Consider the following 57199-nt stretch of genomic DNA (forward strand, 5'->3'; position numbering starts at 1 on the left):
CCAAGCTCAAGGCGCTGGAGTCGCGTTATCCGTTCGGCCGCTATGCCGACCAGGCGCAGCTCGAGCTGATCTACGCCAACTACAAGAACTCCGAGCCGGAAGCGGCGAAGTCGGCTGCCGAGCGTTTCATTCGCCTGCACCCGCAGCATCCGAACGTCGATTACGCCTATTATCTCAAGGGCCTGACCTCGTTCGACCAGGACCGTGGCTTGGTGGCGCGCTTCCTGCCGCTGGACATGACCAAGCGTGACCCGGGTGCTGCCCGCGACTCCTACAACGAGTTCGCCCAGCTCACCAGCCGCTTCCCCAACAGCCGCTACGCGCCCGATGCCAAGCAGCGCATGATCTACCTGCGCAACCTGCTGGCGTCCTACGAGATCCACGTGGCCGACTACTACCTGACCCGTCAGGCCTACGTCGCTGCTGCCAACCGTGGCCGTTACGTGGTGGAGAACTTCCAGGAAACGCCGTCCGTCGGCGACGGCCTGGCGGTGATGACCGAAGCGTACATGCGTCTGCACCTGGACGACCTGGCCGCGACCAGCCTGGACACCCTGAAAACCAACTACCCGGATCACCCGAGCCTGGAAGACGGCAAGTTCGTGCCCCAGCAGGATGAAGCGGACAACCGCTCGTGGATTTCAAAGGCCACCCTGGGCTGGATCGGCAACAACACCGACCCGCTGCCGCCGGGCGAAACCCGCGCCAACCAGGATGTGCAGCGTCAGTATCAGGAAGCGCGCGACGCCATTCCGAAAGAACTGCTGCCGCCTGAAGACGGCGGCACCGCCGACCAGCAGCAGCCAAACGCCGAAGAAGGCAAGAGCCGTTCGTGGTTCAGCTACGCCACCTTCGGTCTGTTCGACTGAAGCTGGTTGCATTGGAAAAAAGGGGCCTGATGGCCCCTTTTTTTTTGCTGCACGCAAACCTTGTAGGAGCGGTCCGTGGCCGCGAACGGCGCGCCGCGGTATACCTGACACACCCCAGCGCCCTTTTCGCGGCCGATGACCGCTCCCACAGGAGATCGGCGGCGTCCGCGAACCCTGTAGGAGCGGTCCGTGGCCGCGAACGGCGCACCGCGGTATACCTGACACACCCCAGCGCCCTTTTCGCGGCCGATGACCGCTCCCACGGGCGTAACAGCGATCACCGCTGCTTGCTCCGCATCGGGCGCGCTCCTACACTGCGCCATCTCCCCTGGCAAAGCTGACCATCCCATGATTCGCCTGATTTTCTGGATCGCCGTCGTGTTCGCCGCCATTTGGCTGTGGCGCAAATTCAAGAACCCGGCGCGCGCGCCTCGCCAGGATGACAAGCCTGCATCGCTGAGCATGGTTCGATGCGCCCAGTGCGGTGTGCATCTGCCAGAAGACAGCGCGCTGCGCCGCGACAGCCACTGGTATTGCAGCAAGCCGCACCTGGAGCAAGGGCCCGGCAACGGTGCCCGCTGAAGCGCAGTTTCTCGGCGGCGCCCAGGCGCAGCGGATGCTGCGCCTGTACCACCTCTACCGCTTGACCATCGGCCTGTCGCTGGTCCTGCTGATTTCCAGCAACATGGACAACCGCCTGCTGGAAGTGGCCGATGGCGAACTGTTTCGCGCCGGCAGCTGGCTGTATCTGATCCTGAACATCCTGGTCGTAGTGCTGATGGGCAACCCGCGCCGGGTCTTGCCGGTGTTCAGCCTGGCCACCGCCGACGTCATCATGCTCGCGGGCCTGTTCTACGCCGGCGGCGGCACACCCAGCGGTATCGGCAACCTCATGATCGCCTCGGTGGCCATGGGCAATCTGCTCCTGCGCAACCGCCTGGGCCTGTTGATCGCCGCGCTGGCCACCATCGGCATCATCTACCTGACCTTCTACCTGAGCATCTCGCGGCCCACCGCCGCCAACGACTACCTGCAGGCCAGCACCCTGGGTGTCCTCTGCTTCGCCGTGTGGTTCGTGGTTCAAGGGCTCAGTCGACTGCTGCGCACCAGCGAGAACCTGGCCGAGCAGCGCGCCAGTGACGTCACCAGCCTGGAAGCCCTGAACGCGCTGATTCTGCAGCGCATGCGCACCGGCATTCTGGTGCTGGACACCGAACTGCGGGTGCAATTGGCCAACCAGGGCGCTTTGGGCCTTTTCGGCCGCATGACACTCAATGGCGAGCTGATTGCCGTCCACTCACCCGACCTGATCGAACGGTTGCTGCAGTGGCAGACCAACCCAGCCCTGCGCGTGAAAAGCCTCAAGTTCTCCCCTACCGGGCCGTCCATCCAGGCCAGCTTCATCGCCCTGCGTCGCGGTGGTGAACAGCAGCAGACCCTGGTGTTTCTCGAAGACCTGTCGCAGATCGCACAGCAGGCCCAGCAACTCAAGCTGGCGGCGCTCGGGCGCCTTACGGCCAGCATCGCCCACGAAATCCGCAACCCGTTGGGCGCCATCAGTCATGCCGGACAACTGCTGCAGGAGTCCGAAGACCTGCCGGTGGCCGACCGGCGTCTGACGCAGATCATTCAGGATCAATGCAAGCGCATGAACCTGATCATCGAGAACGTGCTGCAGCTGTCGCGCCGGCGCCCCAGCGCACCGCACCCGCTGGACCTCAAGGCGTGGCTGGAAAACTTCGTCAGTGACTTTCGCACCACCGCGCGCCCGGGCCAGCAACTGCACATGTACGTCAGCGACGGCACCCTGGAAACCCGCATGGATGCCAACCAACTGACTCAGGTGCTGAACAATCTGGTGGAAAACGGTATGCGCTACAGCGCCCAGCAACAGGGCCGCGCGCAGGTCTGGTTGAATCTTTTCGTGGAGCCGACCGACGGCCTGCCGATCCTCGAGGTGCTGGACGATGGTCCGGGCTTTGCCGCCGATCAGTTGCAGCACATGTTCGAGCCTTTCTTCACCACCGAAAGCAACGGCACCGGGCTGGGCCTGTATATTTCCCGCGAGCTGTGCGAAAGCAATCAGGCCCACCTAGACTACAGAGCACGTGAAAAAGGGGGCAGCTGCATGCGCATCACCTTCGCCCACCCGCGCAAACAGGGATGACTATGAGCGCCAGGCAAAAAATTCTGATCGTGGACGACGAGCCGGACATCCGCGAACTGTTGGAGATCACCCTCGGCCGCATGAAACTGGAAACCCGCAGCGCACGCGACGTCAACGAGGCCCGCGAATGGCTGGGCCGCGAATCGTTCGACCTGTGCCTGACCGACATGCGCCTGCCCGACGGCACCGGTCTTGAGCTGGTGCAGTTCATCCAGCAACGCTATCCGCAGGTGCCGGTGGCGATGATCACTGCGTTCGGCAGCCTGGACACCGCCATCAATGCGCTCAAGGCCGGCGCCTTCGATTTTCTTACCAAACCGGTCGATCTGCCGCGCCTGCGCGAGCTGGTCGGCACCGCGCTGCGCATGCCGGCGCCCGCCCCTGTTGGCAAGGAACCGAGCATCGACCAGCGCCTGCTTGGCGAATCGCCACCCATGCTGGCGCTGCGCAAGCAGATCGGCCGGCTGGCACGCAGCCAGGCGCCGGTCTACATCAGCGGCGAGTCGGGCAGCGGCAAGGAACTGGTCGCCCGGCTGATTCACGAGCAGGGCCCGCGCGCGGATCGGCCATTCATTCCGGTCAACTGTGGGGCCATCCCCGCCGAGCTGATGGAGAGCGAATTCTTCGGCCATCGCAAGGGCAGCTTCACCGGCGCCACCGAAGACAAGCCAGGGCTGTTTCAGGCGGCCAATGGCGGCACGCTGTTTCTCGACGAAGTGGCCGACCTGCCGTTGACCATGCAGGTGAAGCTGCTGCGCGCCATCCAGGAAAAGGCCGTGCGCGCCGTGGGCGGACAGACCGAAAACGTGGTCGATGTGCGTATTCTCAGCGCGACCCACAAGGACCTCGCAGCCGAGGTAGCGGCCCAGCGCTTTCGCCAGGACCTCTACTACCGACTCAACGTGATCGAGCTTCGCGTGCCTTGCCTGCGCGAGCGCCGTGAAGATATTCCGCTGCTGGCTGCAAGCGTGCTGGCGCGCCTGGCACAAGGGAGTGGCCTGCCACCGGCGCAGTTGACCCCGGCGGCCCTGGAAACCCTCAAGGGCTACCGCTTTCCCGGCAACGTGCGCGAACTGGAGAACATGCTCGAGCGGGCCTACACCTTGTGCGAAGACGATCGCATCGAGGCAAGCGACCTGCGCCTGAGCGAAACGGCAGTCAATGCCGAGGCCGGCGAACCTAGCCTGGCCCAGGTCGACAATCTGGAAGACTACCTGGAAAGCGTGGAGCGCAAGCTCATCCTGCAAGCACTGGAAGAAACCCGCTGGAACCGCACGGCAGCGGCGCAGCGGCTGAACATGTCGTTCCGCTCGATGCGCTATCGCCTGAAGAAGCTTGGACTGGATTGATCCTCTGCCACCGCGTCAAACCCGGACGCGGCTTGCGCCGCTGCTACAGGGTTTGTGTGGTGCGCGTGATTGAACGCATCGGTGATGCACGCGGTGTGCCCGAACAGAAGCGTCGGCGGTGCTCGCGGTATGCCCGAATGACCGCGGCCGGGCCGGACGCGGCTTGCGCCGCTGCTACAGGACAACGCGATCCCCGTAGCAGCGGCGCAAGCCGCGTCGGCGGTGTACGCGGTGAGCCTGAATGAACACGGCGAGGCCGGACGCGGCTCGCGCCGCTGCTACAGGACAACGCGATCCCCGTAGCAGCGGCGCAAGCCGCGTCGGTGGTGTGCGCGGTGTGCCTGAATGAACGCGGCGAGGCCGGACGCGGCAACGCGATCCCCGTAGCAGCGGCGCAAGCCGCGTCGGCGGTGTATGCGGTGTGCCTGAATGACCGCGGCCGGGCCGGACGCGGCTCGCGCCGCTGCTACAGGGGGATTCGGTTTTGCGGGGCGTAGGGGGCTGGATCGATCACGGGTTCGCGACCCAGCAGCAGGTCGGCCAGCAGGCGACACGACGCTGGCGCCAGCACCAACCCATTGCGGTAGTGCCCGCAGTTCAACCACAAACCCGGATGCCGCGGCAGCGCACCAATGAACGGTACCCCCTCCGGCGACCCCGGACGCAACCCTGCCCACTGTTGCACCGGTGTGGCCTCGGCCAGCGCCGGCAGCAGATCGACCGCCGAGGCCTTCAAGCTGTTCAGCGCCTCTACCGTTGGCGTCTTGTCGAAGCCCGCATGCTCCAACGTGCTGCCGATCAATACATGCCCATCGCGACGGGGAATCGCATAGCGCCCCTTGGCCAGCACCATGCTCGGCAGAAAGTCGGCGGCGCATTTGTACAGGATCATCTGCCCCTTCACCGGCTCAACCGGCAAACCGATGCCCAGGGTCTGCAACAACTCACCGCTCCAGGCACCCGCAGTCAGCACCACCTCGTCGGCCAGCACCTCCCCCTGCGCCGAACGCACGCCGACCACCCGCTGACCATCGAGCAAAAAGCCCTGCACTTCACACTGCTCGCGCACCGTCACGTTGGGCATGGCGTTCAGCGCCGCTTTCAACGCCTTGACCAAGCGCGGATTGCGCACATTGGCGACATCGGCCATATGGATCGCGCGCCCGAACCCGGGCCCCAGCACCGGCACCGCCTCGTAGGTGGCTGAAATATCCACTGCCGCCAGCGGCCGACGATTGGCCCGTGCCCATACAAGCGCCTCGGCTTCATCGTCCAGGTCCAGCCAGTACAAACCGGTGGTGTACACCTGCGGGTCGATGCCCGTATCGACGGCCAGGTGCTGCCCCAGGCGCGGATAGAAATCCTGCGACCAATGCGCCAACGCCGTAACCGCCGGGCTGTAGCGCCAGGGATACAGCGGTGAAACGATGCCACCGCCGGCCCAGGAAGACTCCTGGCCGACCGCGCTGCGGTCGATCAGGGTAATGCGACCCACATGGGCAGCAAGGTTGTAGGCCGTCAGCAGGCCCATCACGCCGCCGCCGACAACCAACACATGGTCAGACATGAAACGATTCCAAAGAAGGCTCAACGGCCCCAGCAGGTGGCAGAGGTGTTGCCGGCAGCCATACCGGTGTTGGTGCGTTCGCCAGTCTGGGTGACGACAAAACTGCCGCACTTGTCACCCACCATCATCGTCCCCGCCGCAGGCGTGGCCGTGAATATGAAGGTGGTAGCGGTTACCGCACTACTGGCGACGCTATACCAGTTGTTGCCCGCGGGTACCGGACCATTTACATAGGTGCCATTTCGAGAATAGAAACGCTCCATCGCCTGGGTTCCTTCGGCCAATAAACTGGCTATTTCTACCCTGTGTGTACGCTTCACGTATTCCGTGTAGCTGGGATAGGCAATGGCCGCCAGAATACCGATGATAGCAACTACGATCATCAGCTCGATCAGGGTGAAGCCTTTCTGAACACTGAGCATTTGGATTCCCTTACTGTATTTGCCGCCACATGATGCGGCCTTTGCCACCCCCCGACGCACCTTTCTCGACAAGCACCCTGATATTGCCTCCCGAATCATTGAGCACCTTGCGCTGGCTGGCTGCAGCATTGGCAGTAGCATCCACGTCGACCAGTGCATTGAGAGTAGGGATGCCAGTGCCGATGAGCATGCCGCTTGAACGCAAATCACTGCCGTCCACTTTGCCGTCTCCGTTGGTGTCCAGAACAGGATAATTCAACATTGCGCCTGAGGTTGCATCCAGCTCGATGAACTTGCCAAAGCCTTGGGTCGAGCAAGGATCCTTGGAGTCCACACCTGCGGTAGTAAACAATATCCTTCCCAAGGTGTAGACCGCCGGATTGATCACTCGCTCACCCACCATGGTGGTGCCATATACCAATGGCAGATACCAGCCCTTCTGCGAGGTGTAGTTCACCGTGTTTTCGCTGGTAGTCATATAGGTATCGCCATTTGCCGTGAAGGTTCCGGTGATGGATTGCTGCTGCAGGTTAGCGATGGTGTAGTTGCCCGCCCCGCCATCAGAGTCCCATACGGCGTAGAAGCGCTGCGTTGCAGATGATGTCTTATCAGCCGTCTCGTTGAATTTGCCGCTACCGAAGAACACCATCTTGCCACTGGTACTTTGGTCCAGCAGCAAGGGTTGGGCGGTAATAGACTCGGTTGCAGCCGCAGCAGGCACGGTAGTGGCCGCGCCGGGCGCAGTGAACAGCGGCCGGCCGGAAAACGCCAGTCCCCAATTAGCAATCGCAGGGCTACTGAGGTCGAACTTCCACATGCGCCCTTTCAAGTCTCCGGCATAGGCAGACTGCACGAAATTCGATGCATTAACCCTTAGCTTTACGGACGACAGACCATTATCGGTATCCGTAGTGTTCACCAGCAATTTGGTGATAAACGCGCCCGTCGCAAGATTGAAGACATAGAGCGCTGCCACACCTGAGTTACTGCCGTAGCCGTTGCTGATGAATGCCGCCCATGTCCCGTCTGGCAAGCGCGCCACCTCTGGCTTGGCATACGCATATCCCAGATCGTTAAGGGCGTTGCCCGCATTCGGCGTATCAGGGGCTCGGATCTCCCACAACGGCCGAATCGTATTGCCGGCGTTCTTATCGAACAATTGCAATGCGTAGAAAGCTCGTCCTGCGCCTCCGGTCCCGCCGAGTATCAGTGTTTTCCACGTACCAGAGAGTTGCGCGTCGGCAATCGTGATCTGTCCATCGTTGAGGAAACGGTGCGAGGTACCGTTGACATAGCCTGTGTCAGCCACTGTCGAAAGACCCGCCAACGCAGTCGATGGCAGGTAGGCGTAACGGCGGCTTCCCGAACTGGCTGTAATGATATTGGTGAAACCGTCGTTGGCATTGACTACCAACGACGGCGTCATACCATTGGTGCCACCCTTGATAGCCAGGTATTCGGTGTAGCTGTTGTCTCCCACCAGGTCGGAAGCTGTCTGATCCGTGGCCGAGGCATAGGTCAAAGGGGAGTTGATCACATCCCCCAGCAGCACGCTACGCACCCGGAGTCCGGTCCTATTTGTGCCTTTGCTCCACTCGACCAGATCTGTTCCCCTGATATTCGCCGGCAGTCCGGTGTTGAGCACCGCTTGTTGCGCTGGCGAAAAATTATCGTAAAGCAAGGCGATAGCAGCATTGGATGCTGTATTCCACGATTGATACGTTGTCGTACCCGAACCTATCCTCATGGTGGTGTTTGTGGTCCAGACCGACGTAGTGCCCACGGCTCCCGTACTGGTGAATGGAAATGCCTGAATGATGCCTCGCCAGTCGATCGGGTCATATAAGGTCTGGTAATAGTAGGTGCCCGTGACCAATGTGGAAGAGCTAGAGGCCCCCGCGCCGCCGGAACCGGACTTGGAGCTGATGTCGCTTAGCGCAGCGGTCAATGCCGTGGACAGCGTCACAGAGTCGGTGGCGAGGTAGTACTTGCCCAGGCCATTAACGGCAGCTTTGGAAAGCATCGCGTTGTCGGCGGTAAAACCCACCGTATAAGTGCGCAGGTTCTGTTTCACGAATCCGTCGGTGTCCCAGCTTTTACCCGCCAGATCCTTTGGTGGATTGCTGTTGGAAGTCTGCATGTCGATATCGTAGGCAAACTGCGCGATGTCATCCAGATACAGCGTACCGCCCTCACCGTCGCTTGGTGGATTGGTGCCATCATCGCCAGTGCTCTGGTCCCAGTTGGGCAACAGACCATTGGGGTCGTCTGGGTCAGCCGGGAATGTTCGATCGTAGGTTGGCAAGCCATCAGTAATAACCACGCCAGCGTTTCGCTGGCATCGATATTGAATAGGGCTGGTGAAGATAGCCGGCGCACCTGTATAGCGCGGATCCGGCGTCAGGCCGCGGAAATAGCGAGTGACTTGGTAATAGGTTTCGGCCAGCGGGGTGTTGGCTTCGGCCGAGAGCCCAGAAATGGCGGCTTTGAGCGCGTTATAGTTGGTGACACCGGCGGTGGTGGTGCTGGAGATATCATCGACTTTCTGCTGAATTTTACCGCTGGGGCCAGGGTCAGTGGGACGCGTAGTGGTTTGCGGCGGATTGAATGTCGCCAGTCCGATACGTAGCGTGCGATTGGCGTCCACCAGATTGTTGGCAACGGCGATGGCTGTTCTCATACGCGTGGAGTTGGTGACGGTGACTGGAGCACCAGCGTTGGCCTGTCTGACCAGATAGGCGAGGTAATTTGTTGGATACCGCGTCTCGCCATTAAGTGCCGGATCGGGCAGCGATAGACATGTCACAGCGCCGCTGTTGCGGTAAAAACTCACTTGGGTTCCAGAGCAGAAGTTCTGGTTCAAGCTGCCGTAGAACGCGTAATCGCCTCCGCCACCCACTACGTTGCCTGCACTATAGGAACAGAAGATGCCTAGCGCGCAACGCTGTACGGGAAAATACACATCTCCGTACTCTGCCGAAGGGTTGTATCCGGCATCGTAGATGACCGTATCCATACTGCCAGAGTTGTCCACTTGCAGCATCACGTTAGGTGGCACCGCTGCAGCACTGAGCAAGGGTAGCTGGGACGGGGTAAATGCATAAACCGGGGTCGTGGCATAGAGAATGACCGCCATCCCCAGCAACACTTGCCTCCAGCGGTTAACACTTGCCATAGATGCTCTCCACAACGGACCGGCTCGGGCCGGAAAAACCGATGGCGGTTATTCGATAAAGAGTGGTCGACGCCGACTGACAGCCTGATGGCGGATTGATCGGCGCGGCCGTACTGCCAATGTTTTGAATCGCGTAGAGGCCGGTGGTCCCCGCTACTGCGATCCACACAACATTGCCGTTACCGCCAGCGGTAGTGACAACCGCTGCGTTTGGAGGAGCACAGGCGGCAATGCTTGAACAAACAGCGAGTACGTAATTGTTCGCAGACACCGCATTCTCGCCGGCTCGCAATGCCGCTTCCGCGACTTGGAAAGATTCATTGCGAAACTTGACACTCCCCGCCATTTTTTCCTGCAGTGAGGCGTTCTGCATTGACGAGATGCCAATCATGGTCAGCAACAGCAGAAAAATCAGGCTAACGATGAGGGCCATTCCCCTTTGCCGCTGAGGCCGTATCTGTAACGTCGATAACGATCTATACATGGGTGCGCCCGACTCAATGAATACGATTGCGCAATGTCGCGACTACGTTGAAAGTCTGGTTCCTGACTCGATTGCTAGGATCGGTCAGCACCAGCGATATGCGTACACTGCGAATCAATGCGGCGCTCGTCGGTGCTGCGGTATACCGCAAGATACCTGCATCAGCGGCGCTGGCTGCCACGCCGAACGTCAGGCTGAAGCCAGCGACGTTGTTTACCAGAACCTGCTGACTGGCGGCAGGGCCGGTGAATATCTGGCTATTGCGAAAGGTGTAGATCGCTTGACGCACCGGCATCGAAAGAAGTCCCAGATTAGTTGACGCCTGATTGGTCGGAGCCTGAGCTCCCGCGTAAACGGTCGCTAAAGTCTTGCAGTCGGTGACAATCATGTACGTTGGAGTGCCGCCACTGTTACCCACGTCCCCAGTAAGCAGCGTAAGAACGGTACCGTTGCTCGTGTTGTTCGAATACTGGATAGGTTGTACGGCTGCCAGGCTGAAAGCCTGGCCTACGGTAGTATCCACGAACGAAGCATTGCTAGGGTCGATACAGCCAAACATGCCGACCATACGAATGTCTTGGATCATACGGCTGAACAAGTAGCGAGCATCTTCCTGCATTACGGCCGCCGCATTCTGCAACTGATAGGTGTTTTTAGCTGAAATGAAAATCTGCGTCACACCTAACACCACGACCAGACCAAGCACCATTGCCACCATCAGCTCGATAAGGCCCAGACCCTTACTGTATTTTTTCATGGCGTCACCGCATCACCCGCTACGCGGCTCGTCAATGTGAAGGTCTGGAGTGCTGCTTGGCCCGAAGTGGTTTGGTTGGCGGTACGTGCTACGCCTGCCCGGGAGTCGTCCCAGGTGACGGTAACCGTTACCACCCTGCCATTGATCAGAATAGAGCCATCGGTTCCGCCCATAGCCCTGATATTGAATGCGAAGTCGAACAGGTCTTGGGTACGCGGTGTGTTCAAGTCGCCCGTGGTGGGTGCGCTGGCAATGCTACCCAGTGCGTAGCTGACATCTGGATTGGCTCTCATGCGATCCATCATGTCATAGGCAATGAAACTGGCCTGGCTGTTCATCGTCGAGCTGTCGGTATATTTCAACGCGTTCAACTGCAAGGCCGCAGCCCCGAGAATGCCGATACCCAGGATCAACAGTGAAATCAGTACCTCGATCAGACTGACACCAATTTGCGCACGCCGGCAGCTCATCAGCATGTGCCGCTCGCAACAACGCGTCCGTTGACGCAAACCGCAAAATTGCGGGTCACCGCACCTTGGGTATAGGTGATGTTCAGCGCCGATATAGGGTAGGTCAATGCACCCATGTTGTTGAACTCGATGTAGGCGATGTTAGGGGTATTCAATGCAGCCGCGCTGCTCATGGCCGGGATCACCCGCAGCGCGCTGCCAGCTGCCGTGGGGGCAGTCGCGCCGGTATTGATGACGACAGTCAGCCTTCCAGTCCAACTATTGCCTGCTTCGGTGCGCACTTGAGTCGGCACTCCCCGGTTTATCGCTTCGAGTCGCGCATAATTGAAGGCCCGCACCACGTCACCCACTTCAGTGTCAGCCTTGCTGTTGTTGAGCAGGTTAACGAATGAGGGAATACCGACCGTCACTAGGATTGCCAGCACCGCCACCGTGACCATCAGCTCGACCAGCGTAAACCCCTTGTAACCATGCCGCATTGGACGTCTCCCCCAAGAGCACTGACTATAAACCAGCGCTCGCGCGGTTCGGTGCGCGCACAGGATATACGGTTGTTCTAGAGGGATCAGCGCCTATTGCAGGGAAACCCAGGGAGGGTTGGCATGTACAGCAAGGGAGTTACATTGGTGGAGCTGGTAATGGTACTGGCGGTGGTCGGCATTCTGGCCGCAGTAGGGATCCCGGGGTTTCGCGCGATGCTACAGGAGCAGCGGCGTCAGGTGATCGTGGGCGAGCTGGTCGCGACCCTGAAAATGGCTCGCACCGAAGCGGTCGTGCGGCATACCCCGATAGTGGTCCGGGCGGCAGAAAAGGGCTGGGGCTGGGGCTGGCAGGTGATGCCGGACATGCGCGGGTTGCGCCGCGGACCGGAGGTTGTCTTGCGCAGGCGCGTACTGGATGGCTCGATCAGGATTGAGGGTAATCACTGGATGCGCAAGGAAGTGCGTTTCAACACCTTCGGCGCCGTTGCGGGAGTAAATGGCAGCGGCAACCCTGGAGAGCTATCCGTGTGCGACACCAACGACAAGGCGCGCGTGCGCCTCGTCATCAGTTGGGTCGGAAGGCTTCGGATAGACAAGAGCTACGTGCGCAATCGCGACGATCAGTGCCGCAAGTCACTCAAGTAATCGTCTTCACCCGCAACTCCTTGGGCATCGAGAACGTGATGTTCTCCGGCCGACCGATCAACTCGTCGGCACCGGTCGCACCCCAGGCGTGCAGTTGCTCGATGACACCGCGCACCAGCACCTCGGGCGCCGAGGCACCAGCGGTAATACCGATACGCTGCACGCCGTCGAACCAGCCCTGCTGCATGTCCTGCGCGCCGTCGATCAGGTACGCCGGGGTGGCCATGCGCTCGGCCAGCTCGCGCAGCCGGTTGGAGTTGGAACTGTTCGGGCTGCCCACTACCAGTACTACATCGCACTCGTCGGCCAGGATCTTGACCGCGTCCTGGCGGTTTTGCGTGGCGTAGCAGATGTCGTCCTTGCGCGGCCCGCCAATGGCCGGGAAGCGCGCGCGCAACGCGTCGATGACCCGGCTGGTGTCGTCCATCGACAAGGTCGTCTGGGTCACGAAGGCAAGGTTTTCAGGGTTGACCACATTCAGGTTGGCAACGTCTTTCTCGTCTTCGACGAGGTAGATGGCGCCACCGTTGCTGGCATCGTACTGACCCATGGTGCCTTCTACTTCCGGATGCCCGGCGTGGCCGATGAGAATGCACTCACGGCCATCGCGGCTGTAGCGGGCCACCTCGATGTGCACCTTGGTGACCAGCGGACAGGTCGCGTCGAACACCTTCAGGCCGCGCCCGGCCGCTTCCTGGCGCACGGCCTGGGAAACGCCGTGGGCACTGAAGATGACGATGACGTCGTCAGGCACCTGGTCGAGTTCGTCGACGAAGATGGCGCCGCGATTGCGCAGGTCTTCGACCACGAACTTGTTGTGCACCACTTCGTGGCGGACATAGATCGGTGCGCCGAAGACTTCCAGGGCGCGGTTGACGATCTCGATCGCTCGGTCCACACCCGCGCAGAAGCCCCGGGGATTGGCGAGTTTGATTTGCATGCTTGCCTCGGTGCCCTTAAAGGGCTGTGACCGAAAGAATTTCCACCTCGAAGGTCAGGGTCTTGCCTGCCAACGGGTGGTTGAAGTCTACCGTCACTTCATTGTCGTCGAATGCTTTCACCACGCCCGGAAGCTCGGTGTTGGCCGCGTCGTTGAAGATCACCAGCAACCCTTCGGACAGCTCCATGTTCTCGAACTGCGAGGCCGGCATGATTTGCACGTTCTGCGGATTGGGCTGGCCGAAAGCGTTTTCCGGCAGCACCTTGACGGTACGTCGGTCGCCGGCCTTGAAGCCGAACAAGGCGGCTTCGAAACCCGGCAACAGGTTGCCATCGCCGACCTTGAAGGTCGCCGGCGACTTGTCGAACGTGCTGTCGACGGTGTCGCCGTTTTCCAGGTGCAGGGCGAAGTGCAAGGTCACTTCAGTGTTTTCCCTGATGCGCTGCTCAGTCATTCACCGCTTCTCCGGTTTTCTTGCTCTTGAACATATCCAACGCCAGCATGATCGCACCGACGGTGATGGCGCTGTCGGCCAGGTTGAACGCCGGGAACCGCCAGCGATCCTGCCAATGCACCAGAATGAAGTCGACCACATGGCCGAGCACGACACGGTCGAACAGGTTGCCGACCGCGCCGCCCAGCACCAGGGCCAGCGCTATCGCCAGCCAGGTGTCGCTGCGCCCCAGGCGCTTGAGCCAGACCACCAGCACCACGCTGACCACCACGGCGATCAGGGTGAACAGCCAGCGCTGCCAGCCGCCACTGTCGGCCAGGAAGCTGAAGGCGGCGCCGGTGTTGTAGGCCAGGGTCCAGCTGAGCAGGTCTGGGATGACCACGATCTGCTCGTACATCTGCAACGTGCCGTCGAAATAGAACTTGGTGGCCTGGTCCAGCACCATCACCAGCACGCTGAGCCACAGCCACTTCAAGTGACCGTAGCGACCGAAGGACGCCGACGAATCAGGCATAGTGGCGCACCTCGCCTTCACCGCTGATGTTGTCGACACAGCGCCCACAGATTGCCGGATGCTCGGGGTCCACGCCCACGTCGTCACGGAAGTGCCAGCAACGCGCGCACTTCACGCCACTCGACTTGACCACCTTGAGCTTCAGGCCGACGACCTCGGTGACCACCGCATCGGCCGGAGCCTGGGTGAACGGTGCCAAGGTGGCACCCGAGGTGATCAGCACGAAGCGCAGCTCGTTGCCCAGCTTGGACAGGTCGGTGTTCAGCGCGTCTTCGCTGTACAGGGTCACTTCGGCCTGCAGGTTGCCGCCGATGGCCTTGGCCGCGCGCAGGTTTTCCATTTCCTTGTTGACTGCGGTCTTCACCGCCATCACGCGTTCCCAGTAGGCGCGATCCAGCTCGAAGCCCTCGGGCAACTCGCTCAGGCCCTGGTACCAGGTGTTGAGCATCACCGATTCGTTGCGCTCGCCCGGCAGGTACTGCCACAGCTCGTCAGCGGTGAACGCCAGGATCGGCGCGATCCAACGCACCAGCGCCTCGCTGATGTGGTACAGCGCGGTCTGGCAGGAACGCCGTGCAACGCTGTTGGCGCCGGTGGTGTACTGGCGATCCTTGATGATGTCCAGATAGAAGCCGCCCAGCTCCTGCACGCAGAAGTTGTGCACCTTGGAGTAGACGTTCCAGAAGCGGTATTCGCCGTAGTGCTCTTCCAGCTCGCGTTGCAGCAGCAGCGCACGGTCGACCGCCCAGCGGTCCAGGGCGATCATCTGATCGGCCGGCAGCAGGTCGGTGGCCGGGTTGAAGCCGCTGAGGTTGGAGAGCAGGAAGCGCGCCGTGTTGCGGATACGACGGTAGGCATCGGCACTGCGCTGCAGGATGGTGTCCGACACGGCCATTTCGCCCGAATAGTCGGTGGCCGAGACCCACAGCCGCATGATGTCGGCACCCAGGGTGTCGTTGACCTTCTGCGGGGCGATGACGTTGCCCAGCGACTTGGACATCTTGCGGCCGTTCTCGTCCACGGTGAAACCGTGGGTCAGCAACTCGCGATACGGCGCGTGGTTGTCGATGGCGCAGCCGGTCAGCAGCGAAGAGTGGAACCAGCCGCGGTGCTGGTCGGAACCTTCCAGGTACAGGTCGGCGCGCGGGCCGCTTTCGTGGCCCATCGGGTGCGAGCCACGCAGCACGTGCCAGTGGGTGGTGCCCGAGTCGAACCAGACGTCCAGCGTGTCGCTGATCTTGTCGTAGTTGGCGGCGTCATCGCCCAGCAGCTCGGCGGCGTCCATCTTGAACCAGGCTTCGATGCCTTCGACTTCGACGCGCTTGGCTACTTCTTCCATCAGCTCGACGGTGCGTGGGTGCAGCTCACCGGTGGCCTTGTCGAGGAAGAACGGAATGGGCACGCCCCAGTTGCGCTGGCGCGAGATGCACCAGTCGGGACGGTTGGCGATCATCGAGTGCAGGCGCGCCTGGCCCCAGGCTGGGACGAACTTGGTTTCTTCGATGGCTTTCACCGCGCGCTCGCGCAGGGTGTCGCCTTCGACAGGTGGCTTGTCCATGCCGACGAACCACTGCGCGGTAGCGCGGTAGATCAGCGGGGTCTTGTGCCGCCAGCAGTGCATGTAGCTGTGACTGACCACTTCGGTGTGCATCAACGCACCGACTTCGGTCAGCTTGTCGACGATGTTCGAGTTGGCCTTGAAGATGAACTGGCCGCCGAAGAACGGCAGCGATTCGACATACACGCCATTGCTCTGCACCGGACCGATGATGTCATCGTTGGTCAGGCCGTACTGCTTGCAGATGTTGAAGTCGTCCACGCCATAGGCAGGCGAGCAGTGAACCACACCGGTGCCCGCGCCCAATTCGACGTAGTCGGCCAGGTACACCGGCGACAGGCGGTCATAGAACGGATGTCGGAAATTGATCAGCTCGAGCTTGGCGCCCACGGTAGTGGCGAGCACCGTGCCTTGCAGGCTGTAGCGCGCCAGGCAGCTCTCGACCAGTTCTTCGGCGAGCACCAGCAGGCGATCGCCGACATCGACCAGGGCGTAGGTGAACTCGGGATGGACGTTGAGCGCCTGGTTGGCCGGGATGGTCCACGGGGTGGTGGTCCAGATCACGATGCTGGCAGGCTTCTCCAGGCCTGGCAGGCCGAAGGCGTCGGCCAGCGCTTGCTGGTCGGCGATCGGGAAAGCGACGTCGATGGTCGGCGACTTCTTGTCGGCGTACTCGACTTCGGCCTCGGCCAGGGCCGAGCCGCAATCGAAGCACCAGTTCACCGGCTTGAGGCCCTTGAACACGAAGCCGTTGCGGACCATTTCGGCCAGGGCACGGATCTCGCCGGCCTCGTTGGGAAAGCTCATGGTCTTGTACGGGTTGGCCCAATCGCCCAGCACACCCAGGCGGATGAACTCGGCCTTCTGCCCTTCGATCTGCTCGCTGGCATAGGCGCGGCACAGTTCGCGGGTCTTGTCGCCGCCCAGGTTCTTGCCGTGGGTGACTTCGACCTTGTGCTCGATCGGCAGGCCATGGCAGTCCCAGCCCGGCACGTACGGCGCATCGAAGCCGGCCAGGGTCTTGGAACGGGTGATCATGTCCTTGAGGATCTTGTTGACCGCATGACCGATGTGGATATTGCCGTTGGCATAGGGCGGGCCGTCGTGCAGGACGAACTTGGGACGGTCCTTGCCAATCTCGCGAAGCTTCTGGTACAGGCCAATGCTGTCCCAGCGCTGCAGAGTTTGCGGCTCGCGCTGGGGCAGGCCGGCCTTCATTGGGAAGGCGGTGTCCGGAAGGTTTAGCGTGGCTTTGTAGTCGGTCATTTCAGGCTCTTCAATTTAAGCGGTTGGCTTGGCCCAGTGGGCACGCGCGGCGGCGACATCCGCATCGATCGCCGACTTCAGCGCCTCAAGCGAGGCGAAACGCTGCTCATCACGCAGCTTGTGGTGGAACGCCACCGTTAAATGCCGGCCATAGAGGTCACCGGCAAAGTCCAGCAAATGCACTTCCAGGTGGGCACTGCCATCACCTGCAACGGTTGGCCGCACGCCTATGTTGGCGACTCCTGGCCAGGTCTTGCCGTCGATGTCGACACTGACCAGGTATACCCCGGTGAGCGGCGCGCGACGGCGCTTGAGTTGCACATTGGCAGTGGGCCAGCCCAGTTGGCGGGCCAGTTTCTGCCCATGCAGGACCCTTCCTTCGATGCAGAAGGGCCGGCCGAGCAACTGTCCGGCACGTTCGAAATCGGCCGCAGCCAGAGCCTTGCGGACCTGGGTGCTGCTGACGCGGACACCATCCATTTCGACGGTCTGCGCCGACTCGACGGTAAAGCCCTGAAGGCTCCCGGCCTGGGTCAAGAAGTCGAAGTCCCCTGCCCGGTCGCAGCCGAAGCGGAAGTCGTCACCGACCTCCAGATGTTTCACGCCCAGGCCGTCGATCAGGATGGTGTCGACGAATTCCGATGCACTGAGCCGGCTCAGGCGCTTGTTGAAGGCCAGGCACAGCACCAGATCGACCTGCTCGTCGGCCAGCAGCTGCACTTTGTCGCGCAGCCGGGCCAGACGTGCCGGCGCGGTCTGCGGGCTGAAGTATTCACGCGGCTGGGGCTCGAAGATGACCACACAACTGGGCACGCCCAACTCGCGGGCACGCTCGCGCAGCCGGGCCAGAATAGCCTGGTGGCCACGATGGACACCGTCGAAATTGCCAATGGTGGCAGCGCAGCCCCGATGCTGGGGCCGCAGATTGTGAAGGCCTCGAACCAGCTGCATAACGCGCTTCTTGCTCATAAAGTGGTCGATTATAACCATACCGACGCGCCGACGACAGGCAACAGCGTGCATGGATGTTCGCTAAAGCATAAAACCGCTGGCGGCCAAGGGCAGCCCGCGCGCTCGAGGATCACGCCAGCCCGCGGCGAGCGAAGTCCTTGAGGCGGAAGCCCATGGCCAACAACATTCCGAAATACACTAGCACGCCTGTCAACACCAACAGCCCCAGGCGCAGGAAACGCTCGAGCATCTGCCCGTCGGCCCATGCCGGCATGTACTGCAGCAGCACCAGCAAGGCAGCGGCCATGGCCAGCACAGCCACCCCAAGCTTGCACAAAAAAGCGGTCCAGCCCGGCTGCGGCTGGAACAGGTCCTGCTGACGCAGCTTCCAATACAGCAACCCGGCGTTCAGGCAGGCACCCAGGCTGATGGCCAGCGCCAGGCCCGCGTGCTGCAGATGGCTGATGAACATCAGGTTGAAGACCTGTGTCGCCACCAGAGTGAAGATGGCGATCTTCACCGGCGTACGAATGTTCTGCTGGGCGTAGAACCCAGGCGCCAGCACCTTGATCAGGATGATGCCCAGCAGGCCGATGGAATAGGCGATCAGCGCGCGCTGGGTCATGGCCGCATCCAGCGCGGTGAACTTGCCATACTGGAACAACGCCACCGTCAAAGGCTCGGCGAGCAGCGCCAGGGCCACCGCGCACGGCAGGACCAGCACGAAACACAGGCGCAGCCCCCAGTCGAGGATGCGCGAGTATTCATGGCGGTCCCTGTTGGCGTAGGTCTTGGCCAGGGTCGGCAGGAGGATCGTGCCCAAGGCTACGCCCAATACCCCCGACGGCAGCTCCATCAGGCGGTCGGCGTAGTACATCCAGGACACCGAGCCGGCCACCAGAAACGAGGCGAACACGGTATTTATGATCAGCGAAATCTGGCTCACCGATACGCCGAGAATTGCCGGCAGCATCTGCTTCATCACACGCAGCGCGCCGGTATCACGCAGGCTCAGCCGTGGCAAAACCAGCAGGCCGAGCTTTTTCAGATGCGGCAATTGATAGAGCAATTGCGCCAACCCACCCGCCAGCACGGCCCAGCCGAGCGCCATCACCGGCGGATCGAAATAGGGCGTGAGGAACAGGGCAAACAGGATCATCGACACGTTCAGCAGCGTGGGCGTGAAGGCCGGCACCGAGAAGCGATTGTAGGTGTTGAGGATGGCACCGACGAAGGACGACAGCGATATCAGCAATATATAAGGAAAGGTCACCCGCAACAGATCGCTGGTGAGCGCAAATTTTTCCGGGGTATCGGCAAAGCCTGGGGCGGTTGCCCAGATCACCCAGGGCGCAGCGAGGATCCCGGCCACTGTGACCAGCGCCAGTGCCAGGGTCAGCAGGCCGGCGACGTAGGCAATGAAGGTGCGCGTGGCCTCCTCGCCCTGCTGGCTCTTGTACTCGGCGAGAATGGGCACGAACGCCTGGGAGAAGGCACCCTCGGCGAAGATCCGGCGCAGCAGGTTGGGCAGCTTGAACGCGATGAAAAAGGCATCGGTGGCCATGCCCGCGCCGAAGATGCGCGCAATGATGGTGTCGCGGACGAAGCCCAGCACCCGCGAAATCATGGTGATGGAGCTGACCGCGGCCAGGGATTTAAGTAGGTTCATCGAAAGTTTTTCATGCCCATGGACGAAGAGCAGGCCCATATCCGGCCCAGGTGTGCGATACTCCGCGCCGCATCAGCAGGCAGAGCCAGAACTTCGCGAGTGTACAGGTCGCGGGCCAGAAGTGAATCACTTCGACACCCGTCCAACCACTTAGCGGATCGTCTCACGTACCCTTGACAACCAACTCGTTGATGGGCATGATTCGCGGCCTTATTTGTTTGCTATTTCAAAAAGTCTTTCGAGGAGCTCGACGGTGGCCAACTCACCTTCCGCCAAAAAACGTGCAAAACAGGCTGAGAAGCGTCGCAGCCACAACGCCAGCCTGCGTTCCATGGTTCGCACCTACATCAAGAATGTAGTCAAAGCCATCGACGCAAAAGACGCAGAAAAAGCACAAGCTGCTTACGTTCTGGCCGTGCCAGTTATCGACCGTATGGCCGATAAAGGCATCATCCACAAGAACAAAGCTGCTCGTCACAAGGGCCGTCTGAATGGCCACATCAAAGCACTGAACCAGGCTGCTGCTGCCTGATCAGCTGTACGATGTAGAAAAAGCCGACCTCAGGGTCGGCTTTTTTGTGCCTGTGTGAATGTGCCGGTATCGCCGTGCGTTTTCTTCGCGGCCGATGACCGCTCCTACGGCGGGCTATGCATGTCTTCCGTAGGAGCGGTCCGTGGCCGCGAAGGGTGCGACGTGACTTACCTGACACACCGCGGCGCCCTTTCGCGGCCGATGACCGCTCCTACGGTGGGCTATGCATGTCTTCCGTAGGAGCGGTCCGTGGCCGCGAAGGGTGTGACGCGGCTTACCTGACACACCGCGGTGCCCTTTTCGCGGCCGATGACCGCTCCTACTGTGGGCTATGCATGTCTTCCGTAGGAGCGGTCCGTGGCCGCGAAGGGCGCGACGCGGCTTGCCTGACACACCGCGGTGCCCCCTTCGCGGCCAATGACCGTTCCCACACAGGCTGTGCATGCCTTCCGTAGGAGCGGTCCGTGGCCGCGAAGGGTGCGACGTGGCTTACCTGACACACCGCGGCGCCCTTTTCGCGGCCGATGACCGTTCCCACAGAGGCTGTGCATTCTTCCGTGGGAGTGGTCTGTGGCCGTGCGGTTATTCGGTCCAGGGGCGGATGGGGATGGCGGTCACGGCGTTTTGCGGGCTGCCTTCGATCATCCGGTCGCTGTAGACCAGATACACCAGGGCGTTGCGCTTCTTGTCGTGGAAACGGACCACTTGCATGGTCTTGAACACCAGCGAGGTGCGCTCCTTGAACACCTCCTCGCCCTCCTTCAAATTGCCCGGCAGCTGGATCGGCCCGACCTGGCGGCAGGCGATGGACGCCTCCGCGCGGTCTTCGGCCAGGCCCAGACCACCCTTCACTCCGCCCGTCTTGGCGCGCGACAGATAACAGGTCACCCCTGGCACCTTGGGATCATCGAACGCCTCAACGACGATGCGATCGTTGGGACCGACAACCTTGAACACCGTGGACACCTGGCCGATTTCCTCGGCACTGGCCAGCATCGGCAGGCACAACATGGCAGCCGCGAGGGCCTTGAGCACTTTCATCGAAACGTTCCTGTAGGGATCAAACGAGGATCAGATTGTCGCGGTGCACCAGCTCGGGCTCGGCCATATAGCCCAGCAGGCGCTCGATAACGTCTGACGACTGACCAATGATTTTCTGGGCTTCCAGCGCACTGTAGTTGGCCAGGCCGCGCGCTATCTCGCGGCCATCGGGCGCCACGCACACCACCATTTCGCCCCGCCGAAAACTGCCTTGAACCACTTTCACGCCCACCGGCAGCAGACTCTTGTGGCCACCGGTCAGGGCCTGCACGGCCCCTTCGTCGAGTACCAGGGTGCCGCGAGTCTGCAGATGCCCGGCCAGCCACTGCTTGCGCGCAGCGAGCATTTCACGCTCGGGCGACAGCAGTGTCCCCAGGCGCTCGCCGGCCTTGAGCCGATCGAGCACGCGCTCGATACGGCCACCGACAATCACTGTATGCGCCCCGGAGCGAGCCGCCAGGCGCGCAGCGCGCAGCTTGGTCTGCATGCCGCCGCGCCCCAGCGCGCCACCGGTGCCGCCAGCAACGGCATCGAGTGACGGGTCGTCGGCACGCGCTTCGAAGATCAACTTCGCATCGGGGTTGGTGCGCGGATCGGCATCGAACATGCCGTCGCGATCGGTGAGGATGACCAGCAGGTCCGCCTCGACCAGATTGGCCACCAGCGCCGCCAGGGTGTCGTTGTCGCCGAAGCGGATTTCGTCGGTGACCACGGTATCGTTTTCGTTGATGACCGGCACCACGCCCAGCTCGACCAGGGTCCGCAGCGTGCTGCGCGCATTGAGGTAGCGCTTGCGATCGGAGAGGTCGTCGTGGGTCAGCAGGATCTGCGCGGTATGCCGGCCATGCTCGGCGAAGCTCGACTCCCAGGCCTGCACCAGACCCATCTGGCCGATGGCAGCGGCGGCCTGCAGCTCGTGCATGCCACTGGGGCGCTTGACCCAGCCAAGACGACTCATGCCGGCCGCTACAGCCCCCGAAGAGACCAGCACCAACTCGACCCCGGCATTGTGCAAAGCAACCATCTGCTCGACCCAGACACCCATCGCCGCGCGATCCAGACCCTTGCCGTCCGCGGTCAGCAGCGCACTGCCGATCTTCACGACCCAGCGTTGCGCACCCGTCACCTTGCTCCGCATCATCTGCCAACCTTTGCCCGGTAGAAAAACAAAAACGCCGCTCATAGTGAGCGGCGCTTAGTTTAACACTGGAGATCACTGTGGGAGCGGTCATCGGCCGCGAAGAAAACACCATGGAGTGCCAGGCACACCGCGGTGCGCCCTTCGCGGCCGCAGACCGCTCCTACAGGAGCGGGACCTGCACCCATACGCACTAGTCGCGGACGTAGATGATTTCCGGACCGTCTTCGGCGTCTTCTTCTTCCCAGTCGTCGTCATCGCCGATGTCGTGGACGCTCTTCACGCCGCTGCGGCGCAGCGCACGCTGGTCGTCCAGCGCCTGCAGCTGGGCGCGAGCCTCGTCTTCGATGCGCTGGTCGAGCTCGGCCAGTTCATCGGCGTAGGCCGGGTCACGGGCCAGGCGATCGGCGCGGTCTTCGAGGTAGCGCATGATGTCGCGGCTCAGGCGCTCGGTCCCTTCCTTGGCGATGGCCGAGATCACGTAGACCGGACCTTCCCACTCCAGGCGGTCGACGATTTCCTTGACCCGCTCTTCGTGCTCTTCTTCCAGAATCTGGTCGCACTTGTTGAGCACCAGCCAGCGCTCGCGCTCGGCCAGCGACGGGCTGAACTTGACCAGCTCGTTGACGATCACTTCGGCAGCATCGGCAGCACTGGTTTCATCCAGCGGCGCCATGTCGACCAGGTGCAGCAGCACGCGCGTACGCGCCAGGTGCTTGAGGAAGCGAATGCCCAGGCCGGCTCCATGGGACGCACCTTCGATCAGACCGGGAATGTCGGCCACCACGAAGCTCTTCCAGCGATCGACACTGACCACACCCAGGTTCGGCACCAGCGTGGTGAACGGGTAGTCCGCCACTTTGGGCTTGGCTGCGGAGACCGAGCGGATGAAAGTGCTCTTGCCAGCATTGGGCAGGCCCAGCAAGCCGACGTCGGCCAGCACTTTCATTTCCAGCTTGAGGTCACGCTGCTCACCCGGCTTGCCCGGACTGGTCTGACGCGGCGCGCGATTGGTACTGGACTTGAAGCGGGTGTTGCCCAGACCGTGCCAGCCGCCGTGAGCCACGAGCAGGCGCTGACCGGCCTTTACCAGGTCACCGATCACTTCCTGGGTGGAAGCGTCGATCACCGTGGTACCTACCGGTACGCGCAGCTCCATGTCTTCACCCTTCTTGCCGGTGCAATCGGTGCTGCCGCCGTTGGCGCCGCGCTCGGCATCGAAGTGGCGGGTATAGCGATAGTCGACCAGAGTGTTTAGGTTTTCGTCGGCGATCATGTAGATCGAGCCGCCATCGCCACCGTCGCCGCCGTTGGGGCCGCCATTCTCAATGAATTTTTCGCGGCGAAAGCTCATGCAGCCGTTGCCACCGTCACCCGCTTTCACGCGGATGGATACTTCATCTACAAACTTCATGAAAAATACGCCTCTCGCCGCAGGGACGAGCTAATGAAACTGAAACGTAAGGCTCTTGCGAAAATGAGCGCGGCAAACCCGTCAATGACTCTCGTACCGACAGCCCATGCAAACCTTTGCAAGAGACTCACTCCAAAAACGAAAAAGCCCCGTCGCAAGACAGGGCTTCTCCAGCGACGTCGCGATTAAGCTGCGACAACGCTCACGTAACGACGACCGAAGGCGCCCTTTACTTCGAACTTGATCACGCCTGCGACTTTCGCGAACAGGGTGTGATCCTTGCCCATGCCAACGCCGTAGCCGGCGTGGAACTGGGTGCCGCGCTGACGCACGATGATGTTGCCTGGGATGATAGCCTGGCCGCCATACATCTTCACGCCAAGGCGTTTGGCTTCTGAGTCGCGACCGTTACGGGTACTACCACCAGCTTTTTTGTGTGCCATGAGTCAATTCTCCTAGTGAGGAATTAGGCTGAAATTAAGCCTGAATACCGGTGATTTTGATCTCGGTGTACCACTGGCGGTGGCCCATGCGCTTCATGTGGTGCTTACGACGACGGAACTTGATGATGCGGACCTTATCGTGACGACCTTGGGAAATCACTTCAGCCACAACGGTAGCGCCGGCAACCACTGGAGCGCCGATGTTCACGTCGTCGCCATTGGCGACCAACAGAACGCGATCAAAGGTAACGGATTCGCCGGTGGCGATTTCCAGTTTCTCGATCTTCAGGTATTCACCTGGGGCGACCTTGTATTGCTTGCCACCGGTAACGATTACTGCGTACGACATGGTATTTCTCCGATAATCCTGCTCACCCAGCTCTTTATAAGTAGAGTGTCGGCTGGCATGGCTGCATGGGTTGGAACGCCCCAAATGCAATTGCGTAAGGCAGGTGCTGCCCAGGAAGTTCAGGGTGCGCGATTGTACGCAAGCGGCGAACCTCTGACAAGAGGCCGCCAGTCGCCTCATCGGCGTGGCGGACCTGGCAGAACGCCTTTCACGGGCCATACCGGGCCGTGCCGGCCCTGCACACGGGCGCGCAGGGCCATGGACGCGCCTTGACACACCCCGACCCGCGTCCTAGCATGCCGCGCAACCCTTCTGGAGCGACTCTCGCTGATGCAACCCCAAGCTTTCTACCGCGCGGTGGCGGACGATTTCAGCGCCGTCGACGGGATCATCAAGCAGCAGCTGACCTCGCGCGTGCCGTTGGTATCGACGATCAGCGACTACATCACCTCCTCTGGGGGCAAGCGCCTGCGGCCGCTGCTGGTGCTCCTCGCCGGCAAAGCATTGGGCCATCAAAGCGACGACCTGCGTCTGCTGGCAGCCACCATCGAGCTGTTGCACACCTCGACCCTGCTGCATGACGACGTGGTCGACATGTCCGGCATGCGCCGTGGTCGGTCCACCGCCAATGCCAAGTGGGGCAACGCTCCAAGCGTGCTGGTGGGCGACTTCCTCTATTCGCGCTCGTTCGAAATGATGGTCGAGCTGGGTTCGATGTCAGTGATGAAGATCCTCTCGCACGCCACGCGCATCATTGCCGAAGGCGAAGTGTTGCAGCTGTCCAAGGTGCGGGACGCCAGCACCACCGAAGAAATCTACATGGAAGTGATCCGCGGCAAGACCGCGATGCTCTTCGAGGCCTCGGCACACAGCGCCGCGGCTCTCACCGGTGCCAGCCCCGAACAGTGTGAAGCACTGCGCACGTTCGGCGATCATTTGGGCGTTGCTTTCCAGCTGGTCGACGATCTGCTCGACTATCGCGGCGACGCCGAAACCCTGGGCAAGAACGTGGGTGACGACCTGGCCGAGGGCAAGCCGACCTTGCCGCTGATCTACACCATGCGTGAAGGCACCGCCGAGCAGGCAGCGCTGGTCCGCCAGGCGATCCAGAAAGGCGGGATCGAGGATCTGGAACGTATCCGTGTTGCGGTCGAGGATTGCGGCGCGCTGGATTACACCGCGCAGCTGGCACGCGATTATGTGGCCAAGGCCATTGCTCAGCTGGAGGCACTGCCTGCCAGCCAGTACCGGGATGCCCTGGTCGAGCTGAGTGAATTTGCGGTAGCGCGTACGCACTGATTCGGTGGTGGGCCATTCGCGGGCAGAGCCCGCTCCCACAAGGGTCTGATTCTACGGTGGGTTAGCGGTGGGCTCTTGCGGGCAACGCCGGCTGCCACAGAAGCCCTGCTTCCAGACAACCATACTCCCGATGAAGGCGCAGCTGGCATGGCAGCTCGGCGCCGATGGGCTCTTGCGGCAAAAACCCTATATACTGCGCGCCTTTATTCACCACCCCCGAGGAATCTCGTGAGCACGCTGCCGCCCTGCCCCAAATGCAACAGCGAATACACCTACGAAGACGGCACTCAGCTGATCTGTCCCGAATGCAGCCATGAATGGTCGGCCACGAGCGACGAAAGTGCCGACGGCGATGCTTTGACGATCAAGGATTCGGTGGGCAATGCCTTGGCCGACGGCGATACCGTTACTGTAATCAAGGACCTCAAGGTCAAAGGCTCTTCGCTGGTGGTCAAGGTCGGCACCAAGGTCAAGAACATCCGCCTGTGTGATGGCGACCATGACATCGACTGCAAGATCGACGGCATCGGCGCGATGAAGCTCAAGTCCGAGTTCGTGCGCAAGGTCTGAGGCATCGCCCGACCAGCGGTCCGGGCCCTCACAAGGCGCCCGGCCTGACTTCCACAGGTGCAATGCCTGCGCAAGGCAAATAGTCGCTTGCTATTATATGAATAAGAATTATTCTCATTGAATGCCCTCAAGGAGAATTCCCATGACCTATCTGATCGACGCCTGGCTGGACCGCCCACATCCCTACCTGCGCATCCTGCATCGCGAGACAGGCGAAGTCTGTGCGGTGCTTGGCGAGGATGCTCTGGATGAGCTGCGCGACCAGGGCGACCTCGACCTGCATGGCTTGAGTTCGAGCGAACCTGGAGTGCTCAAGGAGGTGGTGCGCAACCTCTTCCTGTTCTGCTACGCAAGGGCACTGCGGCCCATGGGGGAGTTGCACTGATACACCGCGCTGAAGCCGGACGCGGCTCGCGCCGCTGCTACAGGATTGCAGCGTCCGTAGCAGCGGCGCAAGCCGCGTCGGCGGTAGATACAGTGCACCTGTAGCAGCGGCGCAAGCCGCGTCGGCGGTAGATACAGTGCACCTGTAGCAGCGGCGCAAGCCGCGTCAGCGGTAGATACAGTGCACCTGTAGCAGCGGCGCAAGCCGCGTCAGCGGTAGATACAGTGCACCTGTAGCAGCGGCGCAAGCCGCGTCAGCGGTAGATGCCGGCCACCTGTAGCAGCGGCGCAAGCCGCGTCGGCGGCAGATGCCGGGCACCTGTAGCAGCGGCGCAAGCCGCGTCGGCGGTAGATGCGATGCATCTGTACCAGCGGCGCAAGCCGCGTCGGCGGTAGATGCGGGGCACCTGTACCAGCGGCGCAAGCCGCGTCGGCGGTAGATGCAGGGCACCTGTAGCAGCGGCGCAAGCCGCGTCGGCAGTGGATGCCGGACACCTGCAGCAGCGGCGCAAGCCGCGTCGGCGGTAGATGCCGGCCACCTGTAGCAGCGGCGCGAGCCGCGTCGGCGGTAGATACCGGCCACCTGTAGCAGCGGCGCAAGCCGCGTCGGCGGTGGGTGCGGTGTATCTGGAGATACGCGGATAGGCCGGACGCGGCTTGCGCCGCTGCTACAGGGATCGCGTTTCCACTGGCGGGTTACAGGACTTCGAGCAATTCCACGTCGAACACCAGCACGCTGTGCGGCGGAATGCTGCCAACGCCTTGGGCGCCGTAGGCCAGTTCGCTTGGTACGTGGACACGCCACTTGCTGCCGGCAGGCATCAATTGCAGGGCTTCGGTCCAGCCAGCGATCACGCCGTTGACCGGGAATTCGGCCGGCTCGCCACGGTTGTAGGAGCTGTCGAACACGGTGCCATCGGTCAGGGTGCCGTGGTAGTGAACGCGCACGGTGCTGTCACCGGCCGGCTTGCTGCCTTCGCCTGTGCTCAGCACTTCGTACTGCAGACCGCTGGCGGTGGTGGTGATTTCGGCACGCTTGGCATTTTCAGCCAGGTACGCCTTGCCTTCGCCGGCCGCAGCTTCGGCCTTGGCCTGCTGCTCGGCCTGCATGATGTCGCGGATCACCTTGAAGCTGGCGTTCAGCTCTTCTTCGCTCACACGGCTTTCATGGCCACGGAATGCATCGGTCAGGCCGACCAGGATGGCTTCCAGACTGACGCCAGGTGGTGGATTGTCGCGCAGTTGGCCGCCCAGTTGACGGCCAATGCCATAGCTGACGCGGGTTTCGTCGGTCGACAATTGTACTTCGGACATAACACTGCTCCGCTGCGGGGCCGCGCCGCAATCTTCATGCGGGGATGAAGGGCGCGCCCGGATAAAAGGGCCAGCAGACTAGCACACTGCAGGCCCGTACTTCAGCAGGCCGGGCCGTATGCGCCCGTGCCACAGGTGCAATCAGTGCTTGGTCAGTTTGTCCAGGTAGCCCATGGCGAACGCCGAAATGACGAAGGTCATGTGGATGATCACGTACCACATGAGGTACTGCGGCTCGATGTTCTTGGCATCCATGAACACACGCAGCAAATGGATGGACGAAATGGCCACGATCGACGCGGCGACTTTCATCTTCAGGGAAGAGGAGTCCATCTTGCCCAGCCAGCTGAGCTTCTCGACGCCTTCTTCGATGTCCAGTTGCGACACGAAGTTTTCATAGCCGGAAATCATCACCATCACCAGAAGGCCGCCAACCAGCGCCATGTCGATGAGCGAAAGCAGCACCAGAATCACTTCCGATTCGGCCATGGCGAAGATGTTGGGCAGGACGTGAAAGATTTCCTGGAAGAATTTCAGCGCCAGCGCCAGCAGACCCAAGGACAGTCCAACGTAGATCGGCGCCAGCAACCAGCGCGAGGCGTACATGGTTTTTTCGATGAAGCGTTCCATTGAGGCTCACAGGGTGGTGGAAATTGGCGACGATTATAGCCACGGCCATGGCAAAGCACGACGTGCGACGGTGTGTCGCAGCCGCATGCCGCTCGCAGAGGTCAGTTTCCTGCAATTGATGGCGCCCCCCCTGGCCGGGTGACACCTGCACGACGCCGCAGAGGGGCCGACCCGCGCTGGGTGGCCCCGCGAGCACCTACACCGTTGGCCGGACCTCGACCAGTTCTTCCAGCGCGTGCTCTTTCTCGGCTTCCTTGAGGTCTTCCTCGCTGATCATTTCAGCGATCACCCGCAGTCGCTCCACGACGCGGGCATTGATGCTGCCCTCGGGAAACGCGCCGTTCTCGTCGGGCTCGCCGGCTGGCTCGCCCGCCAGCAGGCTCAGCGCCTCGTCCGCCTGGCGTACGGCATAGACATGGAACTTGCCGTCACGTACCGCCTGCAGGACCTTTTCGTCGAGCATCAAGGTTGCGACGTTGGCCTGCGGAATAATCGCGCCCTGCTCGCCGGTCAGGCCGCGGGCCTCGCACAGGCGGAAGAAACCCTCGATCTTCTCGTTGACTCCGCCTACCGCCTGGACTTCGCCGAACTGGTTGATGGAACCGGTGATCGCGAAGCACTGCTTGAGCGGCATTTTCGAGAGCGCCGAGATCAAGGTGCAGGCCTCGCCCAGCGACGCACTGTCGCCATCCACGTATCCGTAGGATTGCTCCAGGGCGATGCTGGCGGAAATGGCCAGGGGAAATTCCTGTGCATAGCGGCTGCCCAGATAACCGGTGAGAATCATCACCCCCTTGGAGTGGATCGGCTGACCCAGGTTGACCTCGCGTTCGATGTCGACGATGCCGCTGCCGCCCGGATACACCGTGGCCGAGATGCGCGCCGGCACGCCGAACGCCGAGTCGCCCACTTCCAGCACCGTCAGGCCGTTGCACTTGCCGACCGCGGCGCCGCTGGTGTCGATCAGGATGATGCCCGCCAGCATGTCGTCGAGGATGCGCGCCGAGACCCGGCCGGTGCGCGTGGCCTTGGCCTTGAGCGCACGCTCGATGTGGCCGGCGTCGGTACGCTCTTCGTTGGCCAGGTGACGGATGAAATCCGCCTCGCTGACCAGCTGGAACAAATCGCCGATGCGTGCCGACAGCCGCCCCTGATTTTCCGCCAGACGCGCACTGTAGGTGGCCAGACGCGCGACGGCGTCACCGGTCAACGGCGCCATGCCCTCCTCCGAGGTGCGCGTCTTCAGCAGTTGGGCGAACTGCTCCAGGCTCTCGTCGACCATGGGGATGTCTTCGTCGAAGTCCACCAGTACGCGGAACATCTCCTGGAAGTCGGGATCGTGATCCTGCAGCGCGTAGTACAACTGGCGAGCACCGATGATGATGACTTTGACTTGCAGGGGAATCATCTGCGGCGTGAGCGTGACGGTGGCCAACCGGCCGAACTCGCCCAATGGCGATTCCATCTTCAGCTTGCGCGACTGCAAGGCGCGCTTGAGCGCGTCCCAGACGAAGGGCTCGCTCAGCATCTTTTCGGCTTCCAGGATCAGGAAGCCACCGTTGGCCCGGTGCAGGGCGCCGGGGCGCAACTGTTTGTAGGTGGTGTAGAGCGCGCCCTGATCGGTGCTGTACTCGATGCGGCCGAACAGGTTGTCGTAGGTCGGGTGTGGTTCGAACACCACCGGCGCGCCACCGCTCTGATGATGACCCACCACCAGGCTTGGGCTGTACTGCTCTTCCAGCAGCTTGCGGGCCTGGGCATCGGCCTTGCTGTCATCGACCAGCTGTTCGACCACGGTCTTGAGCAGATTGACCTGAATGGCCTGCAGGTAGCCGCACACTGCAGCGTTCTCGGCGTATTTTTCCGAGAGCGGCGCCAGCAACGGCTGCAGGGCCAGGGTGATGGTTTCTTCGTTGAGGTGACGCAACTGGTTGCTCGACTCGCGTTTCCACTGCGGCAGGCTGGCCAGCTCCTCGTTGAGGCGCTCTTCCAGATTGGAGATGTCGGTATGGAAGCGCTCGCGATCGGCCTCGGGCAATTGGGCGAACTCGGCTTCATCCAGGGCCTTGCCGTCGAGCATCGGGGTGAACGCGATGTTGCTGCTGTCGCGGTACAACGCGATGTCTTTTTCCAGCGAAAGTTTTTCGATCACATCCAGTGCGCGGTCGTAGCGCTGATTGAAGGCACGGTCGATGGCGCTCTTGCGCTGCTGGTAGGACGGATGCTCGAACACCGCCGGAAACGTCGCCAGCAGGTTGTCGATGAGCACTCCGATGTCGCCGATGAAGGCCCCTGCGCTGCCGGGCGGCAGTTCGAGGGCGCGGGGCTCGCGCGGCTCATCGAAGTTGTTCACGTAGACCCAGTCGGCCGGGGTCTGCAGGCGCATGGCCTCGGCCTTCAGGTAGCGTTTGACGAACGAGAAGCGGCCGGTGCCGGGCTCGCCCATGACGAATACGTTGTAACCGGGGCGTGGCATGGCGACACCGAACTGCAAGGCCTCGACGGCGCGTTCCTGGCCCAGGACGCCGCGGAAGGGTTCCAGGTCATTGGTGGTAGTGAAGTTGAACTGTTCAGCGGAAAACGGGCGGGTCAGTGCCTCGGGTGCAAGACGCAGGCTGGCAGCTACGGAATCGGGCATCGGGCATCCTTACTTCGGTGGGGCAGATGCGGTCATTCTGGGCGCTTCTGTGGCGACGGTGCAAGCTGCAGCGGGGCTGGACGCTGAAGGCTGCAAGTTACTCATTTCGTGCGGAACTGCGACGCTTGCCTAAACTCCAAGTTACGCGGCTGGCCAAATAACCGGCCCGTCCTGGATCCCCAGGCACTTAGACCCTTGGTAAGCACATCAAAAAAGAGAACAACGCTATGAAACGGATTCTGCTGGGTACTCTGTTCGCCGCCGTCTCGATCAACGCCATGGCGCAAGCGCCCGGCGGTCCGGATTGCGGTTGGGGCAACATGTTGTTCGAAGGCCAGCGCGGCACTCCGGCGCACTTCCTGGCTTCCACCACCAACGGCACCTCGGGCAACGCCACCTTCGGCATGACCTCGGGCACCAACGGCTGCTCCACCAACGCTGCATTGACCTATGGCGGTAAATCCTGGATTGCCATGAATGGCATGATGGACGAGCTGTCCGAAGACATGGCCAAGGGCCAAGGCGAAGCACTGACCACTTACGCCGTGGTTCTGGGCGTCGCTCCCGAAGACCGTGCCTACTTCCAGTCGGTTACCCACGAGCACTTCCAGCAGATCTTCAGCAGCGCCGACAGCACCGCTGAAGACGTGCACAGCAACACCATCGCGGTCCTGAAAAACGATCCACGTCTGGCCAAATACGCCACCCAGGCTTAAGCTCGACCGCCCGCTCCTTTCGGAGCGGGCATCTCCCCCTTCCGATTTCGCCGAACTAGTTGCCGACAATGCTCAAACGCCTTGCCTTCCTGGCACTCTGTGTGTGCGCCCCGCTGCATGCCGCTCCGCACCTAGACGCTCAGCGTCTGCAACAGTTGGCCAACGATCCTTACTGGATTTCCGTCGGCCACTACGAGCGCGGCAAGCTCGGCGGCTGGCGCAGCTATGTCGATGACCGCAAATTCTTCCTCGCCGATGATGGCGCGCACCATCCGGATGCCGAGCTGCAGGCTACGTTGCAGGCGATCTATGCACCTGCGGCTACCGGCGACAAGCATGCGCAGTGTGTGTTTCCTGCGCGCACCCGCTGGTTGCGGCAACAGCTGGGTCTGAATGACCTGCCGAACGTGGAGTGTGCCGAATTCACCAAGTGGTTTTCGGACGTTGCGCCCCACAGTGCGGTGTTGATCTTCCCGGCGGCGTATTTGAACAGTCCTTCTTCGATGTTCGGGCACACCCTGTTGCGCATCGATCAGGCCGACGTGCAAAGCAACAACACTGCGTTGCTCAGCTATGCAATCAACTTCGGCGCCTATGTCGAAGGCGGTGACAACAGCATTCTCTATGCCTGGAAGGGTCTGGCCGGCGGCTATCCCGGCCTGTTCGCCCTGGTGCCCTACCAGGAAAAGCTTTCCGAATACCGCAGCCTGGAAAACCGCGATCTGTGGGAGTACCGGCTCAACCTCACGCCAGAAGAAACCGGGCGCATGGTCGAGCACGTGTGGGAACTCAAGCAGGTGCAGTTCGACTATTTCTTCTTCGATGAAAACTGCTCGTACCGTCTGCTCGAACTGCTCCAGGTGGCCAGGCCAGGCCTGGACCTGACATCGCAATTCCCCCTGACTGCCATTCCCACCGACACGGTGAAGGCGGTCAAGGCTGCCGGGCTGGTCGAGAAGATCGACTATCGCGCATCTCGCGAGCGCGAGCTGCTCGAACGCGCCAAGCCGCTGGACAGCAGCGAGCAGCAGTGGGTACAGCGGATCGCTGCCGACACGGCGCAGATCGACAGTGAGGGTTTTCAGGCGCTGGGCAAGGAACGGCAGGCGCTGATCCAGGATGCCGCGTTTCGCCTCGAGCGCTATCGGGCCACCGGCCAGGAGCGCGATCCGGCAAGGACCCAGCGCAGTTTCCAGTTGCTGCGCGCGATCAACCGCAATCCCCCGCCACCGCTGGACATCGACCGGCCGGGCTTGCCCGAGGATGGCCATCAGTCACGCACCTGGAGCGCGGGGGTGGGTACCCGCGGCGATACCGCGTTTGCCGAGTATGGGCTGCGCATGGCCTATCACGACCTCAACGACAACGCCGAGGGCTTTCCGCTGGGCGCGCAGATCGAGATCCTGGGCTTGAAAGTGCGTCAATACGAAGGCAATGACTGGCAATTGCAGCAGTTGGACCTGGCAACGATCCGTTCGCTGACGCCGCGCAACGAGCTGTTGCAACCCCTGTCCTGGCAGGTGACCAGTGGCCTGGAACGGGTGCTGGGCAAGCATGGCGACGAGAATCTGGTGTCCCACGTCAACGGCGGTGCCGGCGGTACATGGCAGCTGAGCGAGCACCTGCTGGGTTTTGCCCTGGGTACGGCGCGGGTGGAACACAACAACGACTTTGCCCAGTTCGTCACGCCGGCGGCGGGTTTCAACAGCGGTGTGCTGTGGAAGAACGCCCTGGGTAATTTCAGCCTGGAGGGCAAGGGCGACTACTTCACCAATGGCGAAGTGCGCCGCAGCCTGAGTCTGAATCAGCAGTGGGAAGTTTCCCGCAACTTGGGACTGCGCCTGAGCGCCCAGCGCGAGTTCAGCCATTTGAGCTCGCCGCGCAACGAGGTCATGCTCGAGGTGAAGTGGTACCACTACTGATAGGTCAATGAACGCAGCTGCAACCTTCACCGATCTCGCGGCCTGCAGCCCTGCTCGATTCAGCTGAGCCGGTCGAAAGCGGCTTATGCAACTCTGATGCGGTTTTGCGGCCCAATCTCTTACAAGCATCCGTTCTTGTAGGAGTAGGGCTTGACCGCGATCCACGTACAGCCTCCCGGTTGGTACATCTCGGCTCCCCTACAGCAAGCTGGGCGAGTTGTACCGCCCCTCAAGGGAGGAAGACCATGAGCCGTGCATTCGTGAATGAAGACCAGGCCGCTGAGCAGGCGAGCCAACCTGTGGAGCGACTGATCAGTACGCAGCCCAACTACGTGACCGCCAGTGGCCTGGCCCAGTTACAGGCGCGGGTCGCTGAAGTGCAGATACTGCAGGCCGAGCAAATGGCGATGGGTGAGCGTGCCGACCGTCAGCGTGTGGCCGACCTGAGCCGGGACATGCGCTACTACCAGCACCGCCTGCAACATGCCCAGGTGGTGGCACCGGTCACCTCCACTGCCAAGGTACAGATCGGCAGCTGGGTGACCTTTGCCGACGAGCAGGGCGCCGAACAGCGCGTGTGTCTGGTCGGTGAGGACCAGGCAGACGCCGGCGTTGGCTTGATCAACTGGGCTTCGCCGCTGGGTCGCGCGCTGCTGGGTGCGGAGGTGGGTGAAGAGCGTGTATGGCGTCGGCCTGCGGGTGACCTGACCGTGGAAGTCACAGGTATCCAGACGGGCCCTTGAGCGACACACCGGCGCCGTTCTCCAGCCTACATCCCCTGCACTGCACAAAAAAATGGGGCCCTGCTAAGAGGGCCCCATTTTTCATTCATGCCAGCTTCTTGTGGCGAACCCGGTGCGGCTGGGCAGCCGCTTCACCCAGGCGTTTTTTGCGATCGGCTTCGTACTCGGTGTAGTTACCTTCGAAGAACACGGCTTGGGAGTCGTCCTCGTAGGCCAGGATGTGCGTGGCCACGCGGTCGAGGAACCAGCGATCGTGAGAGATCACGATGGCCGCGCCGGGGAAGTCCAGCAGGGCTTCTTCGAGCGAACGCAGGGTTTCCACGTCGAGGTCGTTGGACGGTTCGTCGAGCAGCAGGACGTTACCGCCCTCCTTCAGCGTCAGCGCCAGGTGCAGGCGACCGCGTTCACCGCCGGAGAGGTCCTTGACGAACTTCTGCTGATCGCCGCCCTTGAAGTTGAAGCGGCCCACGTAGGTGCGCGACGGAATTTCATAGTTGCCGATGCGGATATTGTCCGAACCGTCGGAGACCTGCTGGAACACGGTCTTGCTGCCGTCCAAGTCGTCGCGGCTTTGATCGACGCACGCCAGCTGCACGGTTTCGCCCACTTCGATGCTGCCCGAATCCGGCTGTTCCTTGCCCATGAGCATGCGGAACAGGGTGGATTTACCGGCACCGTTGCCGCCAATCACGCCAACGATGGCGCCTTTGGGCATGGCGAACGACAGGTTGTCGATCAGCACGCGGTCACCGTAGCCCTTGGTAACGTTCTTGAATTCGATGACCTTGTCACCCAGGCGCGGACCGGCCGGGATGTAGATCTCGTTGGTTTCCGAACGCTTCTGGAATTCCTGCGACTGCATTTCTTCGAAACGCTGCAGGCGGGCCTTGGATTTCGACTGACGGGCCTTGGCGCCTTTGCGCACCCATTCCAGTTCTTCTTTCATGGCTTTTTCGTGAGCCGACTGTTGCTTGGATTCGGCAGCCAGGCGATCGGACTTGGCTTCGAGCCAACCCGAGTAGTTGCCTTCGTACGGAATGCCGGCGCCGCGGTCGAGCTCCAGGATCCAGCCGGCGACGTTGTCGAGGAAGTAACGGTCGTGGGTGATGGCGACCACGGTGCCGGGGAAGTCGTGCAGGAAGTGCTCCAGCCAGGCGACGGAATCGGCATCCAGGTGGTTGGTCGGTTCGTCGAGCAGCAGCATGTCAGGGGCCGAGAGCAGCAGGCGGCACAGGGCCACGCGGCGTTTCTCACCACCGGACAGGTGCTCGATCTTGGCATCCCAGGCCGGCAGGCGCAGCGCGTCGGCGGCAACCTCCAGTTGCCGTTCCAGGTTGTGGCCGTCGCTGGCCTGGAGGATGGACTCGAGCTTGGCCTGTTCGGCGGCCAGCTTGTCGAAGTCGGCGTCCGGTTCGGCGTAGGCGGCGTAGACCTCGTCCAGGCGGGCCTGGGCGTCCTTGATCACGCTGACCGCTTCCTCGACCACTTCGCGTACGGTCTTGGTCGGATCGAGCTGTGGCTCCTGAGGCAGGTAGCCAACGTTGAGCTCGGGCATCGGGCGGGCTTCGCCGTCGAATTCCTTGTCGACACCGGCCATGATCTTCAACAACGTGGATTTGCCCGAGCCGTTCAGGCCGAGCACGCCGATCTTGGCGCCGGGGAAAAAGGACAGCGAGATGTTCTTGAGGATTTCCCGCTTCGGCGGAACGACTTTGCTCAGCCGATGCATGGTGTAGACGTATTGAGCCATGGAATGAACCTGGATAAAGAAGGTGCGAGATAGAGGATGGAAGCTTGGGCCCCCGCAAGGTGTTCAAAGCTACCGGAATGCGGGAGTCAGGGCAAACCAGCGCACGCCCGATGACGCGGTGTGCCAGGCGGATCGTGGTGGGGCCGGACGCGGCTTGCACCGCTGCTACGCGATTGCAGTGTCTGTAGCAGCGGCGCAAGCCGCGTCGGCGGTAAACGCGGTGTACCAGGCGGATCGCGGCGGGAACGAACGTCCGGATGCGCCGCGAGCGCTGTAGCAGCGGCGCAAGCCGCGTCGGCGGTAGACGCGGTGTACCAGGCGGATCGTGGCGAGAACGAACGTCCGGAAGCGCCGCGAGCGCTGTAGCAGCGGCGCAAGCCGCGTCGGCGGTAAACGCGGTGTACCAGGCGGATCGCGGCGAGAACGAACGTCCGGATGCGCCGCGAGCGCTGTAGCAGCGGCGCAAGCCGCGTCGGCGGTAGACGCGGTGTACCAGGCGGATCGTGGCGAGAACGAACGTCCGGAAGCGCCGCGAGCGCTGTAGCAGCGGCGCAAGCCGCGTCGGCGGTAAACGCGGTGTACCAGGCGGATCGCGGCGAGAACGAACGTCCGGATGCGCCGCGAGCGCTGTAGCAGCGGCGCAAGCCGCGTCGGCGGTAGACGCGGTGTACCAGGCGGATCGTGGCGAGAACGAACGTCCGGAAGCGCCGCGAGCGCTGTAGCAGCGGCGCAAGCCGCGTCGGCGGTAAACGCGGTGTACCAGGCGGATCGCGGCGAGAACGAACGTCCGGATGCGCCGCGAGCGCTGTAGCAGCGGCGCAAGCCGCGTCGGCGGTAGACGCGGTGTACCAGGCGGATCGTGGCGAGAACGAACGTCCGGAAGCGCCGCGAGCGCTGTAGCAGCGGCGCAAGCCGCGTCGGCGGTAAACGCGGTGTACCAGGCGGATCGCGGCGAGAACGAACGTCCGGATGCGCCGCGAGCGCTGTAGCAGCGGCGCAAGCCGCGTCGGCGGTGGGTGCGGTGTGTCAGGCGCAGCACGGTGGCTTTACGCTGCGCTAGCCGGCCTTGGGCGCTAGCGCTTATAGTGCGAGGTGTAACACGCATGATTCACGTGCCCCGGTGGGGCCCGCGCCTATGCCTGCCCCCGACTGTCATATCGCAGGATTTCAGTTTGACCAATTTCAATCAGCCGTCCTCCTTGCGCCCGCCTGTCCAAGGGTCAGGTACGCCGCTGCACGGTTCGTTGAAAGGCGCGCTGGCATTCGTGGTTTTGATGCTGCTGGTGCTGCTGTTCTGGCAACTGCTCGACCAGTTCCAGCGTACCCAGGCCGACCAGCGCCAGCACAGCATCGATTACAGCGCGGACCTGGCCGATCACGTCAACCTGAACATGGCGCTCAATGCGCAGATCGCGCTGAACCAACTGCTGACGACTCAGCCCTTCCCCAGTGCGCGGGAACGGGCCGAAACGCTCGCTCGCGTCCGCCGCTCGGTGCCCGAACTGCAAAGCCTGGCCTGGCTCAGCGGCGATGCGCGGGTTATCGCCGACACCCTGCCGGACGCGAGCGACGCGCCGTTCATTGCGCTACTGGCAGGTCGCCTGGATGGTGATAGCCACTACTACACCAACAACACAGCCGCAGATCTGGTCTATCTGCTGATCCGTCAGCCTGGCGAAAACACCAATGGCTATTGGCTGCTGCGCATGAGCCCGATCGTCATCAGCCGCCTCATCCACCAGGTCGAGCGCGAGGAAAACCCCAGCTGGGTCCTGGAAAATCACGCAGACAAGCACATCATTGGCCGCGCCGGCCCTGCCCCGTTCGCCGCCTCCGAACTGAGCGCCACCGAGCTTGAACAGAGTGTGCTGGTGACCCCGCTGAGCCATAGCGACTGGCAATTGCGCAGCCTGTTCGATGCCGGGCAGGCGCGTCTGGCGCTCTTGCCGCCCTTGCTGGGCAAGTGCCTGTTGGGCCTTCTGGTGTCATTGGTACCGTTGCTTGCGCTGTTGGGCATGCGCCGCCGCCAGCGCGAACTCAACGAAGAGCGTCGCCGCTATCAGGACATCTTCGAGGGCGCCGGAGTGGCGCTGTGCGTGCTTGACCTGTCGGGCGTACTGGCGCTCTTCGAGCGTGTCGGTCTGAGCGGGCACCCCGATTCTACGCAGAGGCTGCAGGATAACCCGGCCATGCGCCACGACCTGCTGCAGGCACTGCGCATCACTGAAGTGAACCAGGTTGCATTGCGGCTACTGCAGGTGGACACCGGCGAACAGGCGTGGCGCAAGCTCATCGAAGGCGGCTCGGCCACAGGCATCGGGCACCGTTTGATCGCTGCGCTGCTGGAGCGCCAACAGCAACTGGAGCTGGAGATCCGCCTGGTCAACCAGCAGCGCCACGACCAGTACCTGTGGCTGACCGTGCGCTTTCCCGAGCACCCGGAGGACTACCGTGCGGTTATTCTCAGCATCACCGACATCACCAGCCACAGAACGGCGAGCGAATCGCTGCGCCAGAGCGAAAAGCGCCACCGCATGCTCGCCGAGAGCATCAGCGACGTGATCTTCTCGACCAACAACCGCTTGGAACTCAACTACGTCAGCCCCTCGGTGCAGAGCGTGCTGGGCTACGAGGCAGATTGGGTACTGGAGCACGGTTGGCAGGGCATGCTGGCCAACCCCGCACAGATGACGGGGATCAATGCACTGCTCGCGCAGGTTCGTCGGGCGTTGCACGTGCCGGACGAGCTGGCTGCCCTGCGCAGCGATCTCAAGACCCAGGTCTTCATGTTCGACTGCATGCGCAACGATGGCCGCAAGATTCCCATCGAACTGCGCCTGGTGCTGATCTGGGATGCGCAAGGGGCTCTGGAAGGCATGCTGGGCGTGGGTCGCGACGTCAGCCAGCAGCGCCGCGCGGAGAAGGACCTGCGCATGGCTGCCACGGTGTTCGAGCACTCGACGTCGGCGATTCTCATCACCGATCCGGCGGGCTACATCGTGCAGGCCAACGAAGCCTTCAGCCGGGTCAGCGGTTATGCCGTGGCCCAGGTGCTGGACCAGCTGCCGAACATGCTGACCGTGGATGACCAGCAGGAAGCCCACCTGCGCTACGTGCTCAAGCAACTGCAGCTGCGTGGCACCTGGGAAGGCGAAGTCTGGCTCAAGCGGCGCAATGGCGAGCACTACCCGGCCTGGGTCGGCATCACTGCGGTGCTCGATGACGAAGGCGATCTGGCCAGCTACGTGTGCTTCTTCAGCGACATCAGCGAGCGCAAGGCCAGCGAACAGCGTATTCACCGCCTGGCCTACTACGATGCGCTGACCCACCTGCCCAACCGCACGCTGTTTCAGGACCGTTTGTACAACGCCCTGCAACAGGCCGAACGCCAGCAGTCGTGGGTGGTGCTGATGTTCCTCGACCTCGACCGCTTCAAGCCGATCAACGATTCGCTCGGCCACGCCGCCGGCGACCGCATGCTCAAGGACATGGCCACGCGCCTGCTGGGTTGCGTCGACGACGACGACACCGTGGCGCGCATGGGCGGCGACGAATTCACCCTCCTGCTGCAACCCCGCGCCACCCGTGAGCTGGCCTTGAACCAGGCCATCCATGTGGCGGAGCAGATTCTCGGCAGCCTGGTCAAACCGTTCGTGCTGGAAGGCCGCGAGTTCTTCGTCACGGCGAGTGTGGGCATTGCCTTGAGCCCTCAGGATGGCGGCGAGCTCAGCCAACTGATGAAGAACGCCGACACTGCGATGTACCACGCCAAGGAGCGCGGCAAGAACAATTTCCAGTTCTATCAGGCCGACATGAACGCCACGGCGCTGGAGCGCCTGGAGCTGGAAAGCGACTTGCGCCATGCCCTGGAGCAAGAGGAATTCGTGCTGTACTACCAGCCGCAGTTCAGCGGCGACGGCAAGCGCCTGACCGGTGCCGAAGCGCTGTTGCGCTGGAACCATCCACGGCGCGGCCTGGTGCCGCCTGGCGAGTTCATCCCGGTGCTCGAGGAGCTCGGCCTGGTGGTAGACGTGGGCGATTGGGTGCTGGCCGAAGCGTGTCGTCAGCTCAAGGCTTGGCACTTGGCCAAGGTACGGGTGCCCAAGGTGTCGGTGAACATCTCCGCGCGGCAGTTCGCCGACGGCCAGTTGGGCAAGCGGATTGCCCGCATGCTGGAAAACATCGGTTTGCCACCGGCGTGCCTGGAACTCGAGCTGACCGAGAGCATCCTGATGCGCGAGGTCAACGAGGCCATGGTGATTCTCGACATATTGAAGAACCTCGGCCTGAGCATCGCCATCGACGATTTCGGCACTGGTTATTCGTCGCTCAACTACCTCAAGCAATTCCCCATCGACGTACTGAAGATCGACCGTACCTTCGTCGATGGTCTGCCCTCCGGGGAGCAGGATGCGCAGATAGCCCGGGCTATCATCGCCATGGCGCACAGCCTCAATCTGTCGGTGATCGCCGAAGGCGTGGAAACTCACGAGCAGTTGGAGTTCCTGCGCGAGCATGGCTGTGACGAGGTTCAGGGCTACCTGTTCGGCCGACCGATGCAGGCCCACCGCTTCGAGTCGCAGTTCAGTAACGACGCGCTGTTCCTGTTTCAGTGATTCTCCCCGCCTGTGGGACGCCATCTTGTGGGAGCGGTCAGTGGCCGCGAACGGCGCCCTGCGGTAGATCAGTGGAACCGCGGCGTGGCTTTCGCGGCCAATGACCGCTCCTACGGGGTGCCGAGGTGCCGAGGTGCCAGTGGACATGAGGCCTGCTTGTTCACGCAGTGACTGCCTTTCATATGCCAGATAAAAGCCGATGGGGTAGAATGCTCGCCTTTCCCAACATCCCGATCCTTGAGGACCGCCATGTTCAGCCGTAGCCAGACACTCGCCAAGTACGATGCCGATCTCTTTGCCGCCATGGAGCAAGAAGCCCTGCGTCAGGAAGAGCACATCGAGCTGATCGCCTCGGAAAACTACACCAGCCCCGCTGTCATGGAAGCTCAGGGCTCGGTGCTGACCAACAAGTACGCCGAAGGCTATCCAGGCAAGCGTTACTACGGTGGCTGCGAGTACGTCGACGTGGTCGAGCAGCTGGCCATCGATCGCGCCAAGCAACTGTTCGGCGCCGACTATGCCAACGTCCAGCCGCACGCCGGCTCGCAAGCCAACAGCGCGGTCTACCTGGCCCTGCTGCAGGCGGGCGATACCATCCTGGGCATGAGCCTGGCCCACGGCGGTCACCTGACCCACGGCGCCAGCGTTTCGTCGTCGGGCAAGCTGTACAACGCCGTCCAGTACGGTATCGATGCCCAAGGCCTGATCGACTACGACGAAGTCGAGCGCCTGGCCGTCGAGCACAAGCCGAAGATGATCGTGGCCGGTTTCTCCGCCTACTCGCAGATCCTCGACTTCCCACGCTTCCGTGAGATCGCCGACAAGGTCGGTGCCTATCTGTTCGTCGATATGGCTCACGTGGCAGGCCTGGTTGCCGCTGGCGTGTACCCGAATCCGGTGCCGTTCGCCGATGTGGTCACCACTACCACCCATAAAACCTTGCGCGGTCCACGTGGTGGTTTGATCCTGGCGCGTGCCAACGCCGAGATCGAGAAGAAGCTCAACTCGGCAGTCTTCCCGGGCGCCCAGGGTGGCCCGCTGGAGCACGTCATCGCTGCCAAGGCCGTATGTTTCAAGGAAGCGCTGCAGCCTGAATTCAAGACCTACCAGCAGCAGGTCGTGAAGAACGCCAAGGCAATGGCCAAGGTGTTCATCGACCGTGGTTTCGACGTGGTGTCCGGTGGTACCGAGAACCATCTGTTCCTGCTGTCGCTGATCAAGCAGGACATTTCCGGCAAAGACGCCGATGCCGCGCTGGGCAAGGCATTCATCACCGTCAACAAGAACTCGGTGCCGAATGACCCACGCTCGCCGTTCGTCACCTCGGGCCTGCGCTTCGGTACGCCGGCAGTGACCACCCGTGGTTTCAAGGAAGCCGAGTGCCAGGAGCTGGCCGGCTGGATCTGCGACATTCTGGCGGACCTGAACAACGACACGGTGATCGAAGCCGTGCGCGAAAAGGTCAAGGCCATCTGCGCGAAGCTGCCGGTCTACGCCGCATAACATCCCCCGTAGCAGCGGCGCGAGCCGCGTCAGGCCTTTTTGCGGTGCTTCAGGTGGACCGTATGTACCGCCGACGCGGCTTGCGCCGCTGCTACAGGGACCGTATTTTTCTTGTAGCAGCGGCGCGAGCCGCGTCCGGCCTCTCTGCGGTGCTTCAGGTGGACCGCATATACCGCCGAATCACCTCCCCTGTAGCAGCGGCGCGAGCCGCGTCAGGCATCAGAGGGTTTCGAATCCGGCGCGGATCTTGGCTTCGGGTAGGTCATCGGCGATGAACACCATCACGCTTTCGCGCACCTCCCCCTCGGCCCATTCGGTGTCCCAATCGAACCCGTAGAGTTTCAGCACGCCTTGAAATACCAGGCGTCGATCTTCCCCTGCGATATTCAAAACGCCCTTGTAGCGCAACAGTTGCTTGCCGTGCTCTTCCAGCAGTTCATTCATGAAGGTGCTGAGCCGGTCGATGTCCAGCGGCTTGTCGGTGCGCAGCACCAGGCTGGCGATGCGGTCGACGCTGGGACCCTGGTTGACCGGGCGCAACGCCAGGCCTGCATTGAGATTGAAGCCCCGCACATCGAGCAGTTCCGCTAAATCGATACGGCCGTGTTCGACCACTCGAATCGGTGCCCGACGGTTGATGCGGGTCAGGCGCTCGCTCAGTTCTTCCAGCACCGTTGCTGGCACCAGATCGGTCTTGCTGATCAACAGGCGATCGGCGAACCCGACCTGCGCCTGGGCGATGGTCTGGGCCAGATGAATGCCAGCATGAGCAGCGTCCACCAAGGTCAGGATGCCGTCCAGGATGTAGCGCTCGCGCAGCTCCTCATCAATGAAAAAAGTCTGGGCGACAGGTGCCGGGTCGGCCAGGCCCGTGCACTCGATCACCAGTCGGTCGAAGGCGATCTCGCCGCTGTCCAGGCGTTCGAGCAACAGGTACAGCGCCTTGGTCAGGTCGGTGTGGATGGTGCAGCAGACGCAGCCGTTGGCCAGCGTCATGATTTGCACCGGCTCGTCGCCCAGCAGCTGGGTGTCGATGCCGGCGTCGCTGAATTCGTTCTCGATCACGGCGATTTTCAGGCCGTGTTCGGCCTTGAGCATGTGGCGCAGCAAGGTGGTCTTGCCGGCACCGAGAAAGCCGCTGAGGATGGTGACGGGAATCGGGGGTGCGGCTTCGGACAAGTTCATGAACTCCAGGAGTTTCTAAATGCAAATGGCCTCTTCGCGGCCACTGGCCGCTCCTACAGGGATAATCGATCACTTGTAGGAGCGGCCAGTGGCCGCGAAAGGGCCATCACTCACGACACATCTCTACGAGATGGCATGCCTCAACAACACTTGGGCCCACCCTTGCCGCCGTACCTGGCTTCCTGGCGTTCTCGGAAGAACGCCTCATAGTCCATCATCGGCTTGTCCGGGTGCTTGGTCTGCATGTGCTCGACGTAGTTGTCGTAGTCCGGCATGCCCACCATCAGGCGTGCCGCCTGTCCCAGGTATTTTCCCAACTTGCTCAGGTCATTGAACATGGTGGCAGCCCTCGATCATCACGCATTGGGGAACGGCTGGAACGGTGCTTCCTTGTCGGTACGTTCCTTCTTGCCCCAGGCGGCGACGCCGACCTTCAAGGCGAAGAACAGGATGCTGAAGACCACCAGCAGGAACAGTACGGTCAGGGTTGCGTTGGTGTAGGCATTGAAGATCACGTGTTGCATCTGCTCGACGCTCTTGGCCGGTGCGATGACCTGGCCCTGGGCCAACGCGTCGCTGTACTTCTTGGCCAGCGCGAGGAAGCCGACTGCGGGGTTGGCGTCGAACAGCTTGATGAAGCCTGCAGTGGTGGTGCAGATCAGCAGCCACACGGCCGGCAACATGGTGACCCAGATATAGCGCTGACGCTTCATCTTGATCAGCACGACGGTGGCGAGCATCAGGGCAATACCGGCCAGCATCTGGTTGGAGATGCCGAACAGCGGCCACAGGGTATTGATACCACCCAGCGGATCGATCACACCCTGGTACAGCAACCAGCCCCACAGGGCCACGCAACCGGCAGTGGCGATGACGTTGGCGGTCCACGACTCGGTGCGTTTGAGCGCCGGGACGAACGAGCCGAGCAGGTCCTGCAGCATGAAACGTCCGGCACGGGTGCCGGCGTCCACGGCGGTCAGGATGAACAACGCCTCGAACAGGATTGCAAAGTGGTACCAGAAAGCCATGGTGTTTTCGCCCGGCAGCACCGAGTGCAGGATCTGCGCGATACCCACGGCCAACGTCGGTGCACCGCCGGCACGCGCCAGGATGGTGGTTTCGCCGATGTCATGGGCCACCGCCTGCAACGCTTCCGGGGTAATGGCAAAGCCCCAGCTGCTGACCGCCGTTGCCACTGCCACCACGTCGGTACCGACCACTGCGGCCGGGCTGTTCATGGCGAAGTAGACGCCCGGTTCGATGACCGAAGCGGCAACCATGGCCATGATCGCCACGAACGATTCCATCAACATGGCACCGTAGCCGATGTAGCGGGCGTTGGTTTCGTTGTCCAGCAGCTTGGGCGTGGTGCCCGAGGAGATCAGCGCATGGAAACCGGACACTGCGCCGCAGGCGATGGTGATGAACAGGAACGGGAACAGACCGCCCTTCCATACCGGGCCGGTGCCGTCGGTGAACTGGGTCAGCGCGGGCATCTTCAGTTCAGGCATGGTCACCAGGATGCCGATGGCAAGGGCGATGATGGTACCGATCTTGAGGAAGGTGGAGAGGTAGTCGCGCGGTGCCAGGATCAGCCACACGGGCAGCACGGCAGCGACGAAGCCATAGCCCACCAACATCCAGGTGATCTGAATGCCGGTGAAGGTGAAGGCCTTGGCCCAGACCGGGTCGGCCGCCACCTGGCCACCCAGCCAGATCGAGAGCAACAGCAGGAACACGCCGATGATGGAGATTTCACCGATGCGGCCCGGGCGGATGTAGCGCATGTACACGCCCATGAACATCGCGATGGGGATGGTCGCCATGACTGTGAAGATGCCCCACGGGCTTTCGGCGAGTGCCTTGACCACGATCAGTGCCAGCACCGCGAGGATGATGATCATGATCAGGAAGCAACCGAACAGGGCAATGGTGCCGGGAATGCGGCCCATTTCCTCGCGCACCATGTCGCCCAGCGAACGGCCGTTGCGGCGCGTGGACAGGAACAGCACCATGAAGTCCTGCACTGCGCCGGCCAGGACCACGCCAGCAATCAGCCACAGCGTGCCGGGCAAATAGCCCATCTGCGCAGCGAGCACCGGCCCGACCAGAGGGCCAGCACCGGCAATGGCTGCGAAGTGGTGACCGAAAAGAATGTGCTTGTTGGTCGGTACGTAGTCCAGACCGTCGTTGTTGAGCACTGCGGGTGTGGCCCGGCGCGGGTCGAGCTGCATGACGTGGTTGGCAATGAACAGGCTGTAGTAGCGGTAGGCAACCAGGTAGATGGCCACTGCCGCGACGACGATCCATAACGCATTGATTGCTTCACCGCGGCGAAGTGCAACGACGCCCAGGGCACAGGCACCAATGATCGCCACGATCAGCCACGGAACGTGGCGGAACGCACTGCTATTATTCTTCATATTATTGTTTCCAGCTCAGTGGATGAGTGTCAGCCTTACCGAGTCTAGCGATTTTTTGCCCGATGGCCATCCCCACGTTGGTCTAGAGCGGTGCGGGGCGCAAGGTCGGGGCGCGGCGGAACACTCACCCCCTGCATGGGTCGCAATAAAGGTGTCCCAAGCGAGTCGACCCATGCCCAAGCCACCTGTCCAAGCCGCCCTGCCCCCACCACTGCTGTATCTGGCGTTCATCGCCGTGGCCATGGCCTTGAGCTATGCACTGCCTGTTGGGCTACCGGTCAACAGTTGGACCGCCGCCACGGCGGCGGCGTTGATCATCCTCGGCCAGAGCCTTTCCTTCTGGGCCATGCTGCGTTTCAAACGACAGCGCACGGCAACCAGCAATTTCGACGCACCCCATGAATTGCTGCGCGACGGGCCGTTCGCGCTGTCGCGCAACCCGATCAATCTGGGTGACACCCTGGCCTACGTGGCGCTGTCGTTGCTGATGGGCAGCCTATGGCCGTGGCTGTTGCTTCCGGTGTTGTTGTACCTGATGAACTGGCTGGTGATCCGGCCCGACGAAATTCAGCTGGAAGGGCTGTTTGGTGAGACTTATCGCCAGTATTGTCGACGGGTTCGCCGCTGGCTTTGAGTCTCTGCGCTATAGTCCAGCAAAACTCGAGGACCCGATCATGACGCAAACCCATACCGAACGCCGGCGCTTCAAGCGCATCGCCTTCGATGCCAAGACCGAGTTGCGCCAAGGCACCGAGCGCTGGCCGGTGAAGCTGCTCGATCTGTCGTTGAAGGGGCTGCTGATTGAAAAGCCGTCGCCCTGGCTGGGCGATGCCGGCAAACCCTTCAATGTGGATGTGAAGCTGGGGCCGCAGGAAGATGTGGTGATGGAGGTCAAGCTGGCCCATGACGATAATGGTCAACTGGGTTTCGTGTGCACCCATATCGGTCTGGAGTCGATCAGCCATCTGCGTCGTCTGATCGAGCTCAACCTGGGTGACTCCGAGGAGCTGGAGCGGGAGTTGGGGGCTTTGCTGGACGTTTGAGGACGACAGCGGGGCCTTCGCGGCCGATGACCGCTCCTACGGCGAGTATTGCTACACCAAGTGAGCCGGCAGCCCCCACTGGGCGGGGTCGAAGCCGAGCAGGCTTTGCAGACGATCGTCGGCGTGGTGATAGCGCTCCGGCGCCATGGCGGCATCCGGTACGGCCACCGCGAACATCCCGGCGGCTTTGGCAGCGGTGACGCCGAAGGGCGAATCCTCGAACACCAGACAATCCTTGGGCTCTACCCCCAGACGCTTGGCCGCCACCAGAAAGATATCGGGGGCCGGTTTGGCCGCACCCACCTCTGGGTCATCGGCGGTGACAACCGTGTCGAACAGCGCAAACCACTCCTGATGCAGGGTGGTTTTCATCGCAAAGTGCCCACGAGACGAACTGGTACCCACGGCGATCGGAATGTTGTGCGCCTTCAGATGCCGCACCAGCGCCTCGGCGCCGGCCATCGCCTGCGCATGGGGAAAACGCTCGGCCATCAGCGGCGCACGCGCTTCGATGAATTCAGCGGGCGTCAGCGGCAAGCCCAATGTCTCGACGATATAGGTCGAGAGGTCATTGGCCCCCAGGCCGATGGTGTTCTGCTTGACGCTCCAGTCGAAGACCTTGCCGTAACGCTCGGCAATCATCTGCGTGACTTCGGTGTAGATGCCCTCGGTATTCAGCAACAAGCCATCCATGTCGAAGATGACGGCCTTGACGGGGCCCATGCCCGGCACTGCAGTGTTCATAGGGCGCGCTCCATGGTCGGTGTGAGGACCTCAGAGTACGGGGCGCGCCGGGGGTTGAGCAAGTTGGCGTGGCAGTGCCGGCGCCTATGCCGGGCGCCGGCACTGCGCCGGATCAAGGTACCGACAGCGTGCGAATCATCGACAAGGTCAGATACAGCCGCGGCGCGATGCTGCTCAGTTCGATGTATTCGTCGTCGGCATGCAACCCCGCCCCTACCACGCCCATGGTTTCCAGCACCGCAGGCTTGTCGCTGCCGGGCACGTAGGCATAGCCGGCATCGGTACCGAAGCGCATGGCGATCGGCTCGATGGATTTGTCGATTGCCGCATAGGCTTTCTGCGCCACCCCGGCCAGTTGCTCCGACCCGCTGTTCTTGGCCAGCGGCGGCCGACCTTTCTCCAGACGCAGACTGACCTGGGTGTCGTCGATCAATTGCTTGCGGATCAGACGCTGGCCTTGCGCAAGCACGCGGTCGGTTTCTTCGATGTCCGAATAGCGCATGTCCGCTTCGGCCGTCGCCAGGGCCGGAATGATGTTGCGCTTCTCGCCCGCCTTGGCCATGGTCCAGTTCACGGTGGTGCCCTTGTCGGGATCACCCAGGTCTTTGAGCTGGACCAACTGGTGGGCCAGTTCGGTGAGCGCATTGCGACCTTCTTCAGGCGCTGAGCCGGCGTGCGACGAGCGCCCTTTGACTTCCAGGATCAGGCCGTTGATGCCGTTGGTGGCAGTGGTCACTGCGTCCTTGTTCGGCGGCTCGTAGGAAAAGACGTAATCGTTCTGGGCAGCCAGTTCGGCGATGATTTTCTTCGAGCCGGCCGAGCCCATTTCCTCGTCCGGGTTGAAGAGCACGGTGAGCGTGCCGTAGCTGTCGAACCCTTGGGCCTTGAGCAGTTTCAACGCGTGCAGGATCATCGCCACGCCGCCCTTGGCATCGGCCACGCCGGGGCCATAGGCACGCGCCTCGTCGGTGCGGAACGGACGCTTGGCGGCGGTGCCCGGCAGGAATACCGTGTCGTAGTGGACCATGAGCAAAAAATTCTTGCTGCCGCTGCCCTTGAAGGTGCCGACGATGTTGTCGCCCACCGACGGCGTGGCCGGGGTGGTCTGGACCGTGGCGCCCAACTCCTTGAGGCGCTTGACCAGCAGCGCGCTGATCGTGGCCAGGCCTTTTTCCTGGCCGGTGCCGGTGTCTACCGAGACCAGTTCCTTGACCGTTTCCAGGTAGCTGGGTTGTTCGGCCTGGGCCTGTTTGTAGAGATCGGCGGCAGGCAGTTCGGCGGCCTGCGTCGACAGCGAGAACAGGCAGGCTGCAGCGATTGCGGTGACGCGTGAAGGTCTAACGGGCATAAGTCAGAAGCCTCGGACGGGTGCGGTTTTTGTAGGCAGGATTGGCCTCTTCGCGGGCAGAGACCCGCTCCCACAATGGAACAGCGGGAGCGTCTACGCCGATAGGGCAAGTCCTGACACCCAACAACCTTAGCCTACTGCGGCGTGCGCGCTACTCGAACAAGGCATCCAGCGCTTGTTCCAGACGCGTCACGGCAATGACCTGCAGGCCTGGCGGCGCTTCCTTGGGCGCGTTGGCCTTGGGCACGATGGCGCGCTTGAAGCCATGCTTGGCCGCTTCCTTGAGCCGCTCCTGGCCACTGGGAACCGGACGCACTTCGCCGGACAAGCCGACTTCGCCGAACACCAGCAGGTCGTGCGGCAGCGGACGGTTGCGCAGGCTGGACATGATTGCCGCAAGCAACGCCAGGTCGGAAGCGGTTTCCAGTACTTTCACGCCGCCGACCACGTTGAGGAACACGTCCTGGTCATGGGTAGGGATGCCGCCGTGCCGATGCAGCACTGCCAACAGCATGGCCAGGCGATTCTGGTCCAGACCCAGGGTGACCCGGCGCGGGTTGGACAGGTGGCTGTCGTCGACCAGCGCCTGCACTTCCACCAGCATGGGCCGGGTACCTTCCCACGTGGCCATGACCACACTGCCGGGGACTTCTTCCTGGGCACGGGTCAGAAAGATCGCCGACGGGTTGGAGACTTCTTTCAGGCCCTTGTCGGTCATGCCGAACACGCCCAGCTCGTTGATCGCGCCGAAGCGGTTCTTCACGGCCCGCAACAAGCGCAGGCGGCCATCGGATTCGCCTTCGAAGTACAGCACGGTATCGACCATGTGCTCGAGCACGCGGGGGCCGGCCAGGGCACCTTCCTTGGTCACGTGGCCAACCAGAAAGATGGCTGTGCCACTCTGTTTGGCATAACGCACCAGCAGCGCGGCGCTTTCGCGCACCTGCGACACGCCGCCGGGCGCGGACTGCAGGTTTTCGGTGAAGATAGTCTGGATCGAGTCGATCACCATGACCTTGGGCTGCTCGACCTTGGCGGTGGCGATGATGGTTTCGATGCAGGTCTCGGTCATGACCTTGAGTTTGTCCTGGGGCAGACCCAGGCGTCGCGCGCGCATGGCCACCTGTTGCTGCGATTCTTCGCCGGTGACGTACAGGGCGGGCATGCGCATGGCGATGTTGCACAGGGTCTGCAGCAGGATGGTGGATTTTCCGATGCCCGGATCGCCGCCGATCAGCACCACCGAGCCGTCGACCAGGCCGCCGCCGAGCACGCGGTCCAGTTCGGCCGATGCAGTCGAGAAGCGCGGGATCTCTTCGATGCTGACTTCGGCCAGGGTCTTGAGTTGCGCCTGCTGCCCTGTCCAGCCGGTGCGGCCACTGGGTGGTGCGGCAGCGCCGCTTTCGATGACGGTCTCCACCAGGGTGTTCCAGGCACCGCACTCGCCGCACTGGCCCGCCCATTTGGGAAACGTGGCACCGCACTCGGTGCAGCCGTACATGCGCTTTGCCTTGGCCATGAAAATTCCTGTTCGAAAAGTGCGTTCATGATAATCGAGCGCGCTGGAATAGTGGGCAAATCAAGCCCTTGCAGCGCTGAAAAGCGTCTAGTCTGTACTTTGACAAAACTTCTAGGGCGCAGTTGGGTCCCTTGCAGCAGGCATGAAAAATGAAGCATCTCGCTGATTTGGAATGCGTTGACCAACCTCATCTGTAATAAGGAATAACCTCATGAGCGTGCTAAGTGAATTCAAGGCCTTTGCGGTCAAAGGCAATGTAGTCGACATGGCCGTTGGTATCATAATCGGTGCAGCGTTCGGCAAGATCGTTTCATCCTTCGTTGGCGATGTGATCATGCCGCCGCTCGGGCTGTTGATCGGTGGTGTGGATTTCAGCGACCTGGCCATTACCCTGCGCGCCGCGGTTGGCGATGCGCCAGCGGTGGTGCTGGCGTATGGCAAGTTCATCCAGACGGTCATCGATTTCATCATCGTCGCGTTCGCCATCTTCATGGGCGTGAAGGCCATCAATCGCCTGCGTCACCAGGAAGAAAAGAAGCCAGCGGCGCCGGCTGCGCCAACCAAGGAAGAGCTGCTGCTGGGCGAAATCCGCGACCTGCTCAAGGAGCAGAACGGCAAGGGCACCGTGGTCACCACTGCGCCGACGCCCGGGCCGCAGATCTGATACCGCGGCGCGCCGTTCGCGGCCGATGACCGCTCCTACGGGTGGGCCGGGGTGGGCACTGATCCACTGTAGGAGCGGTCCGTGGCCGCGAAAGGTTGATGCGGTGGGTCAGGTATGACGCGGCGCGCCGTTCGCGGCCGATGACCGCTCCTACGGGTGGGCCGGGGTGGGCACTGATCCACTGTAGGAGCGGTCCGTGGCCGCTAAAGGTTGATGCGGTGAGTCAGGTATGACGCGGCGCGCCGTTCGCGGCCGATGACCGCTCCTGCGGGTGGGCCGGGGTGCGCACTGATCCACTGTAGGAGCGGTCCGTGGCCGCGAAAGGTTGATGCGGTGGGTCAGGTGGTGGAGCGATTGCTACCAGTAGTTTTCGACGGCGACCTGGCCGGGGCGGCGGCTCAGGCTGAGGTTCATGGCGCGGCCTTTGAGCAGTTGCCGGGTGTCGTCGATCATTTGTGGGTTGCCACAAATCATCACCCGTGAATGCTCTGGGGTCAGTTCCAGCCCTGCGGCCTTCTCCAGTTCGCCGCTCTGGATCAGGTCGGTGATGCGCCCGTGCAGAGCGCCGGGCAGCGTTTCTCGGGTCACGATCGGGATGAATTGCAGCTTGCCGGCGAACTCGGCCAAATAATCGCGTTGCTCAAGCCCAGCGATCAGCTCGCGATAGGCCAACTCCTGGCCTTGTCTGGCGCTGTACACCAGTTTGATCCGTTCGAATTTTTCCCACACGGGAAAATCCTGCAGGATCGAAACGAAGGGTGCCACGCCAGTGCCGGTTGCCAGCATCCACAGATCGCGACCATCGACGAAGCGGTCCAGGGTGAGGAATCCGGTGGCCATTTTCTCCACCAGCAGCTCGTCTCCCGGGCGTAGTCGGCTCAACTCGCTGGTGAACTCGCCACCCGGTACGACGATGGAGAAGAACTCAAGAAACTCGTCGTGGGGCGACGACACCATCGAATAGGCGCGCCACACCACAGTGCCGTCGGCCTTGGTCACACCCAGACGAGCGAACTGGCCGGCGACGAAGCGGAAGCCAGCATCGCGGGTGGTGCGCAGGGTGAACAGGCTGGGGGTCAGCGGCTGGACCTCGATGATGGTCTGGCGAGTGAATTTTTCTGCGCTGGCGGTCATGAGGCGCTCCGTTGTTCAAGTGCCGGCATTTTCCCGCAAACCGCCAAAGATAAACACCGTTGGTTTGTGTGACCACCGGTGAGCCATCTGCCTGCGAAGGTCGCACCGCAGTGAGTCTGATGCTGCGCGGTGAGCCCTTCGCGGGTAGAACCCGCTCCCACAGGGTGCTGCTGCGGTAGGGCTTTCGCGGCCGATGACCGCTCCTACAGGGATGACCGTTCCGGCCTGGGCACGCTGATCCACTGTGGGAGCGGTCTGTGGCCGCGAAGGGTTGATGCGGTGGGTCAGGCAGTATGAGCTAAAGCTTTCGCGGCCGATGACCGCGCCTACAGGCACGCGTGCGATCGGGTAGAATCGCGGCTTTATTGCCGCTTCCGTGCCCTTTGCCATGCCTGTACTGACCTCGCCCTTCGCTGAACTCGATCTGATCCGCCAGCCCGATCAACCCAACGAGCCGCTGCAGGCGTTCGATGCGGCGGACGAGTACCTGCTGGCCTACATGGCCGAGCACCCGCTGCCCGCCCAGGCGCGCGTGCTGATTCTCAACGACAGCTTCGGCGCTTTGGCCATCAGCCTGCAGAGCGTCGTGCAAGTGATCAGCAGCGGCGATTCGTTCCTCGGCGCGCTAGGGCTGGAAAAGAACCTCACGCGCAACGGCCTGCCATTCGACAGTGTCGAGCTCATCCCGGCCAGCACCGATGTGCAAGGTCCGTTCGACCGTGTACTGGTGCGCGTGCCCAAGACCCTTGCCCTGCTCGAAGAGCAACTCATCCGCCTGCACGGCCATCTGGCACCCTGCGCCGAGGTGGTGGCCGCCGGCATGGTCAAGCACCTGCCTCACGCCGCCGGCGACCTGCTGGAAAAATACATCGGCACGATGCGACCTTCATTGGCCGTCAAGAAGGCCAGGCTGTTGATCGCTACCCATGAAGAAAAACCCGCACAGGCATCGCCCTACCCTACCCGCTATGTGCTGGACGAACCTGCGCTGACGCTGCTCAACCACGCCAACGTGTTCTGCCGCGAGGGCCTGGACATCGGCACTCGCGCATTCCTCCCGCACCTGCCGCGCAACCTGGGCTCGGCGCGCGTGGCCGACCTGGGCTGCGGCAACGGCGTGCTGGCCATCGCCAGCGCCCTGGCCAACCCGGAGGCGCACTACACGCTGGTCGATGAATCGTTCATGGCCGTGCAATCGGCGCGGGAGAACTGGCAAGCAGCCCTGAGCAGCCGTGAGGTCGAGGTTCGCGCCGGCGATGGCCTGGCGGGCCAGGCACCGCAGTCGCTGGACGTGGTGTTGTGCAATCCGCCGTTCCATCAGCAGCAAGTGGTAGGCGATTTCCTGGCGTGGCGGATGTTCCAGCAAGCACGCGAAGCCTTGGTTACCGGCGGCGACCTGTACATCGTCGGCAATCGCCACCTGGGCTATCACAGCAAACTGGCGCGCCTGTTCCGGGCCGTCGAACAGGTCGCGTCCACGCCCAAGTTCGTGGTGCTGCGCGCACGCAAGTAAGCGCACTGCACAGGCACTCAGATGCCCTCAGGCAAAAAAAAGCCCTCCGCAAGGAGGGCTGTAAAATGAGCACTGCCAGAGCAGCACTGATGGGATTCAATGGGATTTCATCCCCGCCGCCGTCATGAACAGGCGGATCAACATGGCAAACAAGCCCAGCGCGACGACGCTGCCGGCATAGATCACCACCAGCCAGCCCAGGCGTTTCCACAAAGGCTTTTTCTCTTCGCTGTGCGTAACGATCGGTTTCTCGCTCATGCTTCTACTCCTGCCCGACCCAGGCCTTGCAGCCTGGGCAGCGGCGGTTGGACTAGTGGTAGCCGTCTTCGTGGGTAACCTTGCCGCGGAACACGTAGTAGCTCCAGAAGGTGTACACCAGGATGATCGGAATGATGAACAGCGTGCCCACCAGGATGAACCCCTGGCTCTGCGGCGGCGACGACGCGTCCCAGATCGAGATCGACGGCGGGATGATGTTCGGCCACAGGCTGATGCCCAGCCCGCTATAGCCCAGGAACACCAGCAGCAGGGTCAGCAGGAACGGCGTGTAGTGCGCGTTGCGCTTCACCGACCGCAGCAACCCGACGACCGTGGCCAGCACCAGGATCGGCACGGGCAGGAAGTAGAACAGGTTCGGCGTGCTGAACCAGCGCGTGGCGATGTCGTCATGGGCCAGCGGCGTCCAGATGCTGACGATACCGGTCACGATCAGTAGCCCGTAGGTCAGCGGCGGCGCCAGCTTGTGCATGGCCTGCTGCAGGCTGCCTTCGGTTTTCATGATCAACCAGGTGCAACCGAGCAACGCGTAGGCAACGATCAGTGCCAACCCGCAGAACAGGCTGAACGGCGTCAACCAGTCGAAGCCACCACCGGCATAGTTGCGGTCGACCACGGCAATGCCGTCGATGTACGCACCCAGTGCCACGCCCTGGAAGAACGTAGCCGCCAGCGAGCCGCCAATGAACGCCTTGTCCCAGACATGGCGCTTGGCCGCAGTAGCCTTGAAGCGGAACTCGAACGCCACGCCACGAAAGATCAGGCCCATCAGCATCAGGATCAGCGGCAGGTACAGCGCCGACAACACCACCGAGTAGGCCAGCGGGAAGGCGCCGAACAACGCCGCACCGCCCAGCACCAGCCAGGTTTCGTTGCCGTCCCAGACCGGCGCCACGGTATTCATCATGACATCGCGGTCGCCTTCGTCCTGCATGAAGGGGAACAGGATGCCGATGCCCAGATCGAAGCCGTCCATGATCACGTACATCATGATGCCGAAGATGATGATCACGGCCCAGATGAACGGAAGGTCGATACCCATGCTTAGTGCCCCTTGCTCAAGGTGTCGGTGTGGCCTTCTTCGGTGCCTTCATGGGCAGCCGAAAGAGGACGTGCAGGCGTGCGCTGGGTACCAGGGCCACCGGTGTTGATCTTGTCTTCGTGCGCCTTGGGACCCTTGCGCACCAGGCGCATCATGTAGCCCAGGCCCACGCCGAACAGCGCGAAATACACCACGACGAACATCACCAGGGTGAAGGTCATTTGGCCGATGCTGTGGTTGGAGGAGGCGTCGGCGGTGCGCATCAGGCCGTAGACCACCCACGGCTGACGGCCGATCTCGGTGGTGAACCAGCCCGCCAGGATCGCGATCAGGCCCGATGGCCCCATCCACAGCGTCAGGTAGAGGAACGGACGGCAGGTGAACAGCGCATCTTTCTTGCGCAGCCATACGCTCCACAGACCGACGAAGATCATCAGCATGCCCAGTCCGGCCATGACGCGGAACGACCAGAAGATGATGGTCGAGTTGGGCCGGTCTTCCTTGGCAAAGGACTTGAGCGCGGGTACCTGCTTGTCCAGGCTGTGGGTCAGGATCAGGCTACCCAGGTAGGGAATCTCGACGGCGAAACGGGTCTTCTCCGCTTCCATGTCGGGCCAGCCGAACAGGATCAGCGGGGTGGCCTCGTCACCCTTGTTTTCCCAGTGGCCTTCGATCGCGGCGATCTTGGCCGGCTGGTGCTCGAGCGTGTTCAAGCCGTGCATGTCACCCACGAAGGCCTGCACGGGCGCCACGATCAGCGCCATCCACATGGCCATGGAGAACATCCGGCGGATGGCCGGGGTGTTGCGACCGCGCAGCAGGTGCCAGGCCGCCGAGGCGCCGACGAAGAACGCCGTGGCCACGAATGCGGCAATGGACATGTGCACGAGGCGATACGGGAACGAGGGGTTGAAGATGACCGCGAACCAGTCGACCGGAATCACCCGGCCGTCGATGATCGCATGGCCCTGGGGGGTCTGCATCCAGCTGTTGGACGCAAGAATCCAGAACGTGGAAATCAGCGTGCCGATTGCCACCATTATCGTCGAGAAGAAGTGCAGGCCACGGCCCACGCGGTTCCAGCCGAACAGCATGACACCCAGGAAGCCCGCTTCCAGAAAGAACGCAGTGAGTACTTCGTAGGTCAGCAACGGCCCGGTGACGGCACCGGCGAAGTCGGAGAAGCGGCTCCAGTTGGTGCCGAACTGGTAGGCCATCACCAGACCGGACACAACGCCCATGCCGAAGTTGACTGCGAATATCTTCGACCAGAAGTGATACAGATCGCGGTAGGTGTCGTCACGGGTTTTCAGCCACATGCCTTCGAGCACAGCCAGATAGCTGGCCAGACCGATGGTGATGGCGGGAAACAGAATGTGGAACGAGACCGTAAACGCAAACTGCATTCGGGCGAGATCGATTGCCTCTAAACCGAACATGGGGCTTCCTCTATCAGGTGAACCGGCGCAGGCGGGCGGCCCATGCCAGCGGCCCCTGCGAGGGGAGCGCGGTCTGATGACTTCGTTCTAGTGGAGTCCACGTCGCAGGGATTGTGGCCGTTTGGCCG

49 protein-coding genes and 1 pseudogene (1 of these 50 only partly in view) are annotated in these 57199 nt (G+C 62.1%); 18 read left to right on the top strand and 32 right to left on the bottom strand.

The annotated features are described in order from the left end of the window. The 4 genes from IFT57_RS16950 to IFT57_RS16965 all read left to right on the top strand — a co-directional run. Positions 1-869 carry the 3' portion of an outer membrane protein assembly factor BamD gene (locus IFT57_RS16950; protein ID WP_122475307.1) on the top strand. 154 nt of this gene lie to the left of the window's left edge, so only the last 869 of its 1023 coding nucleotides appear in the window; the start codon falls outside the window, past its left edge; it ends in the stop codon at positions 867-869. Positions 870-1217: 348 nt separating this feature from the next. Continuing rightward, a complete protein-coding gene (locus IFT57_RS16955; protein ID WP_122475309.1) occupies positions 1218-1451 on the top strand; it encodes a PP0621 family protein in 234 nt (77 codons plus the stop codon). After that, a complete protein-coding gene (locus tag IFT57_RS16960; RefSeq protein WP_425312030.1) occupies positions 1441-3036 on the top strand; it encodes a sensor histidine kinase in 1596 nt (531 codons plus the stop codon). The genes IFT57_RS16955 and IFT57_RS16960 overlap by 11 nt, the downstream gene beginning before the upstream one ends. Positions 3037-3038: 2 nt before the next feature. Continuing rightward, a complete protein-coding gene (locus IFT57_RS16965; protein ID WP_244657361.1) occupies positions 3039-4385 on the top strand; it encodes a sigma-54-dependent transcriptional regulator in 1347 nt (448 codons plus the stop codon). A 466-nt stretch (positions 4386-4851) separates the two neighbouring features. On the opposite strand, the gene thiO is transcribed toward IFT57_RS16965, so the two are convergent. The 7 genes from thiO to IFT57_RS17000 form a co-directional block, all read right to left on the bottom strand. Further along, positions 4852-5952 (bottom strand): glycine oxidase ThiO, encoded by a 1101-nt coding sequence (thiO, locus tag IFT57_RS16970; protein ID WP_192152129.1) that lies wholly within the window; start codon positions 5950-5952, stop codon positions 4852-4854. Between the two features lie 20 nt (positions 5953-5972). Continuing rightward, on the bottom strand, positions 5973-6374 hold the full coding sequence (locus IFT57_RS16975; protein ID WP_122795382.1) for a type IV pilin protein: 402 nt from the start codon (positions 6372-6374) through the stop codon (positions 5973-5975). Between the two features lie 10 nt (positions 6375-6384). Then, positions 6385-9549, bottom strand: coding sequence for a pilus assembly protein (locus IFT57_RS16980; RefSeq protein ID WP_122795383.1), 3165 nt, complete (start codon positions 9547-9549; stop codon positions 6385-6387). After that, the gene (locus tag IFT57_RS16985) at positions 9536-9982 is read right to left on the bottom strand and encodes a pilus assembly PilX family protein (RefSeq protein WP_244657362.1); all 447 of its coding nucleotides are present in this window, start codon (positions 9980-9982) and stop codon (positions 9536-9538) included. The genes IFT57_RS16980 and IFT57_RS16985 overlap by 14 nt, the downstream gene beginning before the upstream one ends. 64 nt (positions 9983-10046) lie before the next feature. Then, positions 10047-10790: a PilW family protein gene (locus tag IFT57_RS16990; protein WP_122795385.1), complete on the bottom strand. Its 744-nt coding sequence runs from the start codon at positions 10788-10790 to the stop codon at positions 10047-10049. Continuing rightward, positions 10787-11266, bottom strand: coding sequence for a type IV pilus modification protein PilV (gene pilV / locus IFT57_RS16995; protein ID WP_122795386.1), 480 nt, complete (start codon positions 11264-11266; stop codon positions 10787-10789). The genes IFT57_RS16990 and pilV overlap by 4 nt, the downstream gene beginning before the upstream one ends. After that, a complete protein-coding gene (locus tag IFT57_RS17000; RefSeq protein ID WP_122795387.1) occupies positions 11260-11739 on the bottom strand; it encodes a GspH/FimT family pseudopilin in 480 nt (159 codons plus the stop codon). Before IFT57_RS17000 ends, pilV begins: the two co-directional genes overlap by 7 nt. A 123-nt stretch (positions 11740-11862) precedes the next feature. Between IFT57_RS17000 and IFT57_RS17005 the strand changes: the two genes are divergently transcribed. Then, positions 11863-12387 carry a GspH/FimT family pseudopilin gene (locus tag IFT57_RS17005; protein ID WP_192152130.1) on the top strand — a complete coding sequence of 175 codons (525 nt, stop codon included), beginning with the start codon at positions 11863-11865 and terminating at the stop codon, positions 12385-12387. On the opposite strand, the gene ispH is transcribed toward IFT57_RS17005, so the two are convergent. The 6 genes from ispH to murJ form a co-directional block, all read right to left on the bottom strand. Next, on the bottom strand, positions 12380-13327 hold the full coding sequence (gene ispH / locus IFT57_RS17010; RefSeq protein ID WP_192152131.1) for a 4-hydroxy-3-methylbut-2-enyl diphosphate reductase: 948 nt from the start codon (positions 13325-13327) through the stop codon (positions 12380-12382). The genes IFT57_RS17005 and ispH overlap by 8 nt on opposite strands. A 16-nt stretch (positions 13328-13343) precedes the next feature. Next, positions 13344-13781: an FKBP-type peptidyl-prolyl cis-trans isomerase gene (locus IFT57_RS17015; protein WP_122715112.1), complete on the bottom strand. Its 438-nt coding sequence runs from the start codon at positions 13779-13781 to the stop codon at positions 13344-13346. Then, complete coding sequence (lspA, locus tag IFT57_RS17020) at positions 13774-14295, bottom strand: signal peptidase II (RefSeq protein ID WP_122475327.1); 522 nt, start codon at positions 14293-14295, stop codon at positions 13774-13776. Before lspA ends, IFT57_RS17015 begins: the two co-directional genes overlap by 8 nt. Continuing rightward, on the bottom strand, positions 14288-17119 hold the full coding sequence (gene ileS / locus IFT57_RS17025) for an isoleucine--tRNA ligase (RefSeq protein WP_192152132.1): 2832 nt from the start codon (positions 17117-17119) through the stop codon (positions 14288-14290). Before ileS ends, lspA begins: the two co-directional genes overlap by 8 nt. Before the next feature lie 15 nt (positions 17120-17134). Beyond that, on the bottom strand, positions 17135-18070 hold the full coding sequence (gene ribF / locus IFT57_RS17030; RefSeq protein ID WP_192152229.1) for a bifunctional riboflavin kinase/FAD synthetase: 936 nt from the start codon (positions 18068-18070) through the stop codon (positions 17135-17137). Positions 18071-18200: 130 nt separating this feature from the next. Beyond that, positions 18201-19739, bottom strand: coding sequence for a murein biosynthesis integral membrane protein MurJ (gene murJ, locus IFT57_RS17035; RefSeq protein ID WP_192048631.1), 1539 nt, complete (start codon positions 19737-19739; stop codon positions 18201-18203). Between the two features lie 253 nt (positions 19740-19992). On the opposite strand from murJ, the gene rpsT reads away from it, so the two are divergent. After that, on the top strand, positions 19993-20271 hold the full coding sequence (rpsT, locus tag IFT57_RS17040; RefSeq protein ID WP_043192805.1) for a 30S ribosomal protein S20: 279 nt from the start codon (positions 19993-19995) through the stop codon (positions 20269-20271). A 582-nt stretch (positions 20272-20853) separates the two neighbouring features. Here the strand turns inward: rpsT and IFT57_RS17045 are convergent. From IFT57_RS17045 to rplU, 5 genes are all read right to left on the bottom strand, one after another. Next, positions 20854-21312, bottom strand: coding sequence for a CreA family protein (locus IFT57_RS17045; protein ID WP_122475332.1), 459 nt, complete (start codon positions 21310-21312; stop codon positions 20854-20856). Between the two features lie 19 nt (positions 21313-21331). Then, entirely contained in the window at positions 21332-22450 is a 1119-nt protein-coding gene (gene proB, locus IFT57_RS17050) for a glutamate 5-kinase (RefSeq protein ID WP_122715207.1), read from the bottom strand. Positions 22451-22643: 193 nt separating this feature from the next. After that, a complete protein-coding gene (gene cgtA / locus IFT57_RS17055) occupies positions 22644-23864 on the bottom strand; it encodes an Obg family GTPase CgtA (RefSeq protein ID WP_043192803.1) in 1221 nt (406 codons plus the stop codon). Between the two features lie 185 nt (positions 23865-24049). Next, a complete protein-coding gene (gene rpmA, locus IFT57_RS17060; protein WP_008371588.1) occupies positions 24050-24307 on the bottom strand; it encodes a 50S ribosomal protein L27 in 258 nt (85 codons plus the stop codon). Positions 24308-24341: 34 nt separating this feature from the next. After that, positions 24342-24656 carry a 50S ribosomal protein L21 gene (rplU, locus tag IFT57_RS17065; protein WP_003176051.1) on the bottom strand — a complete coding sequence of 105 codons (315 nt, stop codon included), beginning with the start codon at positions 24654-24656 and terminating at the stop codon, positions 24342-24344. Positions 24657-24986: 330 nt separating this feature from the next. Between rplU and IFT57_RS17070 the strand changes: the two genes are divergently transcribed. From IFT57_RS17070 to IFT57_RS17080, 3 genes are all read left to right on the top strand, one after another. Next, on the top strand, positions 24987-25955 hold the full coding sequence (locus IFT57_RS17070) for a polyprenyl synthetase family protein (RefSeq protein ID WP_122715108.1): 969 nt from the start codon (positions 24987-24989) through the stop codon (positions 25953-25955). Between the two features lie 228 nt (positions 25956-26183). Next, positions 26184-26525, top strand: coding sequence for a zinc ribbon domain-containing protein YjdM (locus tag IFT57_RS17075; protein ID WP_122475337.1), 342 nt, complete (start codon positions 26184-26186; stop codon positions 26523-26525). Between the two features lie 142 nt (positions 26526-26667). Then, entirely contained in the window at positions 26668-26910 is a 243-nt protein-coding gene (locus tag IFT57_RS17080) for a PA4570 family protein (RefSeq protein WP_122475338.1), read from the top strand. 695 nt (positions 26911-27605) lie between these two features. On the opposite strand, the gene IFT57_RS17085 is transcribed toward IFT57_RS17080, so the two are convergent. The 3 genes from IFT57_RS17085 to IFT57_RS17095 all read right to left on the bottom strand — a co-directional run bounded on the left by IFT57_RS17085 (position 27606) and on the right by IFT57_RS17095 (position 31491). Then, positions 27606-28223, bottom strand: a complete 618-nt coding sequence (locus IFT57_RS17085; protein ID WP_122475340.1) for an FKBP-type peptidyl-prolyl cis-trans isomerase — start codon at positions 28221-28223, stop codon at positions 27606-27608. A gap of 141 nt (positions 28224-28364) precedes the next feature. Next, positions 28365-28853, bottom strand: a complete 489-nt coding sequence (locus tag IFT57_RS17090; RefSeq protein ID WP_043192796.1) for a TIGR00645 family protein — start codon at positions 28851-28853, stop codon at positions 28365-28367. Positions 28854-29049: 196 nt separating this feature from the next. Beyond that, a complete protein-coding gene (locus IFT57_RS17095) occupies positions 29050-31491 on the bottom strand; it encodes a Lon protease family protein (protein WP_192152133.1) in 2442 nt (813 codons plus the stop codon). A 227-nt stretch (positions 31492-31718) separates the two neighbouring features. Between IFT57_RS17095 and IFT57_RS17100 the strand changes: the two genes are divergently transcribed. From IFT57_RS17100 to IFT57_RS17110, 3 genes are all read left to right on the top strand, one after another. Beyond that, positions 31719-32207 carry a DUF3015 domain-containing protein gene (locus IFT57_RS17100; RefSeq protein ID WP_043192793.1) on the top strand — a complete coding sequence of 163 codons (489 nt, stop codon included), beginning with the start codon at positions 31719-31721 and terminating at the stop codon, positions 32205-32207. Positions 32208-32275: 68 nt separating this feature from the next. Further along, complete coding sequence (locus tag IFT57_RS17105) at positions 32276-34129, top strand: Lnb N-terminal periplasmic domain-containing protein (RefSeq protein WP_192152134.1); 1854 nt, start codon at positions 32276-32278, stop codon at positions 34127-34129. 245 nt (positions 34130-34374) lie between these two features. Next, positions 34375-34872, top strand: a complete 498-nt coding sequence (locus tag IFT57_RS17110; RefSeq protein WP_122795398.1) for a GreA/GreB family elongation factor — start codon at positions 34375-34377, stop codon at positions 34870-34872. Positions 34873-34957: 85 nt separating this feature from the next. On the opposite strand, the gene ettA is transcribed toward IFT57_RS17110, so the two are convergent. Then, positions 34958-36622, bottom strand: coding sequence for an energy-dependent translational throttle protein EttA (gene ettA, locus IFT57_RS17115; protein ID WP_122475355.1), 1665 nt, complete (start codon positions 36620-36622; stop codon positions 34958-34960). Between the two features lie 2000 nt (positions 36623-38622). Between ettA and IFT57_RS17120 the strand changes: the two are divergent. Both IFT57_RS17120 and glyA read left to right on the top strand, forming a co-directional pair. After that, positions 38623-41238: pseudogene (locus IFT57_RS17120) on the top strand (sensor domain-containing protein); the annotation flags it as partial. A gap of 249 nt (positions 41239-41487) precedes the next feature. Further along, a complete protein-coding gene (glyA, locus tag IFT57_RS17125) occupies positions 41488-42741 on the top strand; it encodes a serine hydroxymethyltransferase (RefSeq protein WP_192152136.1) in 1254 nt (417 codons plus the stop codon). A gap of 219 nt (positions 42742-42960) precedes the next feature. Here the strand turns inward: glyA and yjiA are convergent, their stop codons facing one another. The 3 genes from yjiA to IFT57_RS17140 all read right to left on the bottom strand — a co-directional run bounded on the left by yjiA (position 42961) and on the right by IFT57_RS17140 (position 46349). Continuing rightward, entirely contained in the window at positions 42961-43926 is a 966-nt protein-coding gene (gene yjiA / locus IFT57_RS17130) for a GTPase (RefSeq protein ID WP_122715097.1), read from the bottom strand. 140 nt (positions 43927-44066) lie between these two features. Further along, positions 44067-44264 carry a YbdD/YjiX family protein gene (locus IFT57_RS17135; RefSeq protein WP_043192786.1) on the bottom strand — a complete coding sequence of 66 codons (198 nt, stop codon included), beginning with the start codon at positions 44262-44264 and terminating at the stop codon, positions 44067-44069. 18 nt (positions 44265-44282) lie between these two features. Then, positions 44283-46349 (bottom strand): carbon starvation CstA family protein, encoded by a 2067-nt coding sequence (locus IFT57_RS17140; RefSeq protein ID WP_122715096.1) that lies wholly within the window; start codon positions 46347-46349, stop codon positions 44283-44285. Between the two features lie 172 nt (positions 46350-46521). Between IFT57_RS17140 and IFT57_RS17145 the strand changes: the two genes are divergently transcribed. After that, complete coding sequence (locus IFT57_RS17145) at positions 46522-46983, top strand: methyltransferase family protein (RefSeq protein ID WP_192152137.1); 462 nt, start codon at positions 46522-46524, stop codon at positions 46981-46983. A 40-nt stretch (positions 46984-47023) separates the two neighbouring features. Further along, a complete protein-coding gene (locus IFT57_RS17150; protein WP_192152138.1) occupies positions 47024-47392 on the top strand; it encodes a PilZ domain-containing protein in 369 nt (122 codons plus the stop codon). A gap of 51 nt (positions 47393-47443) precedes the next feature. Here IFT57_RS17150 and IFT57_RS17155 read toward each other — a convergent pair whose 3' ends face one another. From IFT57_RS17155 to radA, 3 genes are all read right to left on the bottom strand, one after another. Beyond that, the gene (locus tag IFT57_RS17155) at positions 47444-48136 is read right to left on the bottom strand and encodes an HAD-IA family hydrolase (RefSeq protein WP_122715093.1); all 693 of its coding nucleotides are present in this window, start codon (positions 48134-48136) and stop codon (positions 47444-47446) included. Positions 48137-48248: 112 nt separating this feature from the next. Further along, the gene (locus tag IFT57_RS17160; protein WP_192152139.1) at positions 48249-49484 is read right to left on the bottom strand and encodes a M20/M25/M40 family metallo-hydrolase; all 1236 of its coding nucleotides are present in this window, start codon (positions 49482-49484) and stop codon (positions 48249-48251) included. Positions 49485-49635: 151 nt separating this feature from the next. Then, positions 49636-51003 carry a DNA repair protein RadA gene (gene radA, locus IFT57_RS17165; RefSeq protein WP_122475371.1) on the bottom strand — a complete coding sequence of 456 codons (1368 nt, stop codon included), beginning with the start codon at positions 51001-51003 and terminating at the stop codon, positions 49636-49638. Positions 51004-51214: 211 nt separating this feature from the next. Between radA and mscL the strand changes: the two genes are divergently transcribed. Beyond that, positions 51215-51667 (top strand): large-conductance mechanosensitive channel protein MscL, encoded by a 453-nt coding sequence (gene mscL, locus IFT57_RS17170; protein WP_122475373.1) that lies wholly within the window; start codon positions 51215-51217, stop codon positions 51665-51667. A 357-nt stretch (positions 51668-52024) separates the two neighbouring features. Here mscL and IFT57_RS17175 read toward each other — a convergent pair whose 3' ends face one another. Further along, positions 52025-52801: a ferredoxin--NADP reductase gene (locus IFT57_RS17175; RefSeq protein ID WP_122715090.1), complete on the bottom strand. Its 777-nt coding sequence runs from the start codon at positions 52799-52801 to the stop codon at positions 52025-52027. A 388-nt stretch (positions 52802-53189) separates the two neighbouring features. Between IFT57_RS17175 and IFT57_RS17180 the strand changes: the two genes are divergently transcribed. After that, a complete protein-coding gene (locus IFT57_RS17180; RefSeq protein WP_192152140.1) occupies positions 53190-54314 on the top strand; it encodes a methyltransferase in 1125 nt (374 codons plus the stop codon). 96 nt (positions 54315-54410) lie between these two features. Here IFT57_RS17180 and IFT57_RS17185 read toward each other — a convergent pair whose 3' ends face one another. Genes IFT57_RS17185 through IFT57_RS17195 form a run of 3 tightly spaced genes read right to left on the bottom strand, consistent with a single transcriptional unit; the run spans position 54411 to position 57071 of the window. Further along, entirely contained in the window at positions 54411-54572 is a 162-nt protein-coding gene (locus IFT57_RS17185; RefSeq protein ID WP_082223659.1) for a DUF2474 domain-containing protein, read from the bottom strand. Between the two features lie 52 nt (positions 54573-54624). After that, positions 54625-55632 (bottom strand): cytochrome d ubiquinol oxidase subunit II, encoded by a 1008-nt coding sequence (gene cydB / locus IFT57_RS17190; RefSeq protein WP_122475377.1) that lies wholly within the window; start codon positions 55630-55632, stop codon positions 54625-54627. Positions 55633-55634: 2 nt separating this feature from the next. Further along, a complete protein-coding gene (locus IFT57_RS17195; protein ID WP_122475379.1) occupies positions 55635-57071 on the bottom strand; it encodes a cytochrome ubiquinol oxidase subunit I in 1437 nt (478 codons plus the stop codon). Positions 57072-57199 lie beyond the last annotated feature (128 nt).

Source organism: Pseudomonas sp. CFBP 13719, from assembly GCF_014842095.1.
Classification (GTDB): Bacteria; Pseudomonadota; Gammaproteobacteria; order Pseudomonadales; family Pseudomonadaceae; genus Aquipseudomonas.

Coding starts and splice junctions, on each gene's coding strand:
- IFT57_RS16955 (WP_122475309.1), top strand. CDS start 1,218: ATGATTCGCCTGATTTTCTGGATCGCCGTCGTGTTCGCCGCCATTTGG.
- IFT57_RS16965 (WP_244657361.1), top strand. CDS start 3,039: ATGAGCGCCAGGCAAAAAATTCTGATCGTGGACGACGAGCCGGACATC.
- thiO (WP_192152129.1), bottom strand. CDS start 5,952: ATGTCTGACCATGTGTTGGTTGTCGGCGGCGGCGTGATGGGCCTGCTG.
- IFT57_RS16975 (WP_122795382.1), bottom strand. CDS start 6,374: ATGCTCAGTGTTCAGAAAGGCTTCACCCTGATCGAGCTGATGATCGTA.
- IFT57_RS16980 (WP_122795383.1), bottom strand. CDS start 9,549: ATGGCAAGTGTTAACCGCTGGAGGCAAGTGTTGCTGGGGATGGCGGTC.
- IFT57_RS16985 (WP_244657362.1), bottom strand. CDS start 9,982: ATGGCCCTCATCGTTAGCCTGATTTTTCTGCTGTTGCTGACCATGATT.
- IFT57_RS16990 (WP_122795385.1), bottom strand. CDS start 10,790: ATGAAAAAATACAGTAAGGGTCTGGGCCTTATCGAGCTGATGGTGGCA.
- pilV (WP_122795386.1), bottom strand. CDS start 11,266: ATGCTGATGAGCTGCCGGCGTGCGCAAATTGGTGTCAGTCTGATCGAG.
- IFT57_RS17000 (WP_122795387.1), bottom strand. CDS start 11,739: ATGCGGCATGGTTACAAGGGGTTTACGCTGGTCGAGCTGATGGTCACG.
- IFT57_RS17005 (WP_192152130.1), top strand. CDS start 11,863: ATGTACAGCAAGGGAGTTACATTGGTGGAGCTGGTAATGGTACTGGCG.
- ispH (WP_192152131.1), bottom strand. CDS start 13,327: ATGCAAATCAAACTCGCCAATCCCCGGGGCTTCTGCGCGGGTGTGGAC.
- IFT57_RS17015 (WP_122715112.1), bottom strand. CDS start 13,781: ATGACTGAGCAGCGCATCAGGGAAAACACTGAAGTGACCTTGCACTTC.
- lspA (WP_122475327.1), bottom strand. CDS start 14,295: ATGCCTGATTCGTCGGCGTCCTTCGGTCGCTACGGTCACTTGAAGTGG.
- ileS (WP_192152132.1), bottom strand. CDS start 17,119: ATGACCGACTACAAAGCCACGCTAAACCTTCCGGACACCGCCTTCCCA.
- ribF (WP_192152229.1), bottom strand. CDS start 18,070: ATGCAGCTGGTTCGAGGCCTTCACAATCTGCGGCCCCAGCATCGGGGC.
- murJ (WP_192048631.1), bottom strand. CDS start 19,739: ATGAACCTACTTAAATCCCTGGCCGCGGTCAGCTCCATCACCATGATT.
- IFT57_RS17045 (WP_122475332.1), bottom strand. CDS start 21,312: ATGAAAGTGCTCAAGGCCCTCGCGGCTGCCATGTTGTGCCTGCCGATG.
- proB (WP_122715207.1), bottom strand. CDS start 22,450: ATGCGGAGCAAGGTGACGGGTGCGCAACGCTGGGTCGTGAAGATCGGC.
- cgtA (WP_043192803.1), bottom strand. CDS start 23,864: ATGAAGTTTGTAGATGAAGTATCCATCCGCGTGAAAGCGGGTGACGGT.
- rpmA (WP_008371588.1), bottom strand. CDS start 24,307: ATGGCACACAAAAAAGCTGGTGGTAGTACCCGTAACGGTCGCGACTCA.
- rplU (WP_003176051.1), bottom strand. CDS start 24,656: ATGTCGTACGCAGTAATCGTTACCGGTGGCAAGCAATACAAGGTCGCC.
- IFT57_RS17070 (WP_122715108.1), top strand. CDS start 24,987: ATGCAACCCCAAGCTTTCTACCGCGCGGTGGCGGACGATTTCAGCGCC.
- IFT57_RS17080 (WP_122475338.1), top strand. CDS start 26,668: ATGACCTATCTGATCGACGCCTGGCTGGACCGCCCACATCCCTACCTG.
- IFT57_RS17085 (WP_122475340.1), bottom strand. CDS start 28,223: ATGTCCGAAGTACAATTGTCGACCGACGAAACCCGCGTCAGCTATGGC.
- IFT57_RS17090 (WP_043192796.1), bottom strand. CDS start 28,853: ATGGAACGCTTCATCGAAAAAACCATGTACGCCTCGCGCTGGTTGCTG.
- IFT57_RS17095 (WP_192152133.1), bottom strand. CDS start 31,491: ATGCCCGATTCCGTAGCTGCCAGCCTGCGTCTTGCACCCGAGGCACTG.
- IFT57_RS17100 (WP_043192793.1), top strand. CDS start 31,719: ATGAAACGGATTCTGCTGGGTACTCTGTTCGCCGCCGTCTCGATCAAC.
- IFT57_RS17105 (WP_192152134.1), top strand. CDS start 32,276: ATGCTCAAACGCCTTGCCTTCCTGGCACTCTGTGTGTGCGCCCCGCTG.
- IFT57_RS17110 (WP_122795398.1), top strand. CDS start 34,375: ATGAGCCGTGCATTCGTGAATGAAGACCAGGCCGCTGAGCAGGCGAGC.
- ettA (WP_122475355.1), bottom strand. CDS start 36,622: ATGGCTCAATACGTCTACACCATGCATCGGCTGAGCAAAGTCGTTCCG.
- glyA (WP_192152136.1), top strand. CDS start 41,488: ATGTTCAGCCGTAGCCAGACACTCGCCAAGTACGATGCCGATCTCTTT.
- yjiA (WP_122715097.1), bottom strand. CDS start 43,926: ATGAACTTGTCCGAAGCCGCACCCCCGATTCCCGTCACCATCCTCAGC.
- IFT57_RS17135 (WP_043192786.1), bottom strand. CDS start 44,264: ATGTTCAATGACCTGAGCAAGTTGGGAAAATACCTGGGACAGGCGGCA.
- IFT57_RS17140 (WP_122715096.1), bottom strand. CDS start 46,349: ATGAAGAATAATAGCAGTGCGTTCCGCCACGTTCCGTGGCTGATCGTG.
- IFT57_RS17145 (WP_192152137.1), top strand. CDS start 46,522: ATGCCCAAGCCACCTGTCCAAGCCGCCCTGCCCCCACCACTGCTGTAT.
- IFT57_RS17150 (WP_192152138.1), top strand. CDS start 47,024: ATGACGCAAACCCATACCGAACGCCGGCGCTTCAAGCGCATCGCCTTC.
- IFT57_RS17155 (WP_122715093.1), bottom strand. CDS start 48,136: ATGAACACTGCAGTGCCGGGCATGGGCCCCGTCAAGGCCGTCATCTTC.
- IFT57_RS17160 (WP_192152139.1), bottom strand. CDS start 49,484: ATGCCCGTTAGACCTTCACGCGTCACCGCAATCGCTGCAGCCTGCCTG.
- radA (WP_122475371.1), bottom strand. CDS start 51,003: ATGGCCAAGGCAAAGCGCATGTACGGCTGCACCGAGTGCGGTGCCACG.
- mscL (WP_122475373.1), top strand. CDS start 51,215: ATGAGCGTGCTAAGTGAATTCAAGGCCTTTGCGGTCAAAGGCAATGTA.
- IFT57_RS17175 (WP_122715090.1), bottom strand. CDS start 52,801: ATGACCGCCAGCGCAGAAAAATTCACTCGCCAGACCATCATCGAGGTC.
- IFT57_RS17180 (WP_192152140.1), top strand. CDS start 53,190: ATGCCTGTACTGACCTCGCCCTTCGCTGAACTCGATCTGATCCGCCAG.
- IFT57_RS17185 (WP_082223659.1), bottom strand. CDS start 54,572: ATGAGCGAGAAACCGATCGTTACGCACAGCGAAGAGAAAAAGCCTTTG.
- cydB (WP_122475377.1), bottom strand. CDS start 55,632: ATGGGTATCGACCTTCCGTTCATCTGGGCCGTGATCATCATCTTCGGC.
- IFT57_RS17195 (WP_122475379.1), bottom strand. CDS start 57,071: ATGTTCGGTTTAGAGGCAATCGATCTCGCCCGAATGCAGTTTGCGTTT.